Origin of the sequence: Allostigmatella hybrida, from assembly GCF_020103775.1 — a bacterium.
Classification (GTDB): Bacteria; Myxococcota; Myxococcia; order Myxococcales; family Myxococcaceae; genus Hyalangium; species Hyalangium aurantiaca.
Genome location: NZ_JAHXBH010000017.1, coordinates 1 through 57,671, shown reverse-complemented (window position 1 = coordinate 57,671; position 57,671 = coordinate 1). Strand labels below are relative to the sequence as shown.

The following is a 57,671-nucleotide window of genomic DNA, read 5'->3' as shown; positions in this document are numbered from 1 at the left end:
CGTGAACCACTTCTACCTGCCCCAGCAGTTCGAGCTTCATGGGGTGTTCCCCGTGCGCGACATGCTGGCGTGGGTGGTGGGCACCGACACGGCGACGGGGGAGGGCGTGCTTGTGCAGCTCGATGGCCACACCGCCTGGACCCGCTACCCGCTCGCCGCCCCGGGAGGACTGAACGCCGTTGACGGGAGCGCGCCCGACGATGTGTGGGCGGTGGGCGAGTCCGTCCTCGCGCACTGGGATGGGAGCGCCTGGACGGAGACGCGGGGGATGTGGCTGCCCGAGTTCCGCGCCGTCCGGGGCCTGGGGCGAAACCTCGCCTGGGCCCTGGGGGCCCACAGCCTCTGGCGCTGGGATGGCACGCAGTGGGCGCCCGTGGGGTTGCCCGAGGGGCTGGAGACGCTCGAGCTGCATACGCTCTTCATGGACTCACGGGAGGCGCTGTACGTCGCGGGCGATGGCGGCCTGTTGCTCCAGTACGAGCCGGCACGCCATGCCTGGCGCCGCATCGAGACGGGCACGCGCAAGCGCTTGCGCGCCCTCTCTGGCGGCCCCCGGACGCTCATCGCCGCCGGCGAGGGGGGCACCGTGTTGCGGCTCTACCGCTGAAGCGCCGCTCAGAGGGCCCGGAGCTTCGGCTCCCCCCGGGCCGTCTCTCCACCGGCCGGGGTTTGGAGCTGCGCATCCACCTGGCTGGTGAGCGCGGCGTAGACCTGATCCACCTGCTGCTCCCAGGTGGTGGTCCGCATCCGCTTGGCGGCCGTCGCACTGATGCGGCTCCGGGCCGTGTTGTCCAGCACGGCGCGGCGCAGCTGCTCGAGCACCCCCGAGTAGGTGGGCTCCGCCAGCAGGCAGTTCTCTTCGTGCTTGAGCAGCCAGTGGTTGGCCGGGTTGTCGTTGGTCACCACCGTCACCCCGGAGGCCATCATCTCCAGGGGGAGGTACGAGGGATGCTTGGTGAACATGAAGCACAGCCCGACGTCGATCTCCCGGTACAGGTCCGCCGTCTTCTCGTAGGGGAGCACGCCCAGGTTGTTGATGACGCCCCGGACGCCGTACTGCTCCGGGTTCCACTCCTCACCGGCGGTGAGGATCTCCACGGCGCCTCCCAGCTCCTTCTTGAGCTGATGCAGCGCCGCCAGCCCCAGCTCGAACGCGTTCCGGTCCACGGACGGACGCCCGTAAAAGAAGATGCGGACCGGGCCCGAGCGCGGCGGCCGCCCGTCGTGGAAGAGCGACGACTCCACCGCGGGCTCGAAATGCAGACCGTTCATCCCGTAATTGGAGGTGACGAAGTCGTGCAGGCCCCGGGTGTTGAAGATGCCGAACAACCCGAGCCGGTAGCTCTGCTCGGCCAAACCATACATCGTGCCCGCCGGGTAGAAGAGCGGCTCGAAGTCCTGCACGAAGTACGCACGCGCGTAGGCCTGCGGATGTTTGAGAATGAGATAGGCGCTGCGCCAGAACGTGGCGATGGCCAGATCACACTCCGGAAGCGTCTTCACGTCCTCCTGGGAGGAGAGCACCCGGAAGCTGCCCGGCGGCATATCATACAGGACCCGGGCGCGCGCCTCCATCTCCCGGGCGCTCGCATGGGGGTTGTCGTAGATGACGAACTGGCTTTCCACCCCATGCCGCGTCCGCATCAGGTGCCCGAAGCGCAGGATGGTGTGCACCCCTCCAAAGGGGTGGCGGAAATAGGGCACGAACCAGGACAGCTTGCGCAGCGGCTTGCTGCGGCTCTGGAGGGCGGCGATCCGGCCGCCGTTCTGCTGCCGGGTGCGCTCCGCCTCCACGGGCAGGCAGTCCATGCCCGGCACGTGCTCGGCGATGTGGCGCTGGTGGTTCGCACGGCCCTGCGAGGCCACGGGCATCCGGGAGCCGGGCAGCTCCGTGGTCAACACCTGGACCGCCATCGACTCCGCGTCCCGCTTGTCCCGCCGCAGGGTTCCATCCCCCATCGTGAGCGACAGGTTGGGGTTGTAGAAGGGGTCTCCCTCGCGCAGGTAGCGGCGGTACGTCGAGAACGAGCGCCAGAAGTCCACCTCGGGGATGGAGTCCACCCGGCGCGTGGCCGACTCGTCGTGCAGCAGCTTCGCCGCCGGCGTGTAGACGACCCGCAGGCCCTTCTCGACGATGCGCAGGCACAGCTCGACGTCGCTGCCGCACACGATGAAGCTCTCGTCGTAGCCGCCCACCGACTCGAACACGTCCCGGCGCATCATCACGCAGGCGCTGGTGACCGCCAGGTAGTTGCGCGTCCAGTCCGCGTGTCCGAACGCCGTCCACTCGGCCCGGTCCGCCAGCCGGGCGAAGACATGCCCGGCAAACCCGCCCATTCCCAGAATCACGCCCGCGTGCTGGATCGTCTGATCCGGGAAGACCAGCTTGGGGCCCACCGCGCCCACGCCCGGGCGCTGGGCCTGGCCGATGAGTTCCTCCAGCCAGCCGGCCTTCAGGGCTTCCACATCATTGTTCAGGAAGAGCAGCAGCTCGCCCTGGGCGTTGCGCACCCCGAAGTTATTGATGGCTGAGTAATTGAAAGGCTCGTTCCACGTCAGCTTGCGGATGCGCGGATCCACCAGCCGGTCCAGCAAGGCATGGGTCTCGGGCCGGACGCTGTTGTTGGAGATGAGCAGCAACTCGTAATGCGCGTAGGAGTTGTGCCGCTCCAGGCTCTCCACCAGCTTGGCGAGCAGCTCGGGCTTGTCCTTGAAGGGGACAATGATGGACACGAGCGGCTTGCCACGCACCGGGTAGCGCATGTGGAACGTGGTGGGCAGCGGCTCCTCGATGATGGCCTCTTCCGAGCACCGGGCCAGGTGGTCCGCCAGCGCGCGCCGGGCCGCGTCCGAGGCCTTCGGCTTATTCCTCACATCCGCCGCCATGGACACGGCGCTCATGCGCCAATGATAGAGAATGCGCGGGATGTGAGCGATTCGCTGGGCCTGCTCCGACACCCGGAGGATGAGATCGTAATCCTGCGCGCCGTCGAAACCCTCGCGGATGCGGCCCACCTTCTCCAGCAGGTCGCGCTTCACGACCAGGAAATGGCAGATGTAATTGGCGCTGCGCAGCAGGTCCGGCGACCAGCCCGGCTTGAAGAAGGGGAGCACCCGGCGGCCGGACTGATCCATCCGGTCCTCGTCGGAGTAGAGCAGGTCCGCTTCCGGCTCGGCCTGAAGGCGCAGCGCCACCTCGGCCAGGGCGTGCGGGGCCAGCGTGTCATCGTGGTCCAGGAAGCAGACGTACTCGCCCTGCACCAGGTCCAGCGCCGCGTTGGTGGCCTTGGCGATGCCGCCGTTGGAGGGCGTCCGGATGAACCGGATGCGCTTGTCCAGATCCGCGTACTCCCGCAGCACCCGGACGACGTGCGGGGCGGTGGAGCCGTCATCCGCGATGCACATCTCCCACCGGTCGTAGGACTGGGCGCGCACCGAGTCGAGGCAGGCGCGCAACACGGACTCGGGCGTGTTGTAGGTGGGCGTCAGCAGGCTCAGCAACGGCCGGCGCGTCAGCGACAGCAGGGCCCGGCTCGCCTGGCGGAATTGCTCCGGCTCGTGGGCGGCGCACCATGCCTGGTAGTCGTGAACTGTTGGCTCGTTGACATGGTGGATGGCCGCCAGCGCCCGGACGACCGTCTGGTTGAAGCGCACCTGGCGCCGCAGCAGCTCATTCCAGATGGGCGAGAGCGCGCGCAGGCCGAGCGAGGCCATGCCCTGCGCCATCGGATTGCTGAGCGCCTCCAGCTCGGAGATCATCCGCTCGGCGCGGGAGGCGGCCGGGGCCTGCCAGTCCACCGCCGCGCACAGGGCATCGACCGCCGCCAGGTTCCAGCGCCGCTGGCCCTCCAGCAGCTGGCGGAGCACCGGGCCCAGCGTGGTGAGGTAGGATTTCTTGAGGAGCGTGAACATGCCCCCCGCCGTGCTGGCGCGGTGGGAGCGGGGCCGCCAGGCGGTCGGATCCGCCAGCGGCTCCAGGCGGCCGCGGATCTGCGCGCCCTGGTCCGCGTTCAGCGTGGCGCTGCGGTGGGCGCTCATCTGCTCCACGAGCATGGCCAGCTCGGCGTTGAACTCCCGCTGAGGGCGCAACACCTCGATGTGGAAGGGCATGAGCCCTTTCATCATCGCGCGCTTGGCGCGGCTCACCGCCTTGCCGACATGCTTGCGCGGAGAGTTGGGGACCTCGAACTGGAAGACATCCGCCAGCACGTGCGCCATGCGCACCGGATCCTCGATGGGCGACGAAGGCTTCCCCACCCGGCTGTGCAGCTGGGCGAGCAGCAGGAGCAGCGTCTGCTCGTGCGCCACGAGCTCCGCGCACTGCGCTCCGCCACACTCCCGCAGGCGCTCCACCACCCGCCGCTGGGTGGCCACCATGTCGGCCAGGTCGCCCACGGTCAATTCGTCCCCCCCCGGGGTGACGCTGTCCCTCAAGGTAGGAAGGGGGGGCGGACGGGCCGGGGCGGAAGGGGTGGCAGGACGATCGTGATTCATGGGAAGTCTTCGAATGAAGAGTGGGACGGCTTGCTATCCCGTGGTCAAGCAACAAGTCAACAGACCTGCGGATCCGCTCAAGACACTGCAAATGCGATTTTCCAATACAAGCGATGCACCCGCGGGGAGGTTCGCCATGCGGCTTCGCGAGGACACACGCCAGCCCGGCCACCGGCCATGCCTGTCATTGGGACCCAGGGCGCGTGTCAACACTCGCCGTGTGCGGCTTCGCGGGGGCTTGCGGGGGGAGACCGCTTGCCATAAAGCGGGTGGGTGCGTCCCGTCTGCCTGCGCTGCCGCCGTCCTCAAGCCACCTGCTACTGTGCGCACATCCCTCGCGTGGAGACGCGCACCCGCGTCGTCTTCCTCCAGCACCCGCGCGAGCGGCGCGTGGCCATCGGCACGGCCCGCATGGCGCACCTGGCGCTGAGCAACTCCGAGTTGCACCAGGGGGTGGATTTCTCGGACAACCCCCGGCTGGCGGCGCTGGCCGCGGCGCCCGAGCGCGTGGCCGTGCTCTTCCCCGGCAAGGAGGCGATGACGCTCGAGGAGGCGCGCGCGCGGCCCCCGGAGACGCTCATCGTCGTGGACGGGACGTGGCCCCTGGCCAAGAAGGTCGTCTCCATCAACCCCGTGCTCGCGGGGCTGCCCCGCATCGGCTTCACCCCGCGCCGCCCGAGCAACTACCGCATCCGCGCCGAGCCCGCGGAGCACTGTGTCTCGACCATCGAGGCGGTGGTGGATGTGCTGGGCGCGTTGGAAGGAGATCAGCCGCGCTTCGATGCGATGCTGCGCGCCTTCGAGTTCATGGTGGACACCCAGCTGGAGAACCAGTCCAGCCGCCAGGAGCCGCCCCGCCGCCGCATCTACAAGGCGCCCTGGCGTCCGCCCCTGGAGCTGCGCTCGCTGGCCGAGCGCTTCCCCCGGCTCGTGCTCCTGTACGCCGAGGCCAATGCCCACCCCATGGACGCGGGCATTGCCCCGGAGCTGGTCCACCTGGTGGCGAGCCGCCCCTCCACCGGTGAGCGCTTCGAGGCCGTGCTGGCCCCGCGTGAGCCGCTCGCGCGCAGCACCCCGCTGCACACGGAGCTGCCCGAGCATGTCCTGCTCGCGGGCGAGGACCGGAGCGCGGCGCTGGGCCGCTTCGAGGCCTTCCTGCGCCCGGACGACGTTCTGGCGGTGTGGACGTCCTATGCGTTGGAGCTGCTGTGGCGCGATGGCGTGAGCCGGCGCCAGGCGGTGAACGTGCGGCTGGCGACGGCCCGGGCCCTGGCGGGCAAGGCGGGCGGCGTGGAGCAGGCGGTGGCGATGCTGGGGGTGGAGGCGCCCGCGCTCTGGGCGCAGGGGCGCGCGGGCCGGCGCATCCAGGCCCTGGAGGCCGTGGCCCAGGCGCTCATCCTGCGCGGCCAGGCCACGCAGCCGCCCCTGAAGCGCAAGGGGGCGTGAGGGGCGCCGCGCTTTAGACGCGCTGCACGCCCTGCCCTACGCCCAGCGTCGTCGAGCCCACGCGCCAGGGGAGGGTGAGGCCGCGCAGCCACTGGCCGAGCCGGGCCATCAGGAAGCTGGCCGCCAGAAGCCCCACGCCCGCGAGCAGGGCCAGCCCCAGCCCCAGCGTGGGGCCCACCCGCTGGGCGAGCCCCGGGGTGCCCGCCCAGCCGTACACCACGGGCAGGTGAATCACGTAGACCCACAGGGACACGCGGCCCAGGGGCGCCAGGGCCGCCGAGAGCCACAGGGGCGCGAAGTTCATCGCCGCGAGCACGAGGAAGCCCTCGCCCACGCGCAAGGCGACGAGCCACGCGCTCGTAGGGCTCCAGTCCGCGGTGAACAGGTGGGTGAGCCCCATGAGGCCCAGCCCCAGCACCGTCAGCGCGAGCCCCTGGGGCCAGCCCGAGCGCAGCAGGCGCAGGCAGGAGGACGCCAGGGCCCCGGCGAAGAAGTAGCCTGCCCAGGGGAAGAGCGGGAAGTGGCTGGTGGCGCCCCCCACGGCCTGTTGCAGCACGGCGGGCAAGTGGGGGCTGGCTTGCCAGGCCGCCGTGCTGGCCAGGGGCACGCCCACCGCCATCACCGCCAGGGCCACGGCCCGGCTTCCCGCACCGGAGAAGACGGCAAGCAGGGTGGCCCCCACGAGGAGGCTGAGGCCGATGCACTGGAGCGCATCGAAGGCGAAGACGTGGGACAGCAGCGAGTCCCCCCAGCCCTGGGCGAGCACCGTGTCCCAGCCGGGCCAGTGCAGCAGGTACCCGAGGAAGAGCAGCAGCAGCGCCCGCTGGACCCGGCGGCCATAGGTGGCCTTCGCGGCATCCGGGCGGCGCGCGTCGAGCGCGGCCACGACGGCCCAGCCGCTCACCAGCAAGAAGAGCGGGGCGGTGATGCCGCGAAACTCCCAGTACCGTTGGACCCAGGGGTGGCCACGGGTCACGGGCGCCAGGAGCGCATCCAACGTATGTCCCATCACCATCGCCATCACGGCGAGGCCCCGGGCACCGTCCAGGGCCGGGTGGCGAGGGGGCAGCAGAAGAAGGGGCGGACGAAGGGGACGCAAGCGTCCGCCAGCATAGGAGGAGGTGGGCAGGCCGTCTTGAAAGTGGACGGCGGCCGTCCAGATGACCGATGAACCCCCGGGAAGTTTGACCCACAAGGGCTCCGATGGAGGCCCTCTGGCGAGGAAGGCACCCTGGTGAACGGAACAGCGGCCCGGTTCGTGTGGCTCTCCCTGGGGCTCTGGGCGGCTCCCGGCTTCGCCGCGGGCTCCGGGGATGCGTGGTTCGGCCCGGACAAGCCCAAGCACTTCGGGGCCACCCTGGGGCTCGCGGGGGTGGGGTACGGGGCGGGGGCCCTGCTCTTCGAGTCCCCTCGCGCGCGGTGGCTCTCGGGGGCGGGGCTCGGGCTGGGGGTGGGGCTGGGCAAGGAAGTCTATGACGCGGGCCGGGGCGGCCGGTTCTCTTCCAAGGACCTGGTGTGGGATGCGGTAGGCACCGCCACCGGGCTGGGGCTGTCGTGGCTCATCGACGGCTTGCTCAGCCGCCGGCAGTCCTCGGTGCCGGCCCAGGCCGGGGGGCTTCCTGATGGATGGGGGAAGCTGGGAGCATGCGAGCTCCGGCTGAAGGGCCCCGGGGTGACGGACATGTTGTTAACCTGCCGCAACGTAGGACAGCTGCTCCCGGAGACGTACCCATGAACGACTGGACCCGGAACATGATGGCCCCGCTGCCCGCGGCACTGGTGGCGCTGGGGCTGCTGGCCGGGACGGGCTGTTCCCGGGAAACCCCCGTGCCCCCGGCGCCCCCCGTCCCCGCGGTGGCCGAGGCCCTGCCGGCGGACCCGCCCGCCCCGAGGCGGGCCCCCCTGGATGCCGCGAAGCTGATGCTGGCCTTCAAGCCCGCGCCGAGGGCCAAGGCCGCGCCCGCCCCCGTGGACTCCGAGGCCCGGATTGCCCTGGGGCGCATGCTCTTCTTCGACCCGCGGCTGTCCAAGAACCACGACATCTCCTGCAACTCGTGCCACGGCCTGGACACGTTCGGCGTGGACAACAAGCCGCTGTCCGATGGGCACCGGGGCCAGAAGGGGACGCGCAACTCGCCCACCGTCTACAACGCCGCGGGCCACATCGCGCAGTTCTGGGATGGCCGCGCCGCCTCCCTGGAAGCCCAGGCCGAAGGGCCGCTCTTCAACCCCGTGGAGATGGCGCTGCCGGATGACCGGCGGCTCGTGGAGACCCTGGCCTCCATTCCGGAGTACCAGAAGCGCTTCCGGCAGGCGTTTCCCGGCGAGAAGCAGCCCATCACGCGCGCCACGGTGACGCAGGCCATCGCCGCGTTCGAGCGCCAGCTCACCACCCCCTCGCGCTTCGATGCCTTCCTGGACGGAGACGCGGGGGCGCTCACCGCGCAGGAGCGCCGCGGGCTGGAGACCTTCGTCGCGGTGGGCTGCACCACGTGCCACAACGGCGGGGCGGTGGGCGGCACCTCCTTCCAGAAGCTGGGCCTCATCGAGCCCTGGCCGCACGTGGGCGACGCGGGCCGGTTCGAGGTGACGAAGGACGAGGAGGACCTCAACAAGTTCCGGGTCCCCACGCTGCGCAACGTGGAGAAGACGGCGCCGTACCTCCACAGCGGCTCGGTCCAGGCGCTGCCCGAGATGGTGCGGCTGATGGCCCGGCACCAGCTCGGCCAGACGCTCCCGGAGCCGGACGTGGAGGATGTGGTGGCCTTCCTCCGGAGCCTCACCGGGCAGCTGCCCCAGCAGTACATCTCCGTCCCCGAGCTGCCGAAGAGCACGCCCCGGACGCCCAAGCCCGACCCGTCGTGATGGGCCGTGCGCGGAAGGCCCGCTGGTAGTAAGAGCGGGCCATGAACTTTCTGTTCCAGTTTCATTCCGGGCTCCGGTTCCTGGTGCTCCTGGTGGGCCTCGTGGCCCTGGTCTACTTCGCGGTGGGGCAGGTGACCAAGCGCACCGCGGGCAAGGACGTGCGCGTGCTGGGCGCCATCTACAGCGGGCTGCTCGACCTGCAGTTCCTCATCGGAATCGTGATGGTGGCGCTGGGCCGGTACTACCCCCAGCTCATCGGCCACATCGTGACGATGGTGCTCGCGGTGGCGGTGACCCACGTGCTGCTGGTGCGCAACCGCAAGAAGCCCCAGCCGGGCTTCCTGCTGCCGCTGGTGGCCGTCGCCGTGTCGCTGCTCCTCATCGCCGGTGGCATCATGGCGATTGGCCGGGGCGTGCTCACCCAGACCGCCTTCGTGGGCTGAGCCGCCGCATGGCCGACAAGCGCCGCTTCGAGCTCTTCGCCCACTTCCTCAGCGAACGCTTTCGCGCGCCGCGCATCTTCGATGTGGCCGGCGGGCAGGGCCGGCTCAACGAGGCCCTGACGAAGCTGGGACGCACCGTCACCACCTTCGACCTGCGGCACAAGCACCTCCCGGTGAAATACGCCTGCCGGGAGTTCACCTTGAGCGAGCCCCCCGAGGCGGACCTGCTCGTGGGCATGCACCCGGATGGGGCCACGCGCATCATCATCGAGTACGCGGCGCTCCACCGGTTGCCGTTCGCCGTGGTTCCGTGCTGTTCCGACAACAGCATGCCGTACAATCCGTGGATGCGTCATCTGGCCCAGCTGGCGCGTGACCGGGGCTTCACGGCCGTGGAGGACCATTGCCTGCCCATGGAGGGACGCGCCCGGGTGGTGCTGGGCTCATTTGAATAAGGAGGAGGGCCCGGGTGCAGATCATCCTGTTGCGGATGCCACCGGCGATGGGCGAGGCGCTCGAACAGCAGCTGCACGCCCAGCGGGCGCACGGGGTGGATTGCGAGGTGGTTCAGGCCCCGGGACTGGAGACGCTGCCGGATCTGCTCCCCCCCGGCCTCGTGGTGGTGTGGGACGCGGGCGGGCCGCTGGAGGAGCTGGCCGCTTGCTGCCGCCAGCTCGATGCGCGCCGCGTCTTCGCGCGGACCCAGTTGCTCGTCCTGACCCAGCGCGATGACGCTGGGTGCGAGGCCCTGGCCGAGGCGGGCGCGGATGAGTGCCTGGCCCCTCCGGGAGGCCTCTGGGGCGCCCGGCTCAAGGTGCTCCAGCGGCGGCTGAAGCCCCAGGGCGAGATGCCCGCGGCGATGAGCCCCCAGGAGTTTCGCCGCGCCAGCCTGGAGCAGTCCTTCCAGTCGCTGATGAGCGGGCTGGCGGCCGCCGAGGGGGATGAGCTGTTCCGGGGCCTGGTGGCCCAGCTGGGCTCGGCGTTTCATGGCACGGGCGCCCTGGTGGGCGTGCTGACCCAGGACCAGGAGCAGCTCCGCACGCTCGCGTTCTGGAGCGGCGACCGCTTCGAGGAGAACCTCACCTTTGCCCTCCAGGGCACCGTGCACCAGGAAATCCTCCTCCGAGGCTCCGTTCAGGTCCCGGAAGGAATTCAAGGACGCTTTCCCGGGGACCCGACCCTGCCGAGGCTCGGGGCCCAGGCCTGCCTGGGGGTGGGGTTGAGGGATGCGCAGGGACGGGCCATCGGGGTGCTGGCCGTGGGCGGGCGGGGGGCGCTGCTCGCGGACCGCAAGGACCAGACCCTGTTCGAGGTCTTCGCCGCCCGCGCGGAGGCCGAGCTGGGGCGGCTGCGCGCGGAGGCCGAGCTGGTGCGCACGCGCGTCTTCCTGCGGACCTTCCTGGAGGCGGTGCCGGATCCGATCTTCATCAAGGACCGCGCCCACCGGTGGATCCTCGTGAACGCCGCGTTCGCCCAGGCCCTGGGACTGCCCATGGAGAAGCTGGTGGGCAAGTCCGATTACGATCTCATCCCCGCGCACGAGGCCGGACTCTTCTGGGAGCGGGACGAGCAGGTGTTCTCCTCCGGCCGGGCGAACGAGTTCGAGGAGCGCCTGACGGACCCCTCCGGCAACACCCGCATCATTATTACGAAGAAGGCGCCCTTCACCTTGATGAACGGCGAGCCGTTCCTCATCGGCGTCATCCGGGACATCACCGAGGCCCGGCGGATGGAGACCCAGCTGCGGCTGTCGGAGCGGATGGCCTCGGTGGGCACGCTGGCGGCCGGGGTGGCGCACGAAATCAACAACCCGCTGGCCTACATCTCCTCCAACCTGGCGTTCCTGGCCGAGCAGCTCGAGCAGGAGGAGCTGCCCGCGGGGCTGCGGGCCGAGATGCGCGATGCGGTGCTGGAGTCCCTGGAGGGCACCCGGCGGGTGCGGCTCATCGTCCAGGATCTCAAGTCCTTCTCGCGCTCGGATGACGACAGCCGGGGGCCCGTCGATGTCCACCGCGTCATCCAGGGCTCCCTCCGGCTGGTGCGCAATGAGCTGGAGCACCGGGCACGGCTCTCCCAGGAGCTCTGCCCCGTGCCGGCCGTGCTGGGCAACGAGTCGCGGCTGGCCCAGGTCATCGTCAACCTCCTGGTGAACGCGGTGCAGGCCTTGCCCTCCGAGCGCGCGGTCCAGGACAACCGCATCCACGTCGCGGCCTGGCACGAGGCGGAGTGGGTGTGCATCGAGGTGGAGGACAACGGCCAGGGGATCGCGCCCGAGGTCCAGCGGCACATCTTCGATCCGTTCTTCACCACCAAGCCGGTGGGGGTGGGCACGGGGCTGGGCCTGGCCATCTGCAACACCATCATCCAGGGCATGGGGGGCTCCATCGACGTCGAGAGCACGCCCGGGGGGGGGAGCACCTTCCGCCTGCGCCTGCCGGTCCTGGTGGCGCCCGAGGGGGAGGCCGAGGCGCCGCCGGAGCCGCCCCGCCCCCGGAAGGGGCCCCGCAGGCGCGTGCTCCTCATCGATGATGAGCCCTCGGTGGGGGCGGCCGTGCGCCGCTTGCTGCACGCCTACCATGAGGTCCACGCGGTCCAGGATGCGCGCGAGGCGCTTCAGCTCCTCCTCCGGGGGGAGCACTACGATGCCATTCTGTGTGATGTGATGATGAAGGGGATGAGCGGCGTGGACTTCATTCTGGAGCTGGAGAGCCGCGCGCCCGAGCTGATCCGGCACACGGGCCTCATGTCCGCGGGGCTCTTCTCCGAGCAGGCCCGTGCGTTCATCGCCTCGCGCGAGCTCAACTTTCTGCGCAAGCCCTTCGAGCGCGAGGGGTTGCGGTTGTTCGTGGAGCACCTGTGCGGCTGAATCCTGGAGCGACCCGGAAGCTGGCGGTGGCGCGTGACGCCGCGGGCGAGCGGCTCGACAAGCACCTCTCGAAGCACGTGCCCGGGCTCTCGCTGGAGCGGGCCCGCCAGCTCATCGCCCAGGGGCATGTGCGCATCCGCGGCAAGACGTGCCAGCCCACGCGCAAGCTCTGGGGGGGAGAGGAGATCGAGCTCTCCCTGCCGGCGCCCCGTGCCCCCCAGGGGCCCGCGGTGGAGGGGCCCCCGCTGCCCGTGCTGCATGATGATTCGCAGCTGGTCATCGTGAACAAGCCCGCGGGGCTGGTGGTGGAGCCCGGGGGTGGGGCCCCCTCGGTGGTGGAGCTGCTCGCGGCGCAGCGGCCCCCGTTCGATGTGGAGGGCGTGGCCCTGCCCGGGGTCGTTCACCGGCTGGACCGCGAGACGAGCGGCTGCCTCATGTTCGCGCGCACCGATGCGGCCGCGGCGGCGCTCGACCTGGCCTTCCAGCAGAAGCGCGTGGACAAGCGCTACTGGACCCTCGTGTTGGGAGCGCCCCCGGAGCAGGGGCGGCTGGAGGGACCCTATGGCCGGGACCCCAGGGATCCCCGGAAGTTCACCACGCGCGTGAAGTCCGCGCGCCGGGCGGCGCTGGCCTTCGAGGTCCGCGAGCGGCTGCGCGGCGCGGCGCTGCTGGAGGTCCAACTGGAGACGGGGCGCACCCATCAGATCCGCGTCCAGCTCTCCGAGGCGGGTTTCCCGGTGCTGGGCGATGGCATCTACGGGCCCGCGGAGGCCCGTGCCCACCCGGCGGCCCAGGCCATCGGCCGCCAGGCCCTGCACGCGCTGCGCTTGGCGCTGCCTCACCCCTCGACGGGAGATGCGGTGCGGGTGGAGGCCCCGCTGCCGGAGGACTTCGCGAAGGCGCTGGCCCTGCTGCGCGATGCGGAGCCCTGAGCGGGCCCTGCCCAGGTACAGTGCGCTCATGAACGTCGAGCACCCTCTGCCCCCGGGCCCCCGCTGGCTCTACCTGCACGGTTTTGCCTCGGGGCCCGAGTCAGCCAAGGGGGTGGCGCTCGCGGCCCACTTCGCGCGCCAGGGCGTCCACTTGGAGCGGTTGAACATGCGCCAACCCTCCCTGGAGCACCTGCGCCTGAGCGCGATGATGCGCACGGTGCGCGAGGCCATCGGCACGGAGCGGGACCGGGCCGTGTTGTTCGGCTCCAGCCTGGGGGGGCTCACCGCCAGCCGCGTGGCGGAGGAGGACGCGCGCGTGTGCGCGCTCGTGCTCTTGGCCCCGGCCTTCCAGATGGGGACGCAGGTGCGGCGCAACCTGGGCACGGAGGCCATGCGCCGCTGGGAGATGCAGGGCTGGCTGGAAGTTCACGACTACGCGGAGAAGCGTCCGGCCCGGGTGGACTTCGGCTTCATCCAGGACATGGAGGCCGTGGAGGCGCGCGCGGGCCGCTGGCCGGATGTCCGTGTGCCCACGCTCCTCATCCACGGCCGCGAGGACACGACGACCGCCATCGAGTTCTCCCGGGACTGGGCGCGCGGCAAGCCGCACGTCCGGCTCGTGGAAGTCGAAGACGGGCATGAGCTGACGGCTTCGTTGGAGCTCATCCAGTCCGAGGTCGATGCGTTCCTTCGGCCTTTTCGTGTTTCGGTGCCGGCGCCTGCCTGAGCCGCCCCGGCTACGGAAAGAAACTCGGGGAGTGGCTCGGCAGAGAACCCAGGTGGCGCTCCGCCGTCATCCCCTCGAGAGCGTCGGTTGTACTCACACATAGGACCACCTCCATGTCTCAGCGTCGAGCCATCCCATGGCTTGTCCTTCTGACGTTGGCCGCCTGCGGGCAGCCACCGGAAGACGCGGTACCGGATGTCCCCTCTCTCCTCTCCACGCAGGGCAAGTTCCTCCGCTCCAGCCGCGCGGTTCCCGGCGAATACATCGTCGTGCTCACCGAGTCTCAAGAGCGCGAGGGGATGAACGTCGCCGCCACGGCGGATGCGCTCGCGCGGGAGCACGGTGGCAGTCTTCGCAGGACGTTCCACCATGCGCTGAAGGGCTTCTCGGCCCGGCTGACGGAGGCCCAGGCGCGGGCCCTCGCCGCGAATCCTCGCGTGAAATACGTCGAGGAAAACGGCTTTGTCTCATTGAGCGCGACGCAGACGGGGGCCACCTGGGGGCTCGACCGCCTGGACCAGCGCGCCCTGCCGCTCGACTCCCAATACACCTACAACGCCACTGGAGTAGGTGTGCATGTGTACATTGTCGACACGGGCATCCTCCGGACGCATCAGGAGTTCGCCCAGCGCATCAGCGACGGCGTGGATGAAGCAACGCCAGGGGGAACGGCCGCCGACTGCAACGGCCACGGCACGCACGTGGCCGGCACCGTGGGCGGCACCACCTATGGCGTGGCCAAGGGCGTGACGCTGCACCCGGTGCGCGTGCTCGACTGCAACGGCGAGGGCACCTACGAGGGTGTCATCGCGGGCGTGGAGTGGGTGACGGCGAATCACCAGTCCCCGGCGGTGGCCAACATGAGCCTGGGCGGCGGTGTGAGCCAGGCGCTGGATGACGCGGTCACCCAGTCCATTCACTCCGGAGTGACGTATGCCGTCGCCGCGGGCAACGAGACCGCGAATGCCTGCACCACCTCGCCGGCCCGCGCCCCCGCGGCCGTGACGGTGGGCTCCGTGGATGCCCGGGACGCTCGCTCCTACTTCTCCAACTTCGGCACGTGCGTGGACATCTTCGCGCCGGGCGAGGGCATCACCTCCTCGTGGAACACCGGCGCCTCGGCCATCAACGTCCTCAGTGGCACCTCCATGGCCACCCCGCACGTGGCGGGCGCGGCGGCCCTGTACCTGGAGCGCCACCCGTCCGCGCTGCCGCAGCAGGTGCGCGACGCGCTCGTCAACAACGGGACCAGCGGTGGGGTGGGCAATCCGGGCACGGGCTCGCCCAATGTCCTGCTGTACACCGGCTTCATTCCGCCCCCAGGCGGCGTGGAGGACTCCGTGGCGCCCTCCGCCGGGGTGACGTCCCCCGCGGACAACGCCACCCTCACGGGCACGGTGACGCTCTCGGCGAACGCGTCGGACAACGTGGGCGTGACCCGGGTCGAGTTCCTGGTGGACGGGCTCGCCGTGGGCAGTGACACCACCGCGCCGTACGCGCTCTCGTGGAACACCGCCACCGTGGCCAACGGGGGCCATGTGCTCGTGGCCCGGGCCTTCGATGCCGCGGGGAACGCCGGCACGAGCGCCCCGGTGAACCTCACCCTCCACAACCCGGGCTTTGCCGCGTACGACACCGGGCTCAAGGCGCCCAAGTGCGCGGCGGTGGGCCCATTCTGCGACACGGGCACGCTGGTGCAGGGCCGTGGCCCCGCGGGCCCCGAGCTGAATGCGCCCAATACGATTCGCAGCTCCTGCGCCGACGGCACCGGGGGCTCCTACCAGAGCGACGAGTCCCTGGAGGGGCTGCGGATCTCCACCCAAGACGGCTCGGCGCTGGCGCCGGGCAAGACGGTGACGATCACCGCCCGGGTCTGGGCCTACGCGAGCATCTTCAGCGCGGACTCGCTGGACCTGTACTTCGCCGCGGACGCCAATACCCCCGCGTGGACCTTCCTCACGACGCTGAAGCCCACGGCCAGCGGGGCGCAGACCCTGACCGCCACGTACCCCCTGCCCACGGGCAGCCTCCAGGCCATCCGCGGGGGGTTCCGGTACTTCGGAGGCACGGCGGTCTGCTCCACGGGCAGCTACGATGACACCGATGATCTCGTCTTCGCGGTCCAGGGCAGCGGCGGGGGCGGAGGCGATGCCACGCCGCCCGTGACGTCCCTGACGGCACCGTCCGCGGGCTCCCAGCTCAGCGGAACGGTGAAGCTCAGCGCCACGGCCTCCGACAACGTGGGCGTCTCCAAGGTCGAGTTCTACGCCGGAAGCACCTTGCTGGGCACGGACACCACCGCGCCCTACGAGCTCTCCTGGGACACCCGGGGCGTGGCCAATGGCGGCTACGCGCTGACCAGCCGGGCCTCTGACGCCGGGGGGAACGAGGGCCGCTCGGCCGCGGTGCAGATCAGCGTGAACAACGCCTCGGGGGGATGCACCAGCACCACGCAGTTGCTGCTCAACCCGGGCTTCGAGGGCGGCGCCGTGAACTGGACCGCCTCCAGCGGGGTGATTGCCAAGGCCAGCACGGCGCGCACGGGAAGCTGGCGGGCGCTGCTGGGCGGCCAGGGCGCGGGTGGCACGCACACGCTGTCACAGCAGATCGCCATCCCCGCGGGAGCGTGCGCCGCCTCGCTCCAGTTCTGGCTGAAGGTCTCCACGGATGAGTTCGTCACAGGGCCCGCCTGGGACACACTATCCGTACAGATCCAGAGCAGCGCGGGGCCGGTGCTCGCGACGCTGGCCACCTACAGCAATCTGGATGGCGGTTCGAGCTACGTGCAGCGGACCCTGGATCTCTCCGCCTACAAGGGGCAGACCGTCCGGGTGTCCTTCGAGTCGAACGAGGACTTCTCCAACCCGACCGGCTTCCTGGTGGATGACGTCTCGGCGGTGGTAACTCGCTAGCCCTCCGGGGAGGGAAGCTTGAGGTTCAGGCTTCCTTCCCCCTCGGGGTGGATGCAACAGCTTGGCTTATACAACGAAGCCTCGCCTCGCGGGGTGAGGGAACCCCTCTTCGTATCCGGCGGGGAAGAGGGCAGAATGCGCCCTGCTTTCATTGGAGAGTTCGACATGTTTGGTTCATTCCTGCGCTGGGTTCGGCTCAACTCGCGCAAAGCGCTCGCGCTCGTGCTTGCCCCTGGCCTGATTGCGCTCGCCTTCGATTCCGCGGTGTCCCACTGGGCGGGAAAGGACTTCGACAACCGGTGGCAGGCGATCCCGGTGGTGTACGGCCTCGTGGGCTTCCTGCTGCTGACGGCCGTGTGCATCCCGAAGTCCCGGAAGGTGTTCGTGTGGACGGCGCGGGGCGTGGGGCTCGCGGGCATGCTGGTGGGCCTGATGGGGACCTACATCCATGCCGTGGCGTTCATGGAGGAGCTGGCGGGGGACTACTCGGCCGCGAACCTCGAGGGCGCCCTGTCCGTGGCCCCTCCCTTGCTCGCGCCGCTGAGCTTCGTGGGCCTGGGGGCCGCGCTCTTCGCGCTGTCGAGCGCGAGGATGCTGCTGCGCTTGCGGCTGGGCTCGGTCCGGGCGCCGCAGGCGGGCGCGGAGGGGTCCTCCTCGCTGGCGCAGGAGACGGTGTAGGCCGCACCTCAAGGCGCCTCCAGCGTTGTCCCGGGGCGCGTCTGGCGTCATAACCGCGCCCGATGCTCCGGCGCCTGTGGGAACATCTCAAGGAGGTCGCCCGCTTCGCCCCGGTGCAGCCGGCGGTGATGGCGGGCCTCCGGGCGGCGATCGCCACCATCCTTCCCGTGGTGGTGGCGGGCGCCTATCACGTGCCGGATGCGCTGTGGCTCAGCGTGGGGGGCTTCAACACCTCCTTCGCGGACCGGGGCGGCTCCTACCGGCCCCGCGCCTTCAGCATGGGCGCCGGGATGCTCGCCGGAGCGCTCGCGGCCTTCCTGGGCGGGTGGATCGGCCCGTATCCCCTGGTGGCCATCCCCGCGGCCTTCGTGTGGATCACCGCGTGCTCCTACGCGGGGGTCTTCGGGGCCGCGGCGACCGTGGTGGGCAACACCACGGCCAGTGTCTTCGTCATCTCCCTGGCCATGCCTTCCCCGGACCCCTCCGAGCTGTTGCTGCGGCCGGGCATGGTGGCCCTGGGAGGCCTCTGGGCCATGGTGCTCTCCCTGGTGCTCTGGCCGATCCGGCCCTACCGGCCCGCCCGCGCCGCCGTGTCCCAGTGCTTCCGGCGCGTGGCGGACTATGCGGCGGCCCTGGGGGGGCTCTCGCGCGGCGGGGCCAGCGCGGCGGCCTGGCAGGCCGTGCTCCTGGGCCACCATGGGCGGATCCGCGAGGCACTCGAGGTGGCGGGCAGTACGCTGGCGGCCACCCGCCGGGGCCGGGGCGAGAGCGGCCGGGGCGAGCGGCTCCTGGTTCTGCTCCAGATGGCGGATGCGCTGTTCCGGACGATGATTGCCCTGGGCGATGAGCTGGAGGGCCTGATGCCGGAGGACCGGGGGATGCCCGGCCGGGAGGAGGTCGGGCGCACCCTGGCGGCCTTCGCGGCGACGCTCCAGTCCCTGGCGCGCATCACCGAGACGGAGGGCCGGACGCGCCCCCTGCCCGTGCTGGAGTGGGGCGCGGAGGCCTTCCGGGCGGCCCTCATGCGGGCCGATACGCTGGGGGAGCCCCGGGCCCTGGAGGCCGGGGAGCGGGCGAGGTGTCAGCACGCGGCGCGGCTGCTGGAGCGGTTGCGCGAGGTGTCGGACGCCGCGGTGCGGATGGCGGCGGGCCTGTCCGGAGAGCGGGTGCCCTCCCGGCGCAGTCCCGTGGCGCAGCGGCCCTCCCTGCTCGGGCCGCTCCGGGACAACCTCTCGCTGGACTCAGTGGTGCTCCGGCATGCCCTCCGGGTGGGGTTCACCACGGCGCTCGCGGTGGGGCTCTCCACGCGCTTCGTCCCGAGCCACGGCTACTGGGTGACCATCACCGTGCTGACCATCATGCAGCCCTACACGGGCGCCACCTTTCTCAAGGGGCTGCAGCGGGTGGCGGGCACCATGGTGGGGGGCATCCTCGCGGCCGCGGTGGCCGCGTGGTTTCACGAGCCCGAGGTCATCCTCGTGCTGGTGTTCCTGACTGCGGCGATCAGCATCGCGGTCATCCCACTCAACTACGGGCTCTACACCGTCTTCCTCACGATTACCTTCGTGCTGCTGGCCGAGGTGGGAACCGGGGACTGGGGCCTGGCCCGGGTGCGCATCCTCAATACGCTGATCGGCGGAGCCCTGGCGCTGGCGTGTACCTGGCTCTTGTGGGAGCGGTCCGAGCACGAGCTCTTCCCCAAGCACATGGCGGCGGCCCTGCGGGCCCAGCGGGACTACTTCCGGCTCGTTTTCTCCTCCGGCTTCTCCGGGAAGTGGAGCGGGGACGAGGCGCTCTCCGACGCCCAGCGGAAGATGGGGCTGGAGACGCTCAACGCGGAAGCCTCCTTCCAGCGCCTGCTCTCCGAGCCGCGGCGGCGGACCGAGCCGATCGAGCCCCTGATGACGTTGCTGACCTACACGCGGCGCTTTGCCGCCTCGGTCGTCTCCATCGCCTCGTCCTTCCAATACCTCGGGATGGAGGGAACCGGGGACCGCCTGGCGCCCTTCGTGAGCGCGGCGGAACGGGCCCTGGAGGATCTGGCCGAGGCCGTGGCCACGGGGCGGCCGCCCGCGCCTCTCGTGGACTTCGACGCGTTGCTCGGCGGGAGCGCCCCTTCACCGGAGGCGGCGGACTCCCTGCTGTGGATCCAGCTCCAGCGCGTCGTGCGCCACCTCTCCATCCTGCACGGCGCGGTCTCGCGCCGGGGCACCCGGGCTCCCCTCGAGTGCGCGCCCGAGAAGGCGCCCGCGTGAGACGGACGCTCAGCGCCCGGCTTCCACCAGGGCGCACACTTCCTCGGCGCAGCCCCAGGACAGGGTGACGCCGGCGCCCCCGTGGCCGTAGTTGTGGACCACCCAGCGGTCCGCGCGCTGCTCGGCTTCGAGGCGCACCGAGGGGCGCCCCGGCCGCAGGCCGATCTTGTGCTCCACGACGTTCAACGGGGTGCCTTCGGGCAGCAGCCGCCGGCAGCGCGCGAGGATGCTCTCGGCCTGTGAGGCACTGGGCGCGAGGGAGTCCACGCCCATCTCGGCCGTTCCCCCGAGGATGCAGTCCGTGGCGCGAGGGATGACGTAGGCCATGCCTCGTGTCTCGCTGTCGTCGAGCAGGAACTGGCCCGTGGGGGAAGGGGACACGCGCAGCACGTCGCCCCGGATGGGAACGAGCGCCTCATCACCCACGAGGGCCCGCGCGCCCAGGCCCGTGCAGTTGACCACGGTGGGCGCCACGCTCCAGGCCTCCTCCAGGGCATGGACTTCGCGCTGGAGCAGGTGGCCGCCCAGGGCCCGGAAGCGCTCCTGGAGGAAGGGCAGGTAGCGCGGCATCTCGATGACAGGAACTTCGAAGGCGTAGCCCTCGGTGTAGCCCGGCGGCAGCTCGCCGGGAGTGGCCCTGCGGAAGCCGGGCACGCTGGGAGCCCACCACGGATCTCTCACCGGCTCGGTGAAGACCTCGGTCCCGCGAACCAGGTGGACGCCGGTTTCCGGCCGGTCCGCGAGCGTGCGCAGCACCTCCAGGGTGCGCTGCCCCCACCGCAGGACGCGCTCCTTCGGCGAGGCGAGGTAGGGGTACCAGATGGCGGCGGCGACGTCCGACGTGGTGTGGGGCGACAGCTCGCGCGCCCAGAGCTGCACGGCGTGTCCTGCCTCCCGTAAACGGATGGCGCAGGAGAGCCCCGACACGCCCCCTCCCAAGACGACGATGCCCATGCCGGACTCCTTCAGCGGGCGCGGCGTTCCTCGCGGCGCCGGCGCTCGGCCTCTCCCGCGCTCTCCGGCGGCACCAGGGCCGCAGGCCCCCGGCCGATGAGATCCTTGCGCCCCGCGAGCTCCAGCGCCTCCCGGGCCATGGGCCAGTGCTCGGGGTTCCAGTAGAGCAAGAGCGCCTTCTGAAGACGTTTTTCCCGCAGGCCCCGGGCCGTGTAGACGGGCTCCATCTTCAGCGGATCAATGCCCGTGTAATACATGGTGGTGGCCACGGCCATGGGCGTGGGGATGAAGTCCTGGACCTGGCGGGGCCGCTTGCCGTTCTTCTTCAGCCACAGCGCCAGGTCCACCATGTCCTCCAGCGACGAGCCGGGGTGGCCGCTGATGAAGTAGGGGATGTCGTACTGCTCCTTGCCCGCCTCCTCGCTGGCACACGCGAACATCGTCTGGAAGCGCTCGAAGCTCTCGATGCCGGGCTTCTTCATCTTCTCCAGCACCCGGGGGGACACATGCTCGGGGGCCACGGAGAGCTGGCCCCCCACGTGGTGCGCGGCCAGCTCCTTCACGTACTCGGGAGAGCGTTCGGCCAGATCGTACCGCACGCCGCTGGCGATGAAGACGTGCTTGATGCCCTCCTCCTGGCGCACCTCACGCATCAGATCGATGAGCGGCCCATGGTCCGTCTGGAGGTTCTCGCAGACGCCCGGGTGGACACACGACAGCTTGCGGCACCGCTTCTCGATGTCCTCGCTCTTGCACTTGAGCTTGTACATGTTGGCGGTGGGGCCCCCCAGGTCCGTGATGGTGCCCCGGAAGTCGCCCATGCGGCGCAGGGCGCGCACCTCGCGCAGCACGCTCTCGGCGGAGCGGCTCTGGATGACGCGGCCCTCGTGCTCGGTGATGGAGCAGAAGGTGCACCCGCCGAAGCAGCCGCGCATCAGCACCACCGAGTGCTTCACCGTCTCGTAAGCCGGGATGCCCTCGTTCTTGTACATCGGGTGCGGCACGCGGTTGAACGGCAAGTCGTACATCTCGTCCATGGCCACCGGGCTGGGGCCGGTGCCCACCCCGTCCTCCAGGGGCAGCGCGGGCGGATTCATGAAGATGGCGCGGTTGCCGTGGCGCTGGGCCACGGGGCGCGCGTTGCCCGGGTTGGTCTCCATCTGGAAGTCGCGCGTCATCACCGCGAAGGCGCGCTTGTCGGCCAGCACCTCCTCGAAGGAGGGGAGGATGACCGTCTTGCGGTCCGCGGCGCGCTTGGCGGGGTCCGCCTCGTGCAGCTTCATCTCCGCGTCGTTGATGAGGTACGCGCTGCCGCGCACGTCGCGGATCTGCTCGATGGACTCCCCGCGGTTCATGCGGTCGGCCACCTCCCACACGGGGCGCTCGCCCATACCGAAGATGAGCAGGTCCGCCTTGGCGTCGAAGAGGATGGAGCGGCGCAGCTTGTCGCTCCAGTAGTCGTAGTGCGCGATGCGGCGCAGCGAGGCCTCGATGCCGCCCAGGATGATGGGCACATCCGGGTAGGCCTCGCGGCAGCGCTGGCCGTAGACGATGGTGGCCCGGTCTGGGCGGCAGTTCGTCCGGCCGCCGGGGCTGTACTGGTCCTCCGAGCGGTTCTTCTTCTGCGCGGTGAGCCGGTTCAGCATCGAGTCGAGGTTGCCGGCCGCCACGCCGAAGAAGAGGCGGGGCTTGCCGAGGACCTTGAAGGGCTCGGCCGAGTGCCAGTCAGGTTGGGGGATGATGCCTACCTTGAACCCTCGCCCTTCGAGGAAGCGGGCGATGAGCACGGGGCCGAAGGCCGGGTGGTCCACATAGGCGTCGCCGCTGACGATGATGATGTCGAGCTGCTCCCAGCCCCGGGCCTGCATGTCGGCGCGGGTGGTGGGCAGGAACGGGTGGGCGTATCGGGCAGGGAAGGCCATGGCGTAGGGGTCTCCCCTAGTCGGGAAGGCAGGGGGGAGGCAACTCCCGCTGTAACACGAGGCCTTCCCGGAAGATGCCGGGCCACCTCACCCGATGCGGAAAGGACAGCGTCCACTGTCGAGAGGGGACGTGCGGCACAAAGCAGACCCGCACGCTTGCAAGCACGTCCGGCACTCCGTCATCATCTGGAGACGAAAATGCCCGCCCCTCTCCCTCCCACGATGCCTGGACGCCCGATTGTAGGCTCCGGCCCGGAGGCGGCCGCCGATCCGCTCGGGTTTTACACGCGCGCACAGCGCGAGCTCGGCGATGTGGTCCGCTTCCAGGCAATTGCCGGAATCTCCTGGTACATGGTCGCGCACCCGGAAGGGATCGAGCATGTGCTGCGTTCCCGCCAAAAGAATTATCGCAAGGCCGAGCGTTTCACGGGGCCGGTCAGCGCGCTCGCTGGCAACGGGCTGGTGGTCGCGGAAGGAGAGTCCTGGCTGCGAAACCGCCGATTGATGCAGCCGGTCTTTCACCGGAAGAGCATCGCGCAGCTCGGCCGCGTGATGGCAAATGCCATCGATGCCGATGCGCAGCGGTGGGAGCGCTTGTCGCGGGAAGGCGCTACCGTCGAGCTGAGCCGGGAAATGCTGCGCGTCACCCTGCGCATCGTCAGTACGACGCTGTTTTCCAGCGACATCAGCAGCGAAACGGATCGCATCGGCAATGCGGTCAAAGAAGCGCTGGCATTCGTCGGGCGGCGGACGGCCGCTTCGTTCTCCCTCCCTTTGTGGGTCCCGACGCCGTCCAACCGCCGCTTTTGGGGCCAGCGGCGGAGCATGGACGAGATGGTCTTCCGCATCATTCGCGAGCGGCGTGCGGCAGCAGGGCAGGAGCAGATCGGCGATCTGCTCGACATGCTGCTGAGCGCGCAGGATGCGGAAACCGGGGAGCGAATGTCCGACCAGCAGGTGCGCGATGAGGTGTTCACGCTGCTCATCGCCGGGCATGAAACCACAGCCGCCTCGCTCAGCTGGGCCTGGATCCTCCTTGGGCGGAACCCTGCCGTGCTGGAGGCACTTCAGGAAGAGCTCGACCGCGTGCTCGGCGGCCGTACACCGTCCTTCGAGGACCTCCCGAACCTCCCGTACACGGGGGCGGTTTTCGATGAAGTGCTGCGGCTTTATCCACCCGCGTGGGGAATGCCGCGAGTGGCTGTCGAGGATGACGAGATCGGCGGATACAGAATCCCGGCCGGAGCGATGATCTTGCTGCCCCAGTGGGTGACGCAGCGAAATCCACAGCTGTGGGACCAACCCGAGCGGTTCGACCCGTCACGCTGGCTGGACGGGCGCCGGGCAAAACAGCACGAATTTGCGTGCTTTCCGTTCGGCGGCGGAGCACGCCAGTGCATCGGGGTTCACTTCGCCCTGACGGAGGCGCAGATGGTGCTGGCGACGCTTGCACAGCGGTTCACGCTGGAGCTGCTGACCAACGACCTGGCGGCTGATCCGACATTCGCCCTCAGGCCGCGTGATGAGATGCCGGCGCGCGTGCAGCTTCGGGCATCTACACGTCAGTCGATGAGGGCGGGATAGATGAGCTGCCGCAGCTGGGAGCGGATGGGGTAGGCGCTGGAGGGCATCAACTGGGTCATGAACACGACGCTCAGGCCCTCGGCGGGGTCCACCCAGAACGCGGTGCTCGCCATGCCGCCCCAATGGTACTCGCCGGGGCTCGTGAGGGTGCGGTGGGCGACGGGGTCTGTCACGACGCCAAAGCCCAGCCCGAATCCCACCCCATCGAACCGCGTCTCGGCGAAGAGCGGCCGGCCAAAGGTGGCGAGGTCCGCGCCGCCCGGCAGGTGGTTGCGGGTCATGTACGCCACGGTCCTCGGCGAGAGCAGCCGCACGCCATCGAGCGCCCCCCCGTTCAGCAGCATCCACGTGAAGCGCGTGTAGTCCCGCACTGTCGAGACCAGGCCGCCTCCGCCTGACAGCCAGGAGGGGCGGCTCATCGCGGCCTTGCCGATGGCCTCGATGCGCACCGGCGCGGGGCGCCCCGGAGACACGCCGTACAGCGCGGCCAGCCGGGCGTGCTGCTCCGGAGGGCATCCGAAAGCGGTGTCCGTCATCCCCAGGGGCTTGAAGATGCGCTCGGCGAAGAAGGCATCGAGGCTCTGGCCCGAGATGACCTCGACGAGCCGCCCCAGCACGTCCGTGGCCACCGAGTAGTTCCACTCCGCGCCGGGCTGGAACGTGAGCGGAAGCTCGGCCCAGGCGCGGACGCACGCGGCGAGGTCCATCCCCTCGGGCACGCCGGCCTCGAAGCCCCGAAGCCGGTAAATCTCATCGGTGACGTTCACCCGGTGGAAGCCATAGGTGAGCCCCGCGGTATGGGTCAGCAGGTGCCATACGCGGATGGGCTCAATGGCGGGCACGGTGACGGGCTTGGCCGCGTTGCCGCCGGTGTACACGCGCGGCGCGGCGAACTCGGGCAGCCACCGGCTGACGGGATCCAACAGCTCGAAGGCCCCTTCCTCCCACAGCATCATCGCCGCGACGGAGGTGATGGGCTTCGTCATGGAGTAGATGCGCCAGACCGTGTCCACATCGACGGGCCGGTTCGCCTCCTTGTCGGCGAGGCCGTACGAGGCCAGGTGGGCGACCTTGCCGTGCCGGGAGACCATGACCTGGCAGCCCGTGAGCCGCCCGTCATCGACGTACCGCCGCAGGTGCGCATCCAGGCGGCGGAGCTGTGCCGCATTCAGACCGGCTTCGCCCGGTTCCACATCGATGCCGAAGGGCGCCATGCTGGGAGTCCTCGTGGTGAAGTCCCTCGGACTTACACCGGAACGGAGGAGCTTTCAGCCCGATCCTCTTTTGTTTTTCGTCCTCACCGGCGACGAGGAAGGCGTCCCACACCGGCGGACGCGCGCCTTCCTCGGCCTGGCAGCTACTGCGTGGCGATCACCGCCCCCAGGCGGCGAATCCCCTCCCGGATGAACTCGGGGGCCCGGTTGGAGTAGTTCAGGCGCATGAACTCCCGGCGCGGCTGGGCGGCGAAGAAGCTGGTGCCGGGGACGAAGGCGACCTTCTTGTCGAGCGCCTTGGGGAAGAGCTCCTCCGAGTTCATGCCCTGCGGCAGCTCCACCCAGACGAACATGCCGCCATCCGGCTGGGTCCAGCGGGTGCCCGGGGGCATGTTCTCCTTCAGCGCGTCGAGCATCACCAGGCACCGCTCCCCGTACTGGACGCGGAGCCGGGCCAGGTGGCCGGTGTAGTCGAACCGGTTGAGCAGCATGAAGGTGGCCCGCTGGGCCAGCGTGGCGGTGTGCAGGTCCGAGGCCTGCTTGGCGATGGTGAGGCTGCGGATGATCTCCCGGGGGCCCACCACCCAGCCAATGCGCAGGCCGGGGGCGAGCGTCTTGGAGAACGTGCCCAACTGGATGACGACGCCCTCGGTGTCCAGCGACGCCAGCGACGGCAGGGCCTCGCCCCGGAAGCGCAGCTCGCCGTACGGGTCATCCTCGAGGATGAGCACGCGGTGGCGCTGGGCGAGCCGCAGCAGCGCATGACGGCGCTCGAGCGACAGGGTGGTGCCCTTCGGGTTGTGGAAGTTGGGGACGATGTAGATGAGCTTGGGGCGGCGCTCGATGAGGATGCGCTCCAGGCCATCCACGCACATGCCGTCATCGTCGCTGTCCGCGACGGCGAAGGAGGCCTCGTACCCGCTGAAGGTCTGCAGGGCCGCCAGGTAGCTGGGGTTCTCCACCACCACCACATCGCCCGGATCCAGCAGCACCTTGGCCGTCAGCTCGATGCCCTGCTGCGAGCCGCAGGTGATGAGCACCTGGTCCGGGGTGGCGCGCACGCCCCCCTTGGCCAGGTGGGAGCAGATCCACTCCCGGAGGGGCGCGAAGCCCTCGGTGGTGCTGTACTGCAGCGCGGCCGCGCCCTCGGACGTGAACACCTCGGCATGGGCCTGGGCGATGGCGTCCAGGGGAAACAGCTCCGGCGCGGGCAGCCCGCCCGCGAAGGAGAGGATGTCGGGACGCTCGGCCACCTTCAGGATTTCGCGCACGGCGGACGCCTTGAGCTGCGTCATGCGGTGGGCCAGGGGGATCCCCGCCTTGGGGCGGGCCAGGGGAGAAGGGGAGGAAATCACAGGCGGTCTCCTTTCAGCGTCGGCGAGGGGGAGACGTACGTCTCCTCCTTGATAGATGAGAGAACAATGGTGGTGTGAGTGCGGGTCACCCCGTCGATGAGCCGCAGGGTCTCGACGAGCAGGGAGTCGAGCGTCTTCGTGTTCGTGGTACGCACCTTGAGGACGTAGGAGTCCTGCCCGGCGACCCGGTGGGCCTCGAGCACTTCCGGCATGGACAGCACCTTCCGGGCGAACCCCTCGAAGTACTTCGGGTGCTCGATGCTCACGCCAATGAAGGCGGTGATGTCCTTGCCGAGCCGTGAGGCATCGACCCGCGCTGAATAGCCGGTGATGACGCCCCGCTCCTCGAGCTTGCGGATGCGCTCGGCCACCGCGGGCTGCGACAGCCCCACGGCCCGGGAGAGCTCCAGCTGGGTGGCCCGTCCTTCTCGCTGGAGCAGGTCAATGATTCGAGAATCAAGGTCGTCCATCGCCTTTGACCTTATTTTTATAAGTGCCCGAGGTGAACTACGAATAAGGTATATTTGCTGGGCAAAACTTTCAAGTGGCAGGAAGTGCCAGGCCTCCGGAAGGAAAATGGGACGGCCCCCAGGTGCGACGGGGCGTGGGGCTACTCGAAACGGCCGTGGCGGCCCGCGCCCTGGGTGAAGCGCTGGGCACCCTTCACGGCCTCGGTCTCCAGCACCTGGCGGCCCCGCTCGAACTCCCGCTGCAGGGCGGTCTCCAGGGGAAGCCCCGCCTGCTCATACGCCGAGTGACGGTCAGCGAGCAGGCAGGCCTGGGGGAAGGCGGAGATCTCGCGGGCCAGCGCCTCGGCCGCCTCGCGCGCGGTGCCCCGGGGGACCACGCGGTTGACGAGCCCCATGGCGAGCGCTTCCGGGGCGGACACCGGGCGGCCGGTGAGGATGAGATCCAAGGCGCGCGACAGGCCGATGAGCCGTGGCAGCCGGACCGTCCCGCCATCAATGAGGGGCACCCCCCAGCGGCGGCAGAAAACGCCCAGGACGGCGTCCTCCTCCGCCACGCGCAAGTCACACCAGAGCGCCAGCTCCAGGCCCCCGGCGACCGCATGGCCCGAGAGGGCGGCGATGACGGGCTTGCCGAGCCTCATGCGCGAGGGGCCCATGGGGCCCTCCCCATCCGGGGCCAGCCGGTTCATCCGGCCTTCGGCCACCGCCTTGAGGTCGGCGCCGGCACAGAAGGTGCCCCCCTCGCCCCACAGCACCCCCACCTGCGCGTGGGGATCCTGCTCGAAGGCGTGGAAGGCGTCCGCCAGAGCGTGCGCGGTGGGGCCGTCCACGGCATTGCGGACCTCGGGACGGTGAAGAACGACGGTGGTGAGGGGGCCGTTCTTCTCGACGCGGACGCTCATGGGGGGCGCAGCCTGGCACGAGCGCTGGCCCCCGGGGAACGTCCAGGTGCGAGGACTACCCGCCCAGGGCGCCGTTGAGCAGCGGCGCAAGCAGGCTCATGCCGGGATCCTCGGCGTTGTAGCCGTTGGGCGGCTCGTAGATGCGCACGCGCTGATTGTCGTTGATGAAGCGCTTCAGGAACGTGTCCATCGTCACGAACTCGCTGTAGCACTTGTAGCTCTGCACGAACGGCCACTCGAGGTACTCCCACGGGTAGCGCTTCTTCTCCATCTTCTGGCAGGCGTGGGCGCCCACGAAGGTGATGATGGTGCTGCAGTGGCTGGCGTTGATGGGACGCTCGTAGGGGATGAAGTAGCTGAAGTTGGGGTAGAGGTTCAGCTCGGCCACGAGCCGGTCCTGGTCCTTCTTCCAGTGGCTCAGCACCGACTCCTTGTCATTGGGCGTGTGGAAGCGCTCGTACGAGAAGCGCGAGTAGTTGTAGTCGCGCAGGTAGCCGGTGTAGGCGAGCTGATCGTTCGGGAACTCCCGGGCCACCATGCGGTTGATGGTGCCGAAGTCGCCCTGGCTGAAGGAGGCCGGCAGCTGGGCGAACACGGAGTTGAGGTTCCACGACTGGCGGATCTGATCGTGCAGCGCCCGCGAGTCGAAGGTGATGTTCGGCGCCAGGTGGATGGGGCCCGAGTCGTTCAGCAGGTAGCCCTTGGCCGGGTTGACGGAGCGGCGGATGAAGTAATACGCGGACGAGGTGGCCGCCCCGCCGGCGCTGTAGCCGGTGACGAGCAGCTTCTGCACGCTGGGGAACTGGCTGCGCGTGTAGTTGGCCACGGCCAGGGTGTTGGTGTAGCCCGAGTGGTGCCAGGTCAGCGGTGGGTTCGCCCCGGTCTGGTCCGTGTAGGTGGCGGCGTTGTTGCCCACGTGCACGTCACCCGTGCAGTACGGCAGGTAGACGATGTTCCAACCCTTGGTGACCAGGTCCGTCCGGGAACGGCCGGGCAGGCCGGGGTCCGCGCCGTTCACGAGCGGCGAGACGTACTTCGCGGTGATTTGCTGCATGTAGTCATCCGGGATGCCGTTCGGATTGGCGGCGCCCAGCACGCCGGCGCGGCCGCTACAGGTGTCGTAGTCCCAGCACGCGCCGCCACCCTCGAGCATGAACAGCACGTTGGGCGAGCCCGTCTTGTGGACGAAGAACTTGTACTGCGAGCCATTGCCGCACTTCGTTCCTGGCAATTCCACCTTCTGCCAGGGGTAGTTGTTTCCGCCATCGACGACGACATCGATGATGGCGGGGAGGATCGCTTCACCGCGGGCAAGGCCCGGGGAGAGCGCAAGGGCCAACAGGCCCAGGAGAACATGGCGTTTCATGACAGACCACTCCGGTTTGGGGAGAATTCCAGGCTATCCCGTGAAGGCGAAAGGGGATAGGGGTTGTTCATGTGTCAGCAGGAGATGCGGCCGAGATGGGCGTGAATGTTTCTAGGAAATCATTGCCGCGGCGCGTCGCGGCCGTGGCCCTTTTCCTGGTCCTGGGTGTGAGCCTTTGGCTGTGGCTCGCGGCCCCGCGGGAGACGCCCGGTGCCACCGCGCCCGCGCCCGCGCCTGCTGGCCAGGCGTCCCTGCCCCCGCCGGCGTCAGCACCCGCGTCAAAGCCTCCGGAGCCAGCGGCGCCCGCCCAGAGCCTCATGGCCGAGCCCGCGGAAGCGCCCGCCGCGGGCTACCCGGTCAACATGGAGACCTTGAGGTCCCGGATTCCGGACAACCTGTACTGGACGACCGCCGCGCCCACGAAGGATCCGCGGGAGCTCCAGGCGCGCGCCGAACAGGAGCGGCGCCAGAACACCCTCTTCGGGAAGATCCAGGCGGGCGATGCCACGGAGGAGGAGATCCACCAGTACTACGACTTCCGCCGCAAGCTCTCGGAGGACTACCTCGTGTTCGCCGGCATGCTGCTGAGCGAGTACGGGAGCCAGCTTCCCGAGCGCGACGAGGGGGTGCTCGAGCTGAGCGTGCAGATGCACCGGGGACGGCTGAAAGAACTGCCCCGGCAGCGCGAGGAGGCCCTCGCGCGCCGGGAGCTTCAGGAGCGGCGCCGGGAGGAGTGGCGCCGCCAGGGGGGGGGGAAGGCCGCGCCCCCCTGAAGGGCTCACGGGATGCTGTAGCCGCCGTCCAGCCCGTCATCGCCCGCGGGCACCTGCTCGGCCACGGGCACCTGCACCTTGCAGCTGCTGCTCGTGGCGTTGCCCGCGCGGTCCTTCACCGTGAAGTGCAGGGTGTAGACGCGGCCGTTGCCGGCCGTGTTGCGCTCGGCCCGGACCAGGGCGGACGCCTTGCCGGTGATGCGCATGTCGTTCGTGGTGTTTCCGTCCGCCTCGCCCGTCGCATCCTCCGGCTCGTCGCTGGTGACGGAGGTGAGGGTTCCCTGGGACTGGAGGTCCGTCCAGTACTCGCACGCGTCGGTCGCCTGGGCGCAGTCGCTGAGCCGCACCGTGCGCAGGTCCCCCGTGGCCGGCCACAGGGTGACGAGCTTGGGCGCCACGGCCGGGCCCTGCTTGTCCTCCACCACCACCGTGCGCGTCAGCGGCGTGGCCCAGTTGGATGAGGAATCCTTCACCGAGTAGGTGAGCGTGTAGGTGCCCACCGTGCGGGGCTGGACCCATCCCTGCTTGACGACGGAGGCGGTGACGTCGCCGTAGCACGCATCCTGGGCGGTGACGCCGGGGTCCACGAACGTGTTGCCGCACGCGGCGGTCATCTCCGCGGGTCCCTGGAGGGTCAGGGTGGGGGCCAGGGTGTCCTCCACCGTCACCTTGCGGACGGCGCTCACCACGTGCCACTGCGAGTCCATGGCCATGTACTGCACCGAGTAGGTGCCCTCGGCGGACACGTTGGGGCCCGGCCCGTAGTCGTCCGGATCCTGGCTGCCCGGAATGCCGTCCATGTCGTCGTCACCGGAGTTGAACGTGCGGATGTCCAGCGCGTTGCCGCACATGTCCGTGGCGGAGGCGCCGGGATCATTCCAGGCATCCACGCCGCACTGGAGCTTCATGTGGCCCTCGCCGTTGAGCACCAGGGCGGTCTCCGCCGGGGCCGTGCCCCGCAGCACCGTCACCGTGGCCTGGCACGAGGAGGACAGGCCCGCCGCGTCCTTGCAGGTGAGCGTCACCGAGGTTGCGCCCGGCATGTACGGCCCGCCCGGCGTCTGGACGCAGGTGACGGTGTCCCCCGGGTCGGGATCATACGAGCCATGGTTCACCGAGCCATTCACCGGCCCGCAGGCGCCGCCCAGCGTGAGGTTCTGGCAGAGGGCCACCGGGGGCTGGTTGGCCGGCGCCGGAGAGAGCCACGTCCGCTGACCGGTCCCGGACAGCGAGCCCACGGAGGCGGAGATGGTGTCGTCACCCGGCAGGGTGCCCGTGTAACAGAAGACATTCTGCCCCTCGCCGTCGGTGTTGCCGAACCCGGCGAGCGCGTGCACGCCGCTCACCGTCCAGTCCACGCGCACCCCCGTGACGGGCTGTGAGTATTGATCCATCAGGATCGCCGTGAGGCAGTGCTTCTCCTGGAGGGGACCCTGGCTGTCCGGCGGGGTGACGGTGAGGCTGGCGGCCACGGCGACGGGCGCCAGCGACATGCCTCCGGCGTAGCCGTAGGAATCATAGTCGTCGAACCCATACATGAAGGCGCCGAAGGGGAGCTCCGACGCCATCTGGTGCGCGCCGTTGCCCACCGTGAGCTGGGCACCCGAGAAGCCGCTCACCCCGATGACGGTGAACTCGCCCTCGGGGACGGGGACTCCGTCGAGTTGAAAGCTTTTGACGGCCGCCGAGGGGACCACCACGTTGATGAAGTTGTTCTGGAAGCCGCCCGGGGGCGCGGTCACCGTGTAGTTCGCCAGGAATTGCTCATAGGGTGGAATGAGCATCATGAACGGGTCGGACGTCACCCCGTCATAGCTGGAGCTGTTCGAGTACTGGGCCACGAGAATGGGCTCGGTGGCGGAGATATGCGCCATACCCTGGATGATCTGCTGGTGGACCTGGCCCCGGCCGAGGGTGGCCACCACCGCGCCGTTGACGCTCACCTGGGTGCCGTTCTTGGCCGCCACGAAGCGGAAGGTGTCCCCGTTGTTGCGGCTCTTGAGCGGCACGGTCGCGAAGCTCTTGCCCCAGGTCGTCGTGGGGGGGAGCTGCTCGACGAGGTGGTCACACGCATACGTGTCCCCATCGGGGATGTTGGCGCACTCGTGACCGCCAAACACGGCGATGGGGTGGTTGGACTGGATGGAGGAGCCGGAGAGGTCCGCCTGGTCCGACTGGGTGCTCCGCAGTTGATACGTCTGCCCCCGGCTCAGGGCGATGGAGTAGGGCACCGCCTCCTGCCGGGAGCCGGCCTTGGCGGAGGGGGTGATGGTGACGACCGTGCCGTCCTCGGTGGCCACCAGGCCGAACTGCGTGCCGTTGACGACCCCGGTGTTCTTGAACCCGAGCGCCAGGTAGTCCCGGCCCAGGATGTCCGTGGGCAGGCCCAGGAACGCGTCCGTGGAAGCCTTGACGCGGTTCAGCCCGTAGACGGCGATCTCCTGGCCGGCCGTGATGTGGATGCCCTTGTTCTCCACCAGATCCGAGGTGGTGAGCTGCGCCGTGCCGGGCAGGGTCACGGGGGTGGCCTGGCCCGGGACGACCGCGAAGTCCCGCGAGAAGCCAGCCCCGGGAATCTCCACCTTGCCCGTGGTGGCCTGCTCACCGGTGATGAAGATCGTCAGCGTGGGGGTGGAGTAGCCATAGTTGCCGGGGAAGGCCAACCAGAAATCCTTGCCACGGCTGTCCATGCTGGAGGGCGCTGTCAGGGATTGCCAGCGCGGCGCGGGGGCCTCGGACGGCAGGGGCTCCTCCCGGCTCACCTCATTGCCGCAGCCCATCAGCCACCCAAAGACAAACAACGGCCACAAGCGCGGCTTCGACTCTTGAATTCTCATAATTCGGCTCCCCCCGGTACGGCTAACCTTCTCAACGTGTTTCAACTCGCGGGGGAACTATAGGAGTGAAAGCAGGCTTGTCTCGCTGGCAGGAGACCCAGGATGACCAGTTTGCGGCAAAAAAAGGAGTATCCGTTAATATGAGGACTCGGAGAAATTCCGGCGAGAACAGTGAGTCCTTCGAAACCGGTTTTCGCTCCAAAGCGATGACGGACGGACGGTTGAGCCGGGGCGCTCGAGCACTCTCTTGACACCCCCTCCACGCCCGGGACCTGGAGGGGGCCGTCCGCGCCGATCTTCCCGGGGGCAGGGTTGCCCGGGAACTCCAGCCGTCATGTTTTCTCCTCGCGCGGCGGCGCGGGCGCGTGGCGGGGGACATGCCACGCAACCCCCCTACCGCCCTGTCACACCCAAGACAAGGCAGGCATTGGAATCCGCGCGAGGAAGAAAAAGGGTTTAGCGCTGGCCCGAGGTATCCGGGCGCTCTTCAGCGATCAACGGGACGTAACACTTGCCCTTGTACTCGTAGCCCGCTTCGCGGCAGGGCAGCTCCAAATCCAGACGGACCCAGCAGGCGCCGTTGATCTCCACTTCGCCTCGCGGCCGGCAGGGCGGCCGCTTCTGGCCCTTCAGGGCGCGGGAGGGCATGTCATAGGCCACGACGGGGACCTCCGAAGGCGCCGGCGTGAGCGGGAAGAAGCGGGCCGCATCGGCCGCCGCCCGGGCCATGCCCACCTTCAGCGACTCCTCGGGCCGTGCCTTCAGCGGGAAGGTCCCGGGCGTCTGGGGCGCCTCCTGCATCGAGAAGTAGATCAACGCGTAGGCGGCCACGGCGGCGAAGGCCGGGGTAAGCCGTGCCAGCTCCCGCCAGCGCGAGGGGGCCGCGCGCACGGTGGAGGGCAGGACATGGGTCCGCACCGGCTCATGGATGACGAAGGGGACATCCGCCTCGGGGCCCGCGTTCGCCGCGGCGGCCTCCAGCGCCTGGGCCAGCTCCTCCGTGCTGCCGCGCCGCCAGGGCGACTCCGACAGCATCCGCTCGATGAGCGCCGAGAGCTCCGGAAGCACGTTCGGGTTGAGCGTGTGGGCCGAAGGCCGGGCCGTCTTCTCGAGCGGCGAGGGGGGATACACCCCGGTGACCATCCGGTAGGCGGTGACGCCCAGGGCATAGACATCGTCCGCGGCGCTGGCCTCGTAGGGGGTGATGTTGCGCCACGGCGAGCGTTGATGCTTCAGGGCCTGCGGGCTCCGGTAGGGGCGCGTGCCGGGGGCCAGAGGGCCCTCGGTGAGGGGAGGGGCGCCAGGGTACGTCCCGCACCCGAAATCGACGAGGGTCAGCCGCCCCCCGGGGCCCACGAGCGCGTTGTCGCCCTTCACGTCCCGGTGCAGGCATCCCGCCTCGTGGGTGGCCTGGAGGGCACGGCCCAGCCGCGCGAGGATTTGAAGGACCTGGCGCCCGGTGGGGTGCGTCGAGCGGGCCCACTGGTAGAGGGGCACGCCGTCGGCCCAGTCCATGACGAGGTACGGATAGGACTTCTCCCAGGGGCCGCCCACCCATTGGCCGGACTCCACCATGCGCGGCACGGAGGGGTGCTGGATGCGGCGCAGGAGTTCCGCCTCGCGTTCGAAGCGTTTGTCCCCGGGGTAGAGCGCCAGCTTGAGGGCCACGGGGGACTGTCCGTTTCGCACGGCACGGTAAACGGCCCCGTAGGTGCCGCAGCCGGCGCGGTCCAGCAAACGCCAGGTGTCGATTGCGGTGTCGGGCCAGAGAGCATCGGGGGGAAGGGGGGGCTGTTGCACGGCGGAACCTCGCTTGAGCAGGAGAGGTGAGGGGTTGGACAGAGTCCAGGTTACCCATGAGGTAGGCCGGAGTCCACTGGCTTGCGGGGAAACGCTTTCCTGACTGGAAAATCAAGGAGTTGCTGCTCCCCCCTCGGCTCTGTGAGAGTCTGCGGCCGGGACTGCTGCCAGTCTCGTGGCTGGCCTGGGCCAGCCTCATTCGGAGGACACCCTGAACTCACGTATCTCTGCCCCCTCAACCGAAGTGCGCGCCCGCTACACCGGTGGCCAGAAGGTCCCCATCACCACGCTCATCGATGACTACATCCACGAGCGCATCCACATCGAAGGGGACTTCGGCGAGTTCATCCGGCAGCGCGATGCCGTGGTGGACTACAGCTTCGTGGCGGACCACTTCAAATTTCTCTTCACCCGCTTCCTGCCCGAGGTCATCAACCACTCGCAGGAGCAGGACATCCGGATCGGCCGCGAGCACTATGACCGTGGCAATGACTTCTTCGGCGCCTTCCTCGGGCCCCGCATGGTCTACACGTCCGGCTTCTTTCTCTCCCCCAATGACTCCCTGGAGGCCGCGCAGGACCAGAAGATCCGGCTCGTCTGCGAGAAGCTTCAGCTGAAGAAGGGCGAGCGGCTCCTGGACATCGGCTGTGGCTGGGGAACGCTGGTGGCGTTCGCCGCGCGCGACTACGGCGTGGATGCCACGGGCATCACCGTGGCGGAGAAGGGCGCCGAGTTCGCCAACGCGCAGTGCGCGCGCGAGGGCGTGTCGAAGTCCGCCCGGGTCAAGGTGCTCGACTACCGGGACATTCCCAAGGAGCGCTACCAGAAGGTCTCCTGCCTGGAGATGGCCGAGCACGTGGGCGTGCGCAAGTTCGGGCGCTTCATGGAGCAGGTGTATGACCTGCTCGACGACGATGGGCTCTTCTTCCTGCAGATCGCCGGTCTGCGCGCCAAGAACGGCATGCTGGGCTTTCACTTCGAGGATCTGGTCTGGGGCTTGTTCATGAACAAGTACATCTTCCCCGGCGCCGATGCCTCCATGCCGCTGAGCTTCGTGGTGGAGAACCTGGAGAAGGCGGGCTTCGAGATTCACTCGGTGGAGAACATCGGCATTCACTACTCGCTGACGATCTCCCGCTGGTACGACAACTGGATGCAGAACCGGGCCGAGATCGTGAAGACCTACGGCGAGTGGTGGTTCCGGCTCTGGCAGGTCTTCCTCGCGTGGTCGGTGGAGATCGCCGCGCAGGGCAGCTCCACCGCGTTCCAGGTGGTGGCCAACAAGAACCTCAACCGGTTCAACCGCCAGCGCTGGATTGGCGCCACCAACCTCGGCGAGAGAGACCTCGCGGCCCCGGCCTCTCCCAAGAAGACCGGGTGAGCCTGAGGCGGTAACTCGCGAAGCGGCTCCGTGTGGGGGAAGTCTCTTCCTGCCCGGAGCCGCCTCGAGGATCGGCTAGGCTGCTCGCCGCTCCTCTCACCCACGAGGTTGTATGCAGCCCTTGTTCTCCCGCCTGTTCGCCGCGGTGGTGCTGGTACCGGTGTTGGCCTTGGCCGCCCCACCGTCCCAGGCGCCCGCGAAGAAGCCCTCGGCGCGGCCCTCGAAGCAGTACACGATCAGCCAGTTCATGGAGACCACGGATCTGGAGGGGGCCTCCTTCTCCCCGGATGAGAAGAAGCTCCTCTTCTCCTCGAACGAGAGCGGCATCTTCAATGCCTACAGCGTGCCGGTGAAGGGGGGGAAGCCCTCGCCCCTCACGCGCTCGAAGACCGACACCACCTATGCCGTGTCCTACTTCCCCCACGACGAGCGCATCCTCTATACGCGTGACCAGGGGGGCAACGAGAACAGCCACCTGTACGTGCGGGGGCTCGACGGCCAGGAGAAGGACCTCACGCCCGGCGCGAACGTGAAGGCGCTGTTCTTTGGCTGGAAGGAGGATGACGGCTCGGCCTTCTACGTCCTCTCCAACGAGCGCGATGCGCGCTTCTTCGATCTCTACAAGTACGGTGCGAAGACGTACGAGCGCGCCTTGCTCTACCAGAATGACGGCAACTACCGGGTGGCGGGCCTCTCCCGGGACGAGAAGTGGATCGCCCTGGGCAAGGACCGGACCACGTCCGACAGCGATATCCACCTCTACGACGTGGTGAAGAAGGAGCACAAGCACATCACCCCGCACCAGGGCACGGCCACCCACTCCGTCGCCGAGTTCGATCCGGGCTCCACGGCGCTCTACTTCTTGACCGATGCGGGCTCGGAGTTCAGCCGCGTGAAGCGCTACGTGCTGGCCACCGGCCAGCACGAGGAGGTGGAGCGTGCCAACTGGGACATCATGTACACGTACTTCTCCCGGAACGGCACCTACCGCGTCACCGCCATCAACGAGGACGGACGCACCGCCATCCACCTCCACGATGTGAAGGCAGGCAAGCAGGTGGCGCTGCCGCGGATGCCCGAGGGCGGCATCTCCTCGGTGACCTTCGCCCGGAGCGAGAAGCGCATGGCCTTCTACCACGAGGGGGACCGCTCCCCGGGCAACCTCTACGTCTATGAGTTCGCCACGGGCAAGGCCACGCGGCTGACCGATGCGTTGACCCGGCAGATCGATCCGATGGATCTCGTGGACACCCAGGTGGTGCGCTTCAAGTCTTTCGATGGGCTGGAGATCCCCAACATCCTCTACAAGCCGCACCAGGCCACGCCGGAGAGCAAGGCCCCCGCCATCGTCTGGGTGCACGGGGGCCCGGGCGGGCAGACGCGCAGGCGCTATGCTGCGATGCTCCAGTACCTGGCGAACCATGGCTACGTGGTGCTGGGCATCAACAACCGAGGCAGCTCGGGCTACGGGAAGACGTTCTACACCGCGGACGATCAGAAGCATGGCCGGGAGCCGCTGCGCGACTGTGTCGAGGCGAAGAAGTACCTGGCCAGCCTGCCCTACGTGGATGGGAGCCGCATCGGCATCGCGGGGGGCAGCTATGGCGGCTACATGGCGCTGGCGGCGCTGGCCTTCCACCCGGACACCTTCAACGTGGGGGTGGACATCTTCGGGGTCTCCAACTGGCTGCGCACGCTCCAGGGCATGCCCGCGGACTGGGAGGCCTTCCGCGAGGCGCTCTACCAGGAGATGGGAGACCCGGTGAAGCAGGAGCAGATGTTGAAGGACATCTCCCCGCTCTTCCACGCGGACAAAATCCAGAAGCCGCTGCTCGTCATCCAGGGGGCCAATGATCCGCGCGTCATCCAGGCCGAGTCCGGCGACATCGTCGCGGCGGTGAAGAAGAACAACGTTCCCGTCGAGTACGTGGTCTTCCCCGATGAAGGCCACGGCTTCACCAAGAAGAAGAACGAGGTGGAGGCGGGCTCACGAATGCTCCACTTCCTGGACCAGTACCTGAAGAAGTCCAGCCCCTCGCCGGTGAACTGAGCGGGTGGGACACCCGGGGCGGATTTTCCGTCTCGGGTTTATTTTTGCACCGAGCCCTCCGACTGGTGGCCCCTATGGGGAAGGGGCTGCGGATGAGACCCTTCTCCTGCGCACCCACGCGGTCTTGGAGAGCCCATCGTGACCTGGGACATTTTCTGCGATTTCGATGGAACGGTTGCCCTCGAGGACGTCGTTGACTCGTTGCTCGAGCGGTTCGCCCCTCCCGCCTGGCGGGAGATTGATCAGGACTGGAAGCTGGGCCGGATCGGCTCGCGGGAATGTCTGGCTCAGCAGGTGCCGTTGCTGGACATGTCCCGCGCCGAGCTCGACCGGCACCTGGACCGGATTCCCCTGGACGCGGAGTTCGCCGCCTTTGTCCAGGAAGCGCGGGCCCAAGGCCACCAGCTCAGCATCGTCAGCGATGGGCCCGACTACGCCATCCAGCGCATCCTGTCCCGGCATGGGTTGACGGACATTCCCATCCTCTCCAACGTGCTTCACCAGCGTGGCGAGCGGGCCTGGCAGTTGGGGTTTTCCCACTTCCAGGAGAAGTGCGGCACGGGGACAGGCCAGTGCCTGTGTGGCCGGGGGAAACGCAACCCGCGTGAGCCCGCGGGGGGCCCCCCCTGCCTGCTGATTGGCGCGGGCGCTTCGGATTGCTGTGTCGCGCAATGGGCGGACTTCGTCTTCGCCAAGAAAGGGCTGATGGGGCATTGCGCCCTGCGGGGGCTTTCGTATCAAGCCATCCAGGGGTTCGCGGATGCGCGCCGCTTGCTGCCCGGCCTCGCGCAGCGCCTCCCCAGCGGTTTCCAGCCCACCCTCCGGGCGGTGGGCGGATAAAGCTCTTCAGAGCCCGAGTCCGCTCAGCCCCGGGTGAGCCTGGGGCCGCGGCCCCAGGGGCCAGCGGAACAGCCGTTCGTCCTCGGAGATTCGAACATCGTTGATGCTCGCCTCGCGCCTGCTCATGAGGCCGTGTTCGTCGAACTCCCACTGCTCATTCCCATGTGAGCGCATCCAGTTGTTGCTGTCGTCGCGCCATTCGTAAGCGAAGCGCACGGCGATCCGGTTCCCGGTAAAGGCCCAGAGCTCCTTGATGAGGCGGTAGTCGAGCTCGCGTTGCCACTTTCGGGCAAGAAAGGCCTGGATGGCCTCCCGGCCCTGGAAGAACTCCGCGCGATTCCTCCAGCGGCTGTCCTGTGTATAGGCCTGCGCGACCCGGGCAGGATCGCGGCTGTTCCAGGCGTCTTCCGCGAGCCGCGCCTTGAGCGCTGCGGTCTCGGCGGTGAAGGGGGGAAGTGGGGGGCGCTCGTGCATGGATCCTGGATCGTCAGCCTTGTTTCGAGAGGGGCGTGTGCCGTAGTCTCCGCGCGCCTGCATCCCGGAGGAGGGGTTGATGATGAAATTGCTGAGCCAACTTGTTGTCCTGACGTTGTTTCTTACCGCGACTTTGTCCGAGGCGCGGACGTTCGAGGAGATCAAGAAGGACGGCAAGTTCATCGTCGCCACGGAGGGCGGATTTCCTCCCTTCAACTTCTATCAGGGCCCGAAGCTCACCGGCTTCGAGGTCGAGATCGCCGAGGCGCTCGCCAAGAAGATGGGCGTGAAGATCGAATGGCGCGCCCTCGCGTTCGATGCGCTCCTCGCGGGCTTGCGCCAGGACCGCTGGGACATGGTGATCGCCTCGTTCGGCATTACCCCGCAGCGTTCCAAGGCCGTCTCCTTCACGGACCCGCACTACTGCTCGGGCGGAGTGGTCGTCGCGAAGGATCCGGCCGTCCGCACGGCCCAGGATCTCTCTGGCAAGGTGGTGGCGGTGCAGACGGGGACCACCTACCTGGAGAGCGTCCAGAAGCTCCCGGGTGTGAAAGAGGTGAAGAACTTCCCGAAGGACACCGACGCCCGGGCCGCGCTCATGAGTGGCCGCGTGGATGCGTGGGTGACGGACAAGTTCGTCGCCAAGGCCGCCCTCGAGTCGGGCGCCTCCGCGGGCTTGAAGCTCGGTGACTTCGTGTTCATCGAGCAGATCGCCCCCGCGGTGAAGAAGGGCAACACCTCGCTCGTGGAGGCGATCAACAAGGCCCTCCAGGAGATCATGGCCGACGGCACGTACGAGGCGATCTCGAAGAAGTACCTCAAAGAAGACGTTCGCTGCAGGTGAGCACGCGCTTCGACGACATCCCGGCGCTCCGGACGCCCGAATGAACGGCCTCCTCTCCGTCTGGCCTCAAGGCTGGACGCGCCAGCAGCGCAGCACCGCCACCATCGCCGTGTCGGCCGCCGTGCTGGTGCTCTTCTTGTGGCTCGTGGCGACACCGCTGGCCTGGTTGCCCGAGCCCATTGGCCCCGCTGCCCAGGAGTTCGCGGAGGGCGCGCGCATCACGGTGGGGCTGACGCTCGTGGCGGGCCTGGCGGGCGTCGTCCTCGGCGTGTTCGCCGCCCTGGCCAAGTTGGCACCCTTCGCGCCCCTGCGGTGGGGGGCGGAGCTTTACATCTGGGTGATTCGCGGCACGCCGCTGCTCGTCCAGGTGCTGTTCGTGTTCCTTGCCCTGCCGATGCTCCTGCCGGGGGTCCAGCTGTCGGACTTCAACTCGGCGGCCGCGGCGCTCGCGGTGAACGTGGGGGCCTACAACGCCGAGGCGCTCCGGGCGGGAATCCTCGCCGTGCCCAAGGGGCAGACGGAGGCGGCGCGGTCGCTGGGCCTCTCGCCCACGCAGACCTTCGTCCACATCGTGTTCCCGCAGAGCTTCAAGATCGCGCTGCCGCCCCTGGTGAACAACGTGGTGGCGCTGCTCAAGGACTCCTCGCTGGCCTATGTCATCGGCGTCGTCGAGCTGACGAACGTCGGCAACCGGGTGCAGGCCGCCACGTTCGAGCCCGTGCCGGTGTTCATGGCGACGGCCTGCATCTACCTCATCCTCACGACCGTGCTGACCCAGATCTCGGGTGCCATCGAGCACCGGCTCGATATCGAGCAGCGCTCCTGACGCATTCGTCCTTCCATGCCTCCCACCTCTGACACCCCACCGCAGGCGCCCCTCATTGTCGTGGAAGGCGTGAACAAGCACTTCGGGGCCTCCCATGTCCTGAGGGACGTCTCCACGCGCTTCTACGAGGGGCAGGTGGCGGTCATCATCGGCGCGTCCGGCTCCGGGAAGTCGACGTTCCTGCGCACGCTCAACCGGTTGGAGAAGCACGGCTCCGGGCGGATCGTGGTGGATGGAGTCGAGCTGAATGACAGCGTGAAGAACCTGGATGCCATCCGCCGCGAGGTGGGGATGGTGTTCCAGCAGTTCAACCTGTTCCCGCACCTCACCGTGCTGGAGAACATCACGCTCGCGCCCCGCCGCGTGCGCAAGACGCCGCGCAAGCAGGCCCAGGAAGCGGCGTTCGAATTGCTCACCCGCGTGGGGCTGAAGGACCACGCGCACAAATACCCGCACCAGCTCTCGGGCGGCCAGCAGCAGCGCGTGGCCATCGCGCGCTCGCTGGCCATGCAGCCGAAGGTCCTGCTCTTCGACGAGCCGACCAGCGCGCTGGACCCCGAGATGATCAACGAGGTGCTGGACGTGATGAAGGACATCGCGCGCTCGGGCATGACGATGATCGTCGTCACGCACGAGATGCGTTTCGCCCGTGAGGTGGGTGACCGGATCCTCTTCTTCGATCAGGGCACCCTGCTGCAGGAAGCGCCTCCGGATGAGTTTTTCGACAGACAGCACAACGAGCGGATCCGGGGATTCCTGGGGCAGCTCGCGCACTAGCAGTCAAGACCGTCAGGCCGCAGGGCCTCGGAGGGGTAACAGCGTATGAGGATGAGTCGGAAGTTCAGTGGGATGTCTGCGGCGTTCCTGTTGTTGAGCGCCAGCGCCGCCACCGCCCAGCAGGCGCAGCAGGCCGGGGCCTCGCAGCCCGCGGACATGGAGGCGGTGCGCGCGGAGCTGACGCGGTTGCGTGAAGAGCTGGAGGCGCTCAAGGCCGCGAAGCCCGAGGCCGCCACCGGGACCGCGTCCGCATCGGGCGAGTCCAAGAAGGCCGAGCCCAAGACCATCGAGGAGCGGATCGACCTCGTGGAGGTGAAGCAGGAGGACGCGGTGGTCGCGGGAGACTTCCCCGGCTCCTTCCGCATCCCCGGTACGGACATCTCGCTGCGCCTCTACGGCATCGCGGAGCTGAACTGGTTCCACGACTTCCAGGGCGACAGCTCCGACATCGACTTCGCGTCGTTCTCCCCGTACCTGCCGCTCGAGGACACGCCCGCGGGCAACCGCAAGAACCGCAACTTCTTCAACGCCCGTACGTCACGGTTCGGGCTCGCGGCAGGCATGCCCACCCGCTTGGGCCAGGTGAGCATCAAGATCGAGGGTGACTTCGCCAACGAGCCGCGCACCGGTGACACCTCTCAGTACGGCACGCCCCGGAACGTCTTCACGCAGCTGCAGACGAACAGCTACGGCTTCCGTTTGCGCCACGCATACGGGCAGTTCGGCGGGCTGCTCATCGGCCAGACCTGGTCCACCTTCATGGACGTGGACAACTACCCGGAGACCGTGGACTTCAACGGCCCGGTGGGCGCGACCATCAGCCGCCAGCCGATGATCCGCTACGCCTACGCCACGCAGGGCGCGGGCACCTTCACCGTCGCGCTCGAGAACTCGGCGAGCTATGTGCTCAACGACGAAGGGGCCGTCCTGGGCACGAGCATCGCGCGGCTGCCTGACCTGATTCTGCGCTGGGACAAGAGCTTCGGGTGGGGCGCGACGAGCGTGCGTGGCATGACGCAGGAGCTGCGCGTCGATGACGGAGCGGACGCCGAAGGCATCCGGCGGGGATGGGGCGCCGCGGCCAGCTTGCTCGTGAAGACGCGCGGCAAGGACCTGCTCACGTTGGGCGTGACGGGCGGCGAGGGCATCGGGCGCTACCTCAACTTCATCGAGGGCGCCATCTACGACGCGGACGCCGACGAGATCGAGCTCGAGCGGGCCGCCGGCATCATCGTCGGCTACCAGTTCAAGCCCACCTCCTGGGTGCGCATCAACCTCGTCTACGGCATGACGCGCCACTTCGACAACGACTTCACCGACGCCATCGTGGAGAACGGCCTCAACTCGGGCCGCTTCGGCGTCAACCGCTGGGTCCAGCAGGCCAACTTCGGTCCCATCTTCACGCCGGTGCAGGGCGTCGACCTGGGTATCGAGGGCATCGTGGGCTCGCGCAAGACGCTCGCTGGTGAGCGTGGCCACATGACGCGTCTGAACTTCATGGCCCGGTACTACATCAACTGAGTTCAGGAGTTTCCGCCGTCCAGGAAGCGCTCTGGACGGCGGAGGTTTGATGCCGCTGGCTGGAGGCCACGACCCAGGCGATCGTCGACGAAGGCGGGACCTGAGCGCGGGCCGAAAAGCGAGGGAGGAGGGGAGGGCGCCGCTGGAGTACAACCCTGGGCACGCCATGACCGCTCCTCCCGCCACCGCCGAGACTTTGATTGCCGCGCTGACCCGCTCGCTCCAGGAGGAGGGGTTCGATGCTGGGACTCCGCCCCCCGCTGGGACCTTGGAGGAGGCCGCCCTGGCCCTGTTCACCCTGGCGGAGCGGGTCCGGGCCTCCTTCTTCTCGGTCTGGGCCGATACCCTCGACGATGGCACCGTGGCCGCGGGCGTGACGCTGCTCTTCCTGCCGCGGGTGGACGCCGGGTCCAAGGGGATGTCCGGGCGGGAGCCCAAGAGGGTCCGGCAGCACTACGATCCAGCGCTCCATGCCGCGCTGGGCCGGGCACTGAGCACCGTGGCCCAGCGAGGCCAGGACCCCCGCCGTCCGACCCGTGGCCAGGTGTCCTTGCCCCCTGGGGCCGAGGCGCCCGAGTGGCTCTTCCTCGTGGACTTCCAGGACGGCGACCTGGGCAGCGAGGTCTCCGCGCTGGTCCGGGACCGCGAGGCCCAGGCGCTCTTTCGCCCCTTCTCCGCGCTGCCCCTGTCCCCGGAGGAGGCCGGCTTCCTCGACCAGACCTTCTTCTCGCCGAAAATGCTGTTCCAGGGGCACATGGTGCTCTTCACGGGGGAGCCCGCCCCGGAGCGGGCTGCGGCGTGGCGCGCGGCGCTGGCGGTCCTCCCCAGGCACATGAACACCCTGGTTGCGCTTGAGCGGCCCCTGCCGCTGGATCCCCGGACCGGCGCGCTCCTCCTGGACGAGAAGCTGACCCTGGAGCGGGCGATCTCCGCCTTCTCCCGGCAGGATCCCGATCTGGTCTTCATCGAGACCGCACACACGCGCGAGGAGCTGCGGATGCTCGCGCACATCTCCATCACTGGGCATGGGGTCGTGGCCCAGCTGGATGCGGACACCCCCGAGGCAGCGGTCCGGAGGTTGAACGAGGCGGCGGGCACGCCCCGCCAGCCGGTGCTCGTGCACTGCTCCCGTGAGCCGGGAGGCACCGCGAGGCTGACCGTGTACACGGTGACTTATGGGGAGGGGGACACGTTCCAGGTGGCGCGTTGGACGCCCTGACCTCTGCCCGAGTCAGTCATTCGCCCAGGGCGTGAGCGCGGTTGCGCACGGTCTTCTCGAAGGCTGCTTGGAGTTCAGCGAGGACCGAGCGGGAGGGCGCGGGCGCGCCGAGATGCACCGCCCGAAGCTCCTCCATGAAGGCCTCCCACAAGGCTGGGCCCCCTTGCTCCAGCAGCTGCGCGCGGATCGCCAGCTCCTCGGTGACGGGCGTATGCCGCACGCCCCATGCCCCCATGTGCGCGAGCAGCGGCACGAGCTGGATGGCGGGCTCGGTGAGGCTGTAGATGGCTTTCTGCCGGTGCCTGGGGTCGTCGCGCTTGGACAGCAGGCCGGCCTCGAGCAGGTGCTTGAGCCGGGCCGCGAGGATGTTGGAGGCGATGCCCTCCTCGGACTGGTTCAGCAGCTCGCGGTAATGGCGCCGGTTGCCGAACATGACGTCACGGATGACGATCAGGCTCCAGCGGTCGCCGAGCACCTCCAGCGTCAGGTTGATCGGGCATCCCGAGCGGCGCGGTCCTTCCATTCCATGAGCTCCTAGAAACCGCTTGCAGCTTAAAAGCGGTTTGTCTACAACGCAACCGGTTTCAATCTGCAAGCGGTTTGCGCCCCAGCTGGAGGACTCCACGATGGCCCTGAAGTTCTATGCCCACCCGTTCTCGTCGTACTGCCAGAAGGTGTTGATCGCGCTCTATGAGAACGCCTTGCCCTTCGAATGGCGCATGGTGGACAACGCCGAGGTGATGGCCGAGCTCGCGGCGCTCTGGCCGCTCAAGCGCTTCCCCCTCCTGGTGGACGGGGGCCACACGGTGCCGGAATCGAGCATCATCATCGAGCACTTGCAGCTGCATCACCCGGGCCCGGTGCGGCTGATTCCCGAGGACCCACGCGCGGCGCTGGAAGTGCGCGCCCTGGACCGGTTCTTCGACAACTACGTGTCGACGCCGCAGGGGCGGATCGTCTTCAACCAGCTGCGGCCCGAGGCGAGCCGGGATCCGTACGGCGTGTCGGAAGCGCGCACCCAGCTCGAGATGGCCTATGGCTGGCTCGATGGGTGGATGGCGAATCGTGAGTGGGCCTCGGGCCAGGATTTCAGCCTGGCGGACTGCGCCGCCGCGCCGTTCCTGTTCTACGCGCACTGGACCCACCCCATCGACGCGCGCTTCGCCAACGTCCATGCCTATCGCCAGCGGTTGCTGAAGCGGCCGTCATTCGCGCGCGCCGTGGACGAGGCGCGGCCCTACCGCTCCTTCTTTCCGCTCGGTGTGCCCGAGCAGGACTGAGTCCTGGCCGTCCTTTCGAGCGGGCCGTACCCGAGAAGAACTGCGGCGGCTTTGGCCTTGGGCTGTGGATCGCCCGGCAGGTGTGGAAGCGCACGGGGGCTGCCTCGAGACGGGGTTGTGAAAAGTCCTTGGGGCGAGTACCTTTCCCGGAGGTACCTGGAGGCGTTTTGTCCCGATTCATCCTCTCGCTCAGAGCATCGACGCCCAAGCGCGGCGCTCCGGGAAGGTGTGTCCGGAAAACGCCTTGCCCTGGGGTCTGCGCCTCGACGGTCACGGGTTAGCCCCACCGCCGACGGCGCATTCCTGCCTCGCGGCTTGTAGTCCCCCTTCGCCTCATTCCCTCTGTCCCCTCTGAAGGGCTCCCGGCCGCCATGGTGCGCCAGGAGCACCGGGAGTCACCATGAATTCACGTTCAGTGCATGAGCCGCGCTCTGCGGCAACCGTTCCGGCTTTGAAAATCACCACCGAGGACATGACCCGCCTGCGGGGGGTGGTGGAGCGGCATCTGGAGGGCAGCAAGGCGGCAGCGGCCGAGCAACTGGAGCTGGAGCTGGACCGGGCCCAACTGGTGCGGCCGGAGCAGATCCCGCCCGATATTGTCACCATGAGATCGCGCATCCTCTTCGAGGACCTGGACACGGGCCGTCGCCGGGAGGCGTCGCTGGTCTACCCGGAAGAGGCGAACATGGAGCAATCGAGGGTCTCGATCCTGGCGCCGGTGGGGCTGGCCCTGCTGGGGCTCCGGGTGGGCGACATCATCGAGTGGCCGTTGCCGAATGAGCGCCTTGGCAAGCTGCGCATCCTGGAGGTTCTCTACCAGCCCGAGGCGGCAGGCGACTTCCACCTGTGATGCCCGCGCGCCGCTACGGCGTCGCCTTGATCAGCGAGAGCACCTGCGTGAAGGTCCTGTCCCCATTGGGGGTGGTGGCCAGCACGCCCTTCACGCCCAGGTAATTGCCGGTGCCTCCGACGACCGGGATCATCGAGGTGCCGGTGTCGGACTCGCGCCCCGCCACGGTGATGGTGCCGTCGGCCAGGGTGAGCGTCCACTGGCACTCGTTGAACTGGCCCGGCAGCGTCCGAACGCAGAAGCCGCTGTTGGAGCCGATGTTCTCCTTGGCCTCGTTCAGCAGCGGCTGATCAAACACGAACATGTCGCCGGGCGAGTCCCCCGGTGCCCCGAGGTCCACCGAGTTGGCGATGCCGCTGCGCGCATCGGCGATGGTGGTGAAGGTCCACGGCTCGTCCGCGTGAGCGCTGGAGCAGCCCAGCCCCGGCGCGGCGAGCAAGAGGGTGCACCCAGCCCACAGGATGGCCTGCTGCATCTTACCGGTCTCTTTCAAGTTTCTCATTTTATAATGGATATGTTGACTTCCATGCTAAAGCAAATTAATAATTAATTCAGGACTAACAGGAAAAAGGTTCTTGCATGCCAGCGCAGCCGCTGACCCTTCCAGAGCTCTCTCCTTCCGTGGTTCCTGCCTCCGTACGCCAGCGGGTCCCGATTCCCATCATGGATGGCATTCTGGGGACGTTCTGCTCCTTCCACCGCCTGCCAGATAGCAAGGAGCATTTCCTGGTGGAGCTGGGGCCCAAGAACACGGGCAAGCTCCCGCTGGTCCGGCTCCACTCCGAGTGCATGACGGGGGACCTCTTCGGCTCGCAGAAGTGCGACTGCGGCCCACAACTGCGCGAGTCGATCTTCCGGATCAACTCGGAGGGGGGCTACCTGCTCTACCTGCGCCAGGAGGGGCGAGGCATTGGCCTCTACTCCAAGCTGGATGCCTATCAGCTCCAGGGCGAGGGGCTGGACACCTACGACGCCAACCGGCGGCTGAGCTTCGCGGATGACCTGCGGGACTACGCCTCCGCGGCCAGCATGCTCCGGGCCCTGGACGTCACCCGGATCCGCCTGTTGTCCAACAACCCGGACAAGGCGGCGCAGTTGACCGCGCACGGCATCACGGTCGCTGAGCAGGTCCAGACCGGCACGTACATGAACACCCACAACCAGCGCTACCTGCAAGCCAAGGTGCTGCGCACCCACCACAAGATCAACCTGGGTTGAGCGCTGCGATGAACCCCCTGCGAAGAGGCTTTGGCGGTGGTGGTGTCATTCAACGCACGCTGCCGGTTCCACTCCAGCAGGGCGCGGAGCCCGTGCTCCCCACCGCTCAGGGGGGGGATGAGTACTGGATGCAGAAGGCCCTGGAGCAGGCCATGTCGGCCGTCGGGCGCAGCCACCCCAACCCCACGGTGGGGTGTGTCATCGTCAAGGAGGGCCGGCTGCTGGCCAGCGGTGCCACGGAGGTCCATGGCGGCCGGCACGCCGAGCGGGTGGCCATCCAGAGCGTCGCGGACCGGAGCCAGCTGCGCGGGGCGACCCTCTATGTGACGCTGGAGCCCTGCTCGCACACGGGGCGGCAGCCGCCCTGCGCGGAACTCGTGGCGAGCTGCGGCTTCGCACGCTGTGTCGTCGCGGTGGGAGACCCCAACCCCCTGGTGGCGGGCAATGGCTTGCGCCGCCTGCGCGAGACGGGCCTGGAGATCCAGACCGGGGTGCTCGCTCAGGAGGCCATCGCCTGGCATCTGCCGTTCCTCTTCTGGCAGCTGGCGGGGCGGACCTTGATCGCCGCCAAGTGGGCACAGACGCTCGATGGGCAGCTGGCCTATGACGATGGCCGCTCCCAGTGGATCTCCGGTGAGGAGTCCCGGGCCTATACGCACTGGCTCCGCCAGAAGTACGACGCCATCCTGGTGGGGGCGGGCACGGTCCTGGCGGACCAGCCGGCGCTCACGGTCCGCTCCTGCGTGGAGCCGCACCACCGCCAGCCGGTCCGGCTCCTGTTCGATCCGGCGGCTCGCATCCTGTCCTGTCCCGAGGACGTCTGGCAGGGGCTGCTGGAGCGCACCTTCTCTCCCGCGACGCCGACCGTCCTGATGGTGCATCCGTCCGCCCTGGAGGCGGCCCGCCAGGAGCCGCGCGTGGTCCAGCGCCTTGAGCGTATCGAGCACCTGCTGCCGCTCCTCGAGGGGTCCTCTCCCGGGGCCACCCTGCGGGCTGCCTTGGCGGATCCCGCCCTCAGCGCGCACGCTGGACGGCCGATTCACAGCGTCATGGTGGAAGGAGGCCCTCGCCTGCTCTCCACCCTGGCGGAAGCCAGCGTGTTCGATGTGGCCCACATCTTCACTGCCCCCACGCTCGGGGGCGGAACCCGCTACCGGCTCCAGTTCCCGGCGCCGTATGGCACGGGCGTCAGGTTGAACCCCATGGCCCATGCCCGCCTGGGCGAGGATCTGCTGGTGGAATACCTGTATCCTTCCACGCAGAAGCTTCTGGAGAAGCTGGGCGCCGGACGGGCCTTGAGTGAGCCGGTGAAGACCCCCGAGGCCGCGTGACCACCGGTGGAGCCCCCATGAAGATCGCCCACATCAACTGGATTGCCCTCCCCACTGCCGGAGGGGATGCGGTGCACATCGGCAAGCTGGTCAAGGAACTGCGGCGGCTGGGCGCCACCACGGAGGTCTTCGCCGGCACCCGGGGCGCGCTGGACGCGCACTACCTGGAGGCGCTGGATCTGCTGACCCAGCCGCGCGATGAGCAGCGGGCGCTGGAAGAGCTGCTCCAGGCCGTCAAGGGCTTCGACGTGGTGCAGCTTCACAACTCGCAGTTCCACCGCCCGGCGATGACCCGGCGGCTGATCGATGGGCTGCTCGCGCAGCCTCGGCCACCCCGGCTCGTCCACAACATGCACTGCATGACGGATGCCGAGGAGGGCTGGGACGTGCTGCGCCACCGCGGGCTGCCCATCATCGCGCATTCGCGCTACATCGCCGACGAGACCCGCCGGAGGATCCCCCGCGCCGAGATCCACGAGGTGTTCCTCTCGCTGACGATGAGCCAGAGCGCGTACGCCTTTCCGCCGGTTTCCGGGAAGTTGATCCTCCAGCCGACGCGCCTGTCGAGGTGGAAGGGCTCGGCGATCTCGCTCCAGGCGGTGCTCGAGTTGCTGGAGGCGGGCCGGGAGGACTTCACCTTCTTCCACGCGGGCAAGGACCAGCGCATCTTCCCCACGGGACTCGATGAGGCGCTGCTCGCCCGGGTGGCGCCGTGGGAGGAGCGCGGGCGTATCCACTTCATTCACTACAGCGTGGAGCAGAGCTGGGAGGCCATCCGGCAGGCGGACTTCTTGCTGCATCCGACGATCGATGGCGGCTCCCAGGGCGAGCCTTTCTCGCTCGCGGCCGCCCAGACGGTCATGCTTGGCAAGCCGGTGATTGCCACCGACTCGGGCAACCTCCCCATCATGCTCGGAGGATATGGCCCCAAGCAGATCATCCCCATCCAGGATGTGGGGGCCCTGCGTGACGCGATCGCGGCGTGGCTGGATCGCGGCGTGCCGGCGTCCACGGAGGCCGACCGTGCCCTCGGTGAGTCCTTGCGCCAGGGCTTCCTGCGCTCGGCGGAGGAGCACCTGCGCCTGTACGAGCGGCTGCTGGGCCCGGGGTTGTCCGAAGTTGCATGAGTGCCGGAGGGGAGGGAGGGCCGCTGCCGATTCTGCCTTCCATGGGGCTGTTGCGCCTGTCCGATGAGGCCGTCGCCGCGGGCGGCGCCGTCACCCAGTGGAGCTTCGTTCGCACTCAAGGAACTCGCGGGCGTTGAATCGCGGGTGGAAGCCCAGCTCTCTTTCGGCGCGGGCCATGACATAGACGCGATCGATGCGTGCGGGCAGGCCGATGCCTTGCCGTGCGAGCTGTTCGGCGACCTCGGGAGCCCGGCGGCGGATGACGCTCGCCGCGTCTGCCCATAGCCCCGGCATGTCCTCGCGCTGGAAGGGGGAGCGGGCGCAGAGGTTGTACAGCCCGAAGGGGACCGAGGCCTCCAGCGCGAGCTGGTGGGCCCACGCGCAGTCACGCACATCCAGCCCCCGGTGGAGCCGGTGGAGGGCGAGCACTTCGTACGGCTGAGGGTAGAAGCGCGCGGTACGCAGGAGGATGACGGGAAGTCCGTGCTCCTCGTGAATCAGCTGGCAGAGCTGCTCGGCGGCCAGCTTGGTGACGTCGTAGATGTCGCGAGGCTCGGGGGGAAGCTCCTCCGTGACCCACACGGCGGCTTGCGCGCGCGGCTCCATGGCGCGTCCATAGACGGAAGTGGTGCTGGTGTAGACGAAACGCCGGCAGCCATGCGCCACAGCCGCTTCGAGCAGGTTCAAGGTGCCCTGCACGTTCACGTCGATGAAACGGGACTTGGGAAGCTGATCGCGGTGTGGGGCGTGCAGCGAAGCCACGTGCACCACGGCCTCCACGCGTGACACCTGCTCAAAGACAAGTGCGCGATCCTCCACGCCTCCGATGACCTGGGTGAAGGGGCCCGGCGCGACATCCACGCCCGTCACCGTATGTGCGACGGAAAGCTGCTGGCACACCTCCACACCGAGTCGACCCGAACTGCCTGTGACGAGGACCCTCATGCGCTCTGCTCTGGCACCGGGGAGCAGAGAAGTCAAACCACCGGCCCCGGCAATCCCTGGGGCCGGAGTGATGCCATGCTTCGGGTTCGATACCCGCCGCCTCCATCTCGAGAAGCCCAGCAATCTTAAAGGGTTGCTGGGTTTTTCTTTTCCGCTTTCGCTGCCGCCTCAGACACTGGACTCGCCTCTTGTCGTTTCGGCTCTGCCCTCTCTAGGGGGAGCCGAAGTAGGATGGAAGGGTGTGAAGCCATTTTAGCTCTTCACATGCTAATGGAGACGGCGGTCATGGACGGCAGCACGGTCATCAAGGTTGAGAGATTTCTTGGTCGCCCAGGTACGCACGTGCCACTGGACGATGACGGGTTCCTCTCTGATTCCGTGGAGGGCTCTTCTGCGACTACCGCATCGGTGTCCGGCATACGAACCTGGAAAGCACTGGAGCACGAACCGTGTGTAGTACTTCTTGGTGAACCAGGCTCTGGAAAAACACGCGTCATTGAGGAGGCTCGGGCCCGCCTCGCCGCGCCAATCACGACACGCAAAGTCGACCTGGGACTATTCAACGATGGGGAGCATCTTGAAAAGGGCCTTGCTTTCACAGATTGGCTGAAAACGGTCGGGACAGGTGACCTCTATGCTTTTCTCGATGGTTTGGACGAGTGCCTCGTCCAGGTAGACAATGCTGCGCGCATTCTTCTTAAATGTCTTGAGGACATCTTTCCTCAGGATCGAAAGCGGCTCAAGCTGCGTATCGTCTGCCGTACTGGTGCATGGTCCTCGGCGCTTGCATCCAAATTGCTCGAACTCTTCCCCTCAACGAAGACAAATGCTGCGCGACCAGACCAGATCAGTTCCTCGGAGGAAGGAGACGAAGGAGAGCGTTCGGTCACGGATTCGCAGCTCCCCATCTGGGAGCTTCTCCCTCTTAGAACCTCGGATGCGATCACGCTCGCGACCGAGCGCGCTCGTAAATGGGGAAAGACTCTCGACTCGGAAAAATTCCTCACAGCAGTGAAGGATGCATCAGTAGGACCGCTTGCAGCTCGGCCCAAGACGCTCCTCTACGTGGTGGATCTCTTCGTCCAGCATCAGGCTTTGCGAGGAAACCGTTGGGAACTCTACGAGCGAGCCTTACGTCATGGGTGCACCGAGGAGGCAGAATTCCGTGCCGAAAAGATGCCACGGGAGGCTTGGTCGCCCGATGAACGCTTCCTACTGATGGCACGAGTTGCCTCAGGACTGCTTCTCGGCAACTGCTTAGCACTCCACCGAACGGAATCCTCCAGCGTGCTCAAGGGGCACCTCCGTGTTGAGGATCTCGGAGAGAACGGGACAATACCCATTGGTGCTCGCCAAGCGACTCCTGCTGAAGTTCGCCGAGTGCTGCGGGAAGAACCCCACCCACTCCAAACCCTTGAAGGAGAGCTCATCCGCTTCTCTCATCGTACGGAGGAAGAGTTTCTCGCTGCGTTCCATCTCGTGTCCCAGACGACTGACATCGAAAAACTTTGGACCGTGTTATGTGCTGGGAGCGACGCCATTCGCCCACAGTTTGCAGAACTGGCGGGATGGGTTGCCGCGCAAAACGTCTCTCTGCGAGAGCGCATCATCCGCACCAGCCCAGAGGTTCTCCTACTCGGTGGATCATCTACATTGACAGATATGGAGCGCGCGGACCTTACCGAGCGCCTCCTCCAAGCATGTGCCTCACGCAAAATCGCTGATGTGGTTGGAGGTTGGGACAATGCTCTCGACCGTCTATCCCACCCCGACCTCCCCCAAAAGATCTTGCCTTGGCTGGCTTCAGGGCAGGACTTCGTGGCCCGCCGGGTAGCCATACGTATCGCAAGATTCTGCCACCCTGAGCGTGGGCACTGGAATTCAAGGCTGCCTCGCATTAACCCGACACAACCTTTCAGCGAAGGAAACGCCGCCTATGTATTGGCAGAGAATCCCGCGTGGGTCTCAGTTGTTCAACGACTCATCGAAATCGTTCTTGACACAAAAGAAGATCTTCCGCTGCGCGAGAAGGCTGCTTGGGCACTGGAAGAGGTAGGTAGTGCCTCGCATTGGCGATGTCTCCGTCCTCTGATTCACGATACGGCTGGCGATATTAATTGGAACCTCCGTGGGATCGCTCTTCGTGCACTTTTATGGAGGCGTGTCATCAGTCTGGAAGAAGTATTCGCTGCGGTCCGGCATCGTCCTCGCAGCGGATATTTAGGCGCTTATCGTGATTTTGTGTACCAAGAGATTCCACACTGGCTCGAACGGTCAGTATTGCCTTCGGCTTTACGGTGGCTCCGAGAGGTTTGGGTCGCGGAAACTAGCGGCCATACAGAGTCCATCGAAGGAGCAGTCCTACAAGTTGCTTGGCAATACGCCGATGATGAACATGTGCAAAAGGAATTGGTGGCTACACTTCTCTCCTTCTTCCTGCACTGCCTGAGCGTACCGCTGAATAAAAGTACTGTGGATGCAGTTCCGTCTCACCGACGTGCTATCGCAGGGCGACTCATTCGGGAAGCCAAGAACAAAAAAGGTACGAGAATATTGATTGGTCGTGCTCTGCGGGCTGCGGCCGAGCTAATTCGACCGGAAGATCTGCACTGGCTTCTTTCATGGCATCGTGATGAGACCAATGCAGAAGTGAGACCTGGGATACGCAATGCGGTAAACGCGTTGTTTCCTCTTACGCTTCTCGAGCATACTGAAGCACTCATTATCGCGTGTGACCAAGACCCAGAGCTAAAGTTAAGCTTTCGTGGGATCCTCGAACCCTGGAACCTTGATGATCCTGAGGTAGTACTCATTCGGCAGGACGCGCTCAGTATGGCCGAACGGCAGAAATCTCCCATTGACTCGGAGTCAGAAATCCAAGCCTGCCTTGTCGCATGCACTACTGAACCTGCTCACTTCGAATCCCTGCTGTTCGCCCTTGCTCAACCCGTTAATGGAGAGGGCAGAGAAATTAACCCTTATTTTTCACCGCTAAACGAGCTACCTGGATGGCAAAAAGCAGACGAGGCTCGTCGCAGAGCTATCCGTGAAGTGGCGGCGAACTTCCTTTCAAGCGTACCTCCCGAGGTAGATAAATGGTTCGGGAAATCAGAGTGCTCAAGCGATGTCCTCACTGGAACTCGTGCACTCATGTTGCTCTCCGAGTGTTTGGAGAAGCTGGATAACATTCCATTCCCAGCACTTGAGGAGTGGGCAGTGGCCATGCTTACTTATGGCTTGGACGCGCAACCCCAAGAATGGCTCGTTCCTATTCTGTCTGCCCTGGCAAGACGCTTTCCACAGGCTATCTCCGATACGACAACTCAGCTCTTGAAACTCTCAAGCGACCCGCACAATGCCGTCGGACTTCTCCGCAACTCTCCGCTCTTTTGGTGTGATCCGCTTGCCACTCAGATCCGAACATGGCTCAGAGAGTGCTCTCTTACTGATAAGCAGGATGATGCAGCACTATCTGCCTTGATACGAACCGACGCAAAAGAGGCAGCACACCTTTGTTGGGATCGCCTCGAAAAAGCAATGTCACCCATTCCCGAAGGCATGCTGCCTTACACAGCCAATGCGGCGGTCGCGCTCTGGCAGACTATTGAGACTCAGGATTTCAAACGCTGGTGGGGGCTGACTTCTCGTGCGGAGAGACTATCACGCAAAACCGTAGAAGAGATCGCGCACCGACAGTTCTGGGGTAGAGAAAGCCATGACATAATCAATGGATTGTCCTCGCAGGATGCAGAAGCTTGGATCCGATGGCTGATCAGCGCTTATCCACATCGGACTGAAGTGCAATTTCAGGCACGATTATGGCGACCGAGGCTGCCTTGGGATGATGTTGCGAGTTTGCGTAATGCGCTGATTGAAATGCTTGCGCGTCGCGCAACGCCTGAAGACGTCGAAATTCTTGAACACTTGGATCAAGAATCCCCAGACTTGAACCTCCGGTGGCTCGTTGCCCGGGCTCATATGGCCCGGAGAAGCCATGGGTGGGCAGGGTGGCATTTGAATGAGCTTTGGGCGCTGCTGCGTCCGCCTTCTGCACCTACCGCGGTTTCACCCCAAGGCTTCGATGCAAAACGCATGCGTGAATGCATGCGTTCTGCTGCCATCAAGGGTGTGTACCTCTTGGGTTGCTTTGATAAAAGAGTAACGCTCTATGCACAGCAATGCCGGGCACTGAATTTAGTTCATGCGCTTGTAGAGCATGAAGAACTCCGTGCAGGAGTACGGGTGGCCGTAATTGGCGGAGGGGTTGGAGGGCTCACCGCTGCTGCCGCAGTGCGCCTTACCGGTGCTTCTGTCACGCTCTACGAGAAAGAGAAGCAGCTTCTCCCAATCCAACGCGCGGCGCACCATCGATGGGTTCATCCTCATATCTACGAGGCGCTTGAGTGGCCTACTACGGACGTCTCTGATCTCCCAGTGCTACCCTGGAAAGCTGGGCCTGCTTCAGACGTTGTCATGCAATTGGAGGCTGCTTTCGAGAAACTCGCATCTACTATGGGGAGCATTCATATTCATCGAAATACACTCATTAACAAGATCAGTAAAGGAACTTCTGGAAGCGTATTACTGATGGACAAAAATCATGTTCAAACGCAGTACGACATCGTTATTGTTGCGGTAGGTTTCGGCCAGGAGAGTTCCTCGGCCGATATCACAAACGCGCGTTCCAGTTTCTGCAAATCCCCGATCTCGTACTGGGCATCCGACGAACTGACGGAGCAGGTTGACGGCAAGCGTATCCTCATTTCAGGCTCTGGTGATGGCGCACTGATAGACCTTGCAAGAGCTTTGGTTGCGGACTTTCGCCATGCAGAGTTTGTTGAGGACTTGCTTAGAAATTCTTTGTATCAACCTCTGAGGCGCCAGTTTATGGAAATCGAAGATCGCCTCAGGATGAAGACCGATGTCTGCCTTTGGAGCGAGTATTCCAAGCGCATACAGGTGCCCCAGGAGGTTTTTGAATTTCTTCGCACGAGAGAGGACGCGAACGTGACCTTCAACTTCTCTCACTATGGCTTTTTTGATCGAGGTACAGCCCTCCATAACAGGCTTCTCGCATTTCTTTTTCTGAGTGCACAACGAGGCGGGAACTCCCTCGTAAATCGGTGGCCTGGTAGAATAATCAAGGTTGATGCCTCGGATAAAGCCCAGCGTGTCTTTGTAGATCCTCGGGCCAAGCCTCACGAATCTGCAGAGACCTTCATAGATCACGCCCCCCTTGTTCTTGAGGGAAGAGAGTTTGACATCGTCGTGTTGCGCCATGGCCCAGCTGCCAACTACTTCGAAAAAAACCTGCCGAATCTTCAGGCAGACGTTGACCGTCAGCGAAAGGTCCTTGCAGAACTCGACTACTCTCGCCACCTGGTCCCATCCACTCAGGATTATTTTAGAAGATGTTCGTTACTGCTACCAGGATGTAAAGCTAGTCAATGACAATGCGATTCAGAGTTTCGCCAAGACAAACCTGGGCGTGACGTGCTAGTACTACTGTGTCATAAACGTCTGCCTTCCCCTTGGGTCCCCACTGCCTCAGCGGCTTTGAGGGCACGCTGTTCTCCGAGGGAAACCATACGTTTGTGACACAGTAGTACTAGGAGCATTTACGAGAGCTGCACGCGACTGATCTGGCTCGTACTCGCCAAAAATTCCGAGTGGCGGGTTCGATTAAGCATAAGACGGATAGAGACCGTGTTGAGGGGGGGCGATGCAGAGGGGCCAGGAGGGTTGCTGACAGGTGACCCGGGCTGTGCTCCTACCCAGGTTCCTCCACCAGATTCTCCCCAGCTACACCTTGCCAGGGCACACGCTATTGTCAGCCTCCTATGGGCTTCTCGTGAGCCCTGGGCGACAGGGCAACTCGGGATGCTCGTGTCCAAGCAATTTTACCCTGGTGGGCTGCATGTGCCCCCTGTGTGACCCTCCAGCGGGGAATTGAACGGGACGAGACCGGACGGAGCGGGGAACGAGCCAGTGTGAGATCAAGGCGCTAGGAGTGTGTTGCAGTAACGGGAAAACAAGCTTCGACCTACGAGCGGGAGTACCGGCTCCGGAGGCAAAGCCCATCAGGTAGTAGGTCATCGGATTACCCCAACAGACTCCTAGCCCGGATCGATCACCGGGGGAGGGATCACCGGGTGGGGACCCACCGATAACTGAAGAGTTCTCAGGCACTTCA

General features: G+C 67.2%; 43 protein-coding genes (1 of these 43 running past the window's edge). 28 read left to right on the top strand and 15 right to left on the bottom strand.

Annotation, left to right across the window (positions count from 1 at the left end; all coding sequences use genetic code 11):
* Positions 1–607, top strand: the 3' portion of a protein-coding gene (locus tag KY661_RS23495) for a beta propeller repeat protein (protein ID WP_225412350.1). The gene continues 1,466 nt to the left of window position 1, outside the view; only the last 607 of its 2,073 coding nucleotides appear in the window; its start codon lies off the left edge, out of view; its stop codon occupies positions 605–607.
* An 8-nt stretch (positions 608–615) separates the two neighbouring features.
* On the opposite strand, the gene KY661_RS23490 is transcribed toward KY661_RS23495, so the two are convergent.
* Positions 616–4,494, bottom strand: a complete 3,879-nt coding sequence (locus KY661_RS23490; RefSeq protein ID WP_225412349.1) for a rhamnosyltransferase WsaF family glycosyltransferase — start codon at positions 4,492–4,494, stop codon at positions 616–618.
* Between the two features lie 273 nt (positions 4,495–4,767).
* Between KY661_RS23490 and KY661_RS23485 the strand changes: the two genes are divergently transcribed.
* On the top strand, positions 4,768–5,940 hold the full coding sequence (locus tag KY661_RS23485) for a tRNA-uridine aminocarboxypropyltransferase (RefSeq protein ID WP_225412348.1): 1,173 nt from the start codon (positions 4,768–4,770) through the stop codon (positions 5,938–5,940).
* Between the two features lie 13 nt (positions 5,941–5,953).
* Here KY661_RS23485 and KY661_RS23480 read toward each other — a convergent pair whose 3' ends face one another.
* Positions 5,954–7,039, bottom strand: a complete 1,086-nt coding sequence (locus KY661_RS23480; RefSeq protein WP_225412347.1) for an acyltransferase family protein — start codon at positions 7,037–7,039, stop codon at positions 5,954–5,956.
* A gap of 135 nt (positions 7,040–7,174) precedes the next feature.
* Here KY661_RS23480 and KY661_RS23475 point away from each other — a divergent pair, with 135 nt between their 5' ends.
* The 10 genes from KY661_RS23475 to KY661_RS23430 all read left to right on the top strand — a co-directional run bounded on the left by KY661_RS23475 (position 7,175) and on the right by KY661_RS23430 (position 19,618).
* Positions 7,175–7,675, top strand: coding sequence for a YfiM family protein (locus KY661_RS23475; RefSeq protein ID WP_225412346.1), 501 nt, complete (start codon positions 7,175–7,177; stop codon positions 7,673–7,675).
* The gene (locus tag KY661_RS23470) at positions 7,672–8,805 is read left to right on the top strand and encodes a cytochrome-c peroxidase (RefSeq protein ID WP_225412345.1); all 1,134 of its coding nucleotides are present in this window, start codon (positions 7,672–7,674) and stop codon (positions 8,803–8,805) included. Before KY661_RS23475 ends, KY661_RS23470 begins: the two co-directional genes overlap by 4 nt.
* A gap of 41 nt (positions 8,806–8,846) precedes the next feature.
* Positions 8,847–9,248, top strand: a complete 402-nt coding sequence (locus KY661_RS23465) for a hypothetical protein (RefSeq protein WP_093525370.1) — start codon at positions 8,847–8,849, stop codon at positions 9,246–9,248.
* Between the two features lie 8 nt (positions 9,249–9,256).
* Positions 9,257–9,703, top strand: a complete 447-nt coding sequence (locus KY661_RS23460; protein WP_225412344.1) for a hypothetical protein — start codon at positions 9,257–9,259, stop codon at positions 9,701–9,703.
* A 14-nt stretch (positions 9,704–9,717) separates the two neighbouring features.
* Positions 9,718–12,114: an ATP-binding protein gene (locus KY661_RS23455; protein WP_225412343.1), complete on the top strand. Its 2,397-nt coding sequence runs from the start codon at positions 9,718–9,720 to the stop codon at positions 12,112–12,114.
* Positions 12,105–13,046, top strand: coding sequence for an RluA family pseudouridine synthase (locus KY661_RS23450; RefSeq protein ID WP_225412342.1), 942 nt, complete (start codon positions 12,105–12,107; stop codon positions 13,044–13,046). Before KY661_RS23455 ends, KY661_RS23450 begins: the two co-directional genes overlap by 10 nt.
* Positions 13,047–13,074: 28 nt before the next feature.
* Positions 13,075–13,773 (top strand): YqiA/YcfP family alpha/beta fold hydrolase, encoded by a 699-nt coding sequence (locus KY661_RS23445; RefSeq protein WP_225412341.1) that lies wholly within the window; start codon positions 13,075–13,077, stop codon positions 13,771–13,773.
* A gap of 113 nt (positions 13,774–13,886) precedes the next feature.
* Complete coding sequence (locus KY661_RS23440; RefSeq protein ID WP_225412340.1) at positions 13,887–16,685, top strand: S8 family serine peptidase; 2,799 nt, start codon at positions 13,887–13,889, stop codon at positions 16,683–16,685.
* 165 nt (positions 16,686–16,850) lie between these two features.
* A complete protein-coding gene (locus KY661_RS23435; protein ID WP_225412339.1) occupies positions 16,851–17,363 on the top strand; it encodes a hypothetical protein in 513 nt (170 codons plus the stop codon).
* A gap of 62 nt (positions 17,364–17,425) precedes the next feature.
* The gene (locus KY661_RS23430) at positions 17,426–19,618 is read left to right on the top strand and encodes an FUSC family protein (RefSeq protein ID WP_225412338.1); all 2,193 of its coding nucleotides are present in this window, start codon (positions 17,426–17,428) and stop codon (positions 19,616–19,618) included.
* A gap of 9 nt (positions 19,619–19,627) precedes the next feature.
* Here the strand turns inward: KY661_RS23430 and KY661_RS23425 are convergent, their stop codons facing one another.
* Complete coding sequence (locus tag KY661_RS23425) at positions 19,628–20,572, bottom strand: FAD-dependent oxidoreductase (RefSeq protein ID WP_225412337.1); 945 nt, start codon at positions 20,570–20,572, stop codon at positions 19,628–19,630.
* Positions 20,573–20,583: 11 nt separating this feature from the next.
* The gene (locus KY661_RS23420) at positions 20,584–22,494 is read right to left on the bottom strand and encodes a YgiQ family radical SAM protein (RefSeq protein ID WP_075004836.1); all 1,911 of its coding nucleotides are present in this window, start codon (positions 22,492–22,494) and stop codon (positions 20,584–20,586) included.
* A gap of 198 nt (positions 22,495–22,692) precedes the next feature.
* Here KY661_RS23420 and KY661_RS23415 point away from each other — a divergent pair, with 198 nt between their 5' ends.
* The gene (locus KY661_RS23415; RefSeq protein ID WP_225412336.1) at positions 22,693–24,078 is read left to right on the top strand and encodes a cytochrome P450; all 1,386 of its coding nucleotides are present in this window, start codon (positions 22,693–22,695) and stop codon (positions 24,076–24,078) included.
* Here KY661_RS23415 and KY661_RS23410 read toward each other — a convergent pair.
* From KY661_RS23410 to KY661_RS23390, 5 genes are all read right to left on the bottom strand, one after another.
* A complete protein-coding gene (locus KY661_RS23410) occupies positions 24,057–25,292 on the bottom strand; it encodes a serine hydrolase domain-containing protein (RefSeq protein WP_225412335.1) in 1,236 nt (411 codons plus the stop codon). The genes KY661_RS23415 and KY661_RS23410 overlap by 22 nt on opposite strands.
* 143 nt (positions 25,293–25,435) lie before the next feature.
* Positions 25,436–26,587 (bottom strand): aminotransferase-like domain-containing protein, encoded by a 1,152-nt coding sequence (locus tag KY661_RS23405; RefSeq protein ID WP_225412437.1) that lies wholly within the window; start codon positions 26,585–26,587, stop codon positions 25,436–25,438.
* A 56-nt stretch (positions 26,588–26,643) separates the two neighbouring features.
* Entirely contained in the window at positions 26,644–27,117 is a 474-nt protein-coding gene (locus tag KY661_RS23400; protein WP_075004839.1) for an Lrp/AsnC family transcriptional regulator, read from the bottom strand.
* A gap of 140 nt (positions 27,118–27,257) precedes the next feature.
* On the bottom strand, positions 27,258–28,019 hold the full coding sequence (locus tag KY661_RS23395) for a crotonase/enoyl-CoA hydratase family protein (protein ID WP_225412334.1): 762 nt from the start codon (positions 28,017–28,019) through the stop codon (positions 27,258–27,260).
* Between the two features lie 55 nt (positions 28,020–28,074).
* Positions 28,075–29,385 carry a pectinacetylesterase family protein gene (locus KY661_RS23390; RefSeq protein ID WP_225412333.1) on the bottom strand — a complete coding sequence of 437 codons (1,311 nt, stop codon included), beginning with the start codon at positions 29,383–29,385 and terminating at the stop codon, positions 28,075–28,077.
* 167 nt (positions 29,386–29,552) lie between these two features.
* Between KY661_RS23390 and KY661_RS23385 the strand changes: the two genes are divergently transcribed.
* The gene (locus KY661_RS23385) at positions 29,553–30,158 is read left to right on the top strand and encodes a hypothetical protein (protein WP_225412332.1); all 606 of its coding nucleotides are present in this window, start codon (positions 29,553–29,555) and stop codon (positions 30,156–30,158) included.
* A gap of 5 nt (positions 30,159–30,163) precedes the next feature.
* On the opposite strand, the gene KY661_RS23380 is transcribed toward KY661_RS23385, so the two are convergent.
* Positions 30,164–32,995 (bottom strand): immunoglobulin-like domain-containing protein, encoded by a 2,832-nt coding sequence (locus KY661_RS23380; protein WP_225412331.1) that lies wholly within the window; start codon positions 32,993–32,995, stop codon positions 30,164–30,166.
* A gap of 456 nt (positions 32,996–33,451) precedes the next feature.
* Positions 33,452–34,795: a serine/threonine-protein kinase gene (locus tag KY661_RS23375; RefSeq protein WP_225412330.1), complete on the bottom strand. Its 1,344-nt coding sequence runs from the start codon at positions 34,793–34,795 to the stop codon at positions 33,452–33,454.
* A 244-nt stretch (positions 34,796–35,039) separates the two neighbouring features.
* Between KY661_RS23375 and KY661_RS23370 the strand changes: the two genes are divergently transcribed.
* The 3 genes from KY661_RS23370 to KY661_RS23360 all read left to right on the top strand — a co-directional run bounded on the left by KY661_RS23370 (position 35,040) and on the right by KY661_RS23360 (position 39,066).
* Positions 35,040–36,176 (top strand): class I SAM-dependent methyltransferase, encoded by a 1,137-nt coding sequence (locus KY661_RS23370; protein ID WP_225412329.1) that lies wholly within the window; start codon positions 35,040–35,042, stop codon positions 36,174–36,176.
* Between the two features lie 112 nt (positions 36,177–36,288).
* Entirely contained in the window at positions 36,289–38,226 is a 1,938-nt protein-coding gene (locus KY661_RS23365) for a S9 family peptidase (RefSeq protein WP_225412328.1), read from the top strand.
* A gap of 138 nt (positions 38,227–38,364) precedes the next feature.
* A complete protein-coding gene (locus tag KY661_RS23360; RefSeq protein WP_225412327.1) occupies positions 38,365–39,066 on the top strand; it encodes an HAD-IB family phosphatase in 702 nt (233 codons plus the stop codon).
* A 6-nt stretch (positions 39,067–39,072) separates the two neighbouring features.
* On the opposite strand, the gene KY661_RS23355 is transcribed toward KY661_RS23360, so the two are convergent.
* Positions 39,073–39,540: a nuclear transport factor 2 family protein gene (locus KY661_RS23355; protein ID WP_225412326.1), complete on the bottom strand. Its 468-nt coding sequence runs from the start codon at positions 39,538–39,540 to the stop codon at positions 39,073–39,075.
* Between the two features lie 79 nt (positions 39,541–39,619).
* On the opposite strand from KY661_RS23355, the gene KY661_RS23350 reads away from it, so the two are divergent.
* From KY661_RS23350 to KY661_RS23330, 5 genes are all read left to right on the top strand, one after another.
* Complete coding sequence (locus tag KY661_RS23350; protein ID WP_225412325.1) at positions 39,620–40,384, top strand: ABC transporter substrate-binding protein; 765 nt, start codon at positions 39,620–39,622, stop codon at positions 40,382–40,384.
* A gap of 40 nt (positions 40,385–40,424) precedes the next feature.
* Entirely contained in the window at positions 40,425–41,210 is a 786-nt protein-coding gene (locus tag KY661_RS23345; protein ID WP_225412324.1) for an amino acid ABC transporter permease, read from the top strand.
* Between the two features lie 15 nt (positions 41,211–41,225).
* A complete protein-coding gene (locus tag KY661_RS23340) occupies positions 41,226–41,987 on the top strand; it encodes an amino acid ABC transporter ATP-binding protein (protein ID WP_225412323.1) in 762 nt (253 codons plus the stop codon).
* Between the two features lie 72 nt (positions 41,988–42,059).
* On the top strand, positions 42,060–43,508 hold the full coding sequence (locus tag KY661_RS23335; protein WP_225412322.1) for a DcaP family trimeric outer membrane transporter: 1,449 nt from the start codon (positions 42,060–42,062) through the stop codon (positions 43,506–43,508).
* A gap of 166 nt (positions 43,509–43,674) precedes the next feature.
* Positions 43,675–44,727: a P-loop NTPase family protein gene (locus KY661_RS23330; RefSeq protein WP_225412321.1), complete on the top strand. Its 1,053-nt coding sequence runs from the start codon at positions 43,675–43,677 to the stop codon at positions 44,725–44,727.
* Positions 44,728–44,743: 16 nt separating this feature from the next.
* Here KY661_RS23330 and KY661_RS23325 read toward each other — a convergent pair whose 3' ends face one another.
* Positions 44,744–45,250, bottom strand: a complete 507-nt coding sequence (locus KY661_RS23325; protein ID WP_225412320.1) for a winged helix-turn-helix transcriptional regulator — start codon at positions 45,248–45,250, stop codon at positions 44,744–44,746.
* Between the two features lie 103 nt (positions 45,251–45,353).
* Here KY661_RS23325 and KY661_RS23320 point away from each other — a divergent pair, with 103 nt between their 5' ends.
* Together KY661_RS23320 and rnk are read left to right on the top strand one after the other, a co-directional pair.
* The gene (locus KY661_RS23320; protein WP_225412319.1) at positions 45,354–46,007 is read left to right on the top strand and encodes a glutathione S-transferase family protein; all 654 of its coding nucleotides are present in this window, start codon (positions 45,354–45,356) and stop codon (positions 46,005–46,007) included.
* Between the two features lie 400 nt (positions 46,008–46,407).
* Entirely contained in the window at positions 46,408–46,857 is a 450-nt protein-coding gene (gene rnk / locus KY661_RS23315) for a nucleoside diphosphate kinase regulator (protein ID WP_225412318.1), read from the top strand.
* Positions 46,858–46,870: 13 nt separating this feature from the next.
* Here the strand turns inward: rnk and KY661_RS23310 are convergent, their stop codons facing one another.
* Positions 46,871–47,350 carry a dirigent protein gene (locus KY661_RS23310; RefSeq protein WP_225412317.1) on the bottom strand — a complete coding sequence of 160 codons (480 nt, stop codon included), beginning with the start codon at positions 47,348–47,350 and terminating at the stop codon, positions 46,871–46,873.
* 170 nt (positions 47,351–47,520) lie between these two features.
* On the opposite strand from KY661_RS23310, the gene ribA reads away from it, so the two are divergent.
* The 3 genes from ribA to KY661_RS23295 are packed head-to-tail and all read left to right on the top strand — an operon-like array spanning position 47,521 to position 50,533.
* On the top strand, positions 47,521–48,075 hold the full coding sequence (gene ribA / locus KY661_RS23305) for a GTP cyclohydrolase II RibA (protein ID WP_263437293.1): 555 nt from the start codon (positions 47,521–47,523) through the stop codon (positions 48,073–48,075).
* 8 nt (positions 48,076–48,083) lie between these two features.
* Positions 48,084–49,406, top strand: coding sequence for a bifunctional diaminohydroxyphosphoribosylaminopyrimidine deaminase/5-amino-6-(5-phosphoribosylamino)uracil reductase RibD (ribD, locus tag KY661_RS23300; protein ID WP_225412315.1), 1,323 nt, complete (start codon positions 48,084–48,086; stop codon positions 49,404–49,406).
* Between the two features lie 17 nt (positions 49,407–49,423).
* Positions 49,424–50,533, top strand: coding sequence for a glycosyltransferase family 4 protein (locus KY661_RS23295; RefSeq protein WP_225412314.1), 1,110 nt, complete (start codon positions 49,424–49,426; stop codon positions 50,531–50,533).
* A gap of 90 nt (positions 50,534–50,623) precedes the next feature.
* Here the strand turns inward: KY661_RS23295 and KY661_RS23290 are convergent, their stop codons facing one another.
* Entirely contained in the window at positions 50,624–51,478 is an 855-nt protein-coding gene (locus tag KY661_RS23290; RefSeq protein ID WP_225412313.1) for an NAD-dependent epimerase/dehydratase family protein, read from the bottom strand.
* Between the two features lie 285 nt (positions 51,479–51,763).
* Here KY661_RS23290 and KY661_RS23285 point away from each other — a divergent pair, with 285 nt between their 5' ends.
* Entirely contained in the window at positions 51,764–56,929 is a 5,166-nt protein-coding gene (locus KY661_RS23285; RefSeq protein WP_225412312.1) for an NACHT domain-containing protein, read from the top strand.
* Positions 56,930–57,671 lie beyond the last annotated feature (742 nt).

Coding starts and splice junctions, on each gene's coding strand:
- KY661_RS23490 (WP_225412349.1), bottom strand. CDS start 4,494: ATGAATCACGATCGTCCTGCCACCCCTTCCGCCCCGGCCCGTCCGCCC.
- KY661_RS23470 (WP_225412345.1), top strand. CDS start 7,672: ATGAACGACTGGACCCGGAACATGATGGCCCCGCTGCCCGCGGCACTG.
- KY661_RS23465 (WP_093525370.1), top strand. CDS start 8,847: ATGAACTTTCTGTTCCAGTTTCATTCCGGGCTCCGGTTCCTGGTGCTC.
- KY661_RS23460 (WP_225412344.1), top strand. CDS start 9,257: ATGGCCGACAAGCGCCGCTTCGAGCTCTTCGCCCACTTCCTCAGCGAA.
- KY661_RS23445 (WP_225412341.1), top strand. CDS start 13,075: ATGAACGTCGAGCACCCTCTGCCCCCGGGCCCCCGCTGGCTCTACCTG.
- KY661_RS23440 (WP_225412340.1), top strand. CDS start 13,887: ATGTCTCAGCGTCGAGCCATCCCATGGCTTGTCCTTCTGACGTTGGCC.
- KY661_RS23435 (WP_225412339.1), top strand. CDS start 16,851: ATGTTTGGTTCATTCCTGCGCTGGGTTCGGCTCAACTCGCGCAAAGCG.
- KY661_RS23430 (WP_225412338.1), top strand. CDS start 17,426: ATGCTCCGGCGCCTGTGGGAACATCTCAAGGAGGTCGCCCGCTTCGCC.
- KY661_RS23425 (WP_225412337.1), bottom strand. CDS start 20,572: ATGGGCATCGTCGTCTTGGGAGGGGGCGTGTCGGGGCTCTCCTGCGCC.
- KY661_RS23420 (WP_075004836.1), bottom strand. CDS start 22,494: ATGGCCTTCCCTGCCCGATACGCCCACCCGTTCCTGCCCACCACCCGC.
- KY661_RS23415 (WP_225412336.1), top strand. CDS start 22,693: ATGCCCGCCCCTCTCCCTCCCACGATGCCTGGACGCCCGATTGTAGGC.
- KY661_RS23410 (WP_225412335.1), bottom strand. CDS start 25,292: ATGGCGCCCTTCGGCATCGATGTGGAACCGGGCGAAGCCGGTCTGAAT.
- KY661_RS23405 (WP_225412437.1), bottom strand. CDS start 26,587: ATGACGCAGCTCAAGGCGTCCGCCGTGCGCGAAATCCTGAAGGTGGCC.
- KY661_RS23400 (WP_075004839.1), bottom strand. CDS start 27,117: ATGGACGACCTTGATTCTCGAATCATTGACCTGCTCCAGCGAGAAGGA.
- KY661_RS23395 (WP_225412334.1), bottom strand. CDS start 28,019: ATGAGCGTCCGCGTCGAGAAGAACGGCCCCCTCACCACCGTCGTTCTT.
- KY661_RS23390 (WP_225412333.1), bottom strand. CDS start 29,385: ATGAAACGCCATGTTCTCCTGGGCCTGTTGGCCCTTGCGCTCTCCCCG.
- KY661_RS23380 (WP_225412331.1), bottom strand. CDS start 32,995: ATGAGAATTCAAGAGTCGAAGCCGCGCTTGTGGCCGTTGTTTGTCTTT.
- KY661_RS23365 (WP_225412328.1), top strand. CDS start 36,289: ATGCAGCCCTTGTTCTCCCGCCTGTTCGCCGCGGTGGTGCTGGTACCG.
- KY661_RS23355 (WP_225412326.1), bottom strand. CDS start 39,540: ATGCACGAGCGCCCCCCACTTCCCCCCTTCACCGCCGAGACCGCAGCG.
- KY661_RS23350 (WP_225412325.1), top strand. CDS start 39,620: ATGATGAAATTGCTGAGCCAACTTGTTGTCCTGACGTTGTTTCTTACC.
- KY661_RS23345 (WP_225412324.1), top strand. CDS start 40,425: ATGAACGGCCTCCTCTCCGTCTGGCCTCAAGGCTGGACGCGCCAGCAG.
- KY661_RS23340 (WP_225412323.1), top strand. CDS start 41,226: ATGCCTCCCACCTCTGACACCCCACCGCAGGCGCCCCTCATTGTCGTG.
- KY661_RS23335 (WP_225412322.1), top strand. CDS start 42,060: ATGTCTGCGGCGTTCCTGTTGTTGAGCGCCAGCGCCGCCACCGCCCAG.
- KY661_RS23330 (WP_225412321.1), top strand. CDS start 43,675: ATGACCGCTCCTCCCGCCACCGCCGAGACTTTGATTGCCGCGCTGACC.
- KY661_RS23325 (WP_225412320.1), bottom strand. CDS start 45,250: ATGGAAGGACCGCGCCGCTCGGGATGCCCGATCAACCTGACGCTGGAG.
- KY661_RS23320 (WP_225412319.1), top strand. CDS start 45,354: ATGGCCCTGAAGTTCTATGCCCACCCGTTCTCGTCGTACTGCCAGAAG.
- rnk (WP_225412318.1), top strand. CDS start 46,408: ATGAATTCACGTTCAGTGCATGAGCCGCGCTCTGCGGCAACCGTTCCG.
- ribA (WP_263437293.1), top strand. CDS start 47,521: ATGGATGGCATTCTGGGGACGTTCTGCTCCTTCCACCGCCTGCCAGAT.
- ribD (WP_225412315.1), top strand. CDS start 48,084: ATGAACCCCCTGCGAAGAGGCTTTGGCGGTGGTGGTGTCATTCAACGC.
- KY661_RS23295 (WP_225412314.1), top strand. CDS start 49,424: ATGAAGATCGCCCACATCAACTGGATTGCCCTCCCCACTGCCGGAGGG.
- KY661_RS23290 (WP_225412313.1), bottom strand. CDS start 51,478: ATGAGGGTCCTCGTCACAGGCAGTTCGGGTCGACTCGGTGTGGAGGTG.
- KY661_RS23285 (WP_225412312.1), top strand. CDS start 51,764: ATGGACGGCAGCACGGTCATCAAGGTTGAGAGATTTCTTGGTCGCCCA.